The following is a 46,929-nucleotide window of genomic DNA, read 5'->3' on the forward strand; positions in this document are numbered from 1 at the left end:
ACGGGGGCCGGGTGGTGATCGTCATCGATCCTCCTGGACGGGGTCGAGCCGGGATCGACGTCGATCGGCTCCCCACCAGCTTCAGCCCTCGCCTGATAGATGACAAATATCTTTGTTCTGCTAACCCCATACAATGAGCGACTATGAACCTCACGCGTCTCAAGTACTTCCTCACCGTCGTCGACGAGGGGTCGATCTCGGCTGCGGCACAGAAGCTGCACATGACGCAGCCCCCGCTGAGTCAGGCGATCCGCGCGTTCGAGGCGGAGCTGGGGGTCACGCTGCTCGAACGGCTGCCCCGTGGGGTGGCACCGACTCCGGCAGGTCGGCAGCTTGCCAGGGATGGGGCTCGGCTCATGCAGTGGGGCGATGAGATCGCCGAGCGCACTCGCGCGCTCGGGGCCGGGACGGCCGGAGTGCTGCGGGTGGCGTCGGTGCCGACGTTCTCGTGGTCACGGCTGCCGCCGTTGCTGCGGACGTTCCGTGAGACCGCACCCGGGGTCGCCGTCGACCTCTCGGATCCGTTCCCTGCACGGGTGCTCGACCTCGTCTCGGACGGGCGCGCCGACATCGGCTTCGTCGTGACCTCCGATGTCGACACGCTCACCGCGAACTTTCCGGCGCTGACGATGCGCGGGGTGGCGACGATGCCGCTGGCGATCGCCGTGCCGCCCGGCCGAGCGAACATGGGCAGGGCGGAGCTCGAGTCAGCGCACTGGGTCATCCCGTCGCAGATCACCGGGTTTCCCGGTCTCGTGGAGATCTCACAGCAGTTGTGGGATCTGCTCGGCATCGCCCCGGGCAGCGTGCAGCAGGTCTCGACTCTGCAGACCGCCCTCCCCCTCGTCGCGGCGGACATGGCGGTGGCGCTCATGCCCCTCGACGGCGTCGGTGTCGTCTGGGGTGCGGTCAACACGGTCCCGGTGCCGCGAGAGCTGCCCCCGCTCTACGGCGTCATGGTGCGCTCGGCCCTCTTCGATCCGGGACCGACCCTCGAGGTGTTCCTCGACGTCGTCGATGCCGCCTTCGCCGAGGCGGAGGCCGGCGGCGAGACCGGATGACGGCGGCGAGACTGGATGACGGTGGGCCGCCTCGGCGAGCGGTCAGGAGACATCAGCTCAGACGCACAGAGGCCCTGTGATACCTCCCTGACAGGGGATCACAGGGCCTCTTCGCGTGAGCGGTCCTGCCCGGGACCGCTCACGCGAGCTTGTGGGGTCAGCGCTCGAGTCGGCCGCCACCGCCGAAGGCACGCTGGAGCGGGATGCTCCCGTCCTGCCACGGGGTGATCGCCCAGACGACGAGGTAGGCGCCGACGCCGAGGACCGGCAGGAGGAACGAGGCGAGCACGAGGAGACGGACGATCCAGACGTTGAGTCCGGTGACCTTGGCGAGGCCTCCTGCGATGCCGCCGACGATCCGCTCGGGGCCGCGGCGATAGCCGATCTTGCGAATGGAATCGAAGAGTGAGTTCATGTCTTCGACACTACGCCGCCGGCGTGCGGCCCCACAGGGTGATGACCTGAGACTCGACTGAGGAAACCCATAATCCTCGCGCCCCCGACCCGCGGATCACTCGACCTCCGTCGTCCGACCGGGTGCCGAATCCCGAGCCGTGCCCTCGAGGGTCGGACTGTCGGCGAGCTTGAGCCACACGACGCCTGCGATGATGACGGCGAGCCAGAATCCCTTCACCGCGGTGAGCGACTCATCGAAGAAGACCGGCCCGAGCACCGCCGCGCCCACCGCACCGATGCCGGCCCACACCGCGTAGCCGATGCCGACGTCGATGCGCTTGAGCGCGACGCTGAGGAAGAAGAGTGTGAGGAGGAAGAAGACGATGGCGACCAGCGACCAGCCGAGCTCCGTGAATCCGGCGCTGCCGTTGACGCTGAGCGCGTACCCGACTTCGAAGCCGCCGGCCAGCAGGAGCGCGAGCCACGCTCCCGTCTTCGCCGAGGATGTCGCAGGGTCGGTGCTGCGGTGCGGTTCGCTCATGAGCGGGTGTCCCTTCCGGTTCGAGGTGAGTGGAGGCTGATGACCTGTTCCGCGGGCGTCCATCATGCCGACCCCGCCAGGTTGAGGCCGACGACTCCGGTGATGACGACGGCGATTCCGAGCAGCTTCTTCCAGGTCAGGCGCTGGGACAGGAAGAGCGCGCCGAGGATGACGATCCCCACCCCGGCCAGCGACGTCCACAGCGCGTACCCGACTCCGACGTCGAACGTCAGCAGCGCCAAACTGAGGAAGAACGTCGCGATGCCACCGGCGACCAGCGTCGCGATCGTCCACCACAGCCGCGTGAATCCCGCAGCCTTGCCTGCAGCGATCCCGACGGCGATCTCGAAGATCACCGCGATCGCCAGATAGATCCAACTCATCACGTGCATCCTTTCATGTTATTTGTGTGTACATGCAGGTATTACGACAGAAAAAATTCCGCGCGACCGCCTCATCGTCACTCGCCGATGAGCCGACGAACCTCGCCCAGTGACGATCGGACCGCCTCGGCGTCGAAGTCCGGGAAATGCACCCCGGGGCGGCTGAGCACATCGCGGAGACGGGCACCGTAGGGCTCGTCGATCTCCTTGACGAGCTCCTCGCCCCGGTCGCTGAGCACCGCATAGACCCCGCGGCCGTCATCGGCGCAGACATCGCGGACCGCCAGCCCCTTCGATTCGAGCCGGCTGACGAGCCGCGTCACCGAACTCGGATTGAGTCCGACCCTGCGGGCGAGTTCGCTGACCCGCAGCTCCCGGTCGGACGCGACCCGGAGGAAGCCGAGGGCCCGATACTCAGTGAGCCCGAGCCGGTAGGTCTCCGTCAGCCACTTGTCGAGGTTCGCATCGACCGCGGCGGCGAAGACGGCCACGTGCGACCATGATTCGCCGACGCCGGCGGACCCATCTGTTTGCGTGCGCATACAGTTAGATTAGCAGGGCCGAACCGAGATCGGCCAGGTTGCGCGGAAATTCTTCGCACCACCTCGGCGATGAACCGGTCGCCCCCGACCCCCAGTGGTCGACCCCGGCTTCGTCAGGCGGCGCGTCGCAGGGACGCTCCCGACACCTTCTCCGTGACGTCGAAGCGCTCGCGGTAGCGGCCGGTGAGCAGGCACCATTGCGAGTACAGCGCGGTGCCGGCGTTGAAGATCAGGAGCGTGAGCGGATAGAGCAGCCACTGCAGCCACATCGTCACGCTCCGCGAGACCGGCACGTGCACCGGCCGCGGCGGCAGGAGGGCACGGAAGACGAGCACCGAGACGAGGAGCGCGACCATGCCGATCTGCTGGATGAGCCCCACGGTCATCGGCATCGCCTCGATGAACTCGCTCGCCTGACCGGTGTGCGAGGCGACGACGAACGGGATCCACCCGCCCACGGCGATGATGACGGAGATCGACGCGAGGCTGACGTGCCCTTCGAGGAGGGACAGGAAGCGCAGGAACCCGGGCCAGAACGGCGACTTCGCGTCACCGGCGAAGACCCGCACCCCGACATAGGGGACATCGCTGGCCCCGTACGACCAGCGGCTGAGCTGCTTGAACTGGGCGACCATCGTCTCCGTGAAGCTCCCGGCGAGCACAGCGTCCTGATAGATCGGCACGTGGATGGGCACGACCCGGTAGTCGCCGTCGAAGTGGAACCAGCTGCGCCAGTACTGGTGACCGTCCTCGACGATCGTCCGCCTCGACCAGAACCCCATGTCGATGAGCGCCGGCAGCGGCTGGGAATGCGACGCGAAGTTCCGCAGCGCGAAGTGCCGCACCGTGGTCGTGAGGTTCCAGAAGCAGTTGGCACTCGCCACGACCCGCGACGGTGCCGGAGCGTCCCAGATGTTCGTCATGTAGAGGCTGATCGGCTGGAACGACAGCCGCGCCCGGTCGGGCGCCGTCGCGTACTCATAGGCCACATAGTCGAAGTACGACTCGTGCGGGGTGTTGTCGCAGTCGAGGCTCGTGACGATGACCCGCTCCGGGTCGATCCCGCGCTCCCGCACCCAGCTCGCCAGCCTCCGCCCGGCGTGGGTGATGTTCGCCCCCTTCCCGGCGATCTCGCCGGGCACACCGGCCGGGTGCCGGACCGGGACGAAGGCGAAGAAGCCGTCGCCGTACTCGGCGGCGAGGCGACGCGCCGTCTCCGCCATCACCGGTCCGCCTCGCTCCTCGAACGCGAAGAAGACGACGATCTGCCGCGGCGAGGTCGAGGTGTGCAGCAGGGTGCGGATGGTTCCGGCGATGACGTCGAACGGCTCGTTGTAGGCGGCGACGACGACGGCGTGGAGCAGCTGGGAGGGACGCATCACCGCCTGCGAGTCCTCGCGCACCCGCGCGACGATCGCCGCATGGTCGGCGGCCCGGAAGCCGCACTGCGGATAAGGCAGGGCGGGGAGTCCGGCAATGGCTCGTTCGAGATCGACGAGGCGGGCGCTCCAATCAACTCGCGCGCTGCGCCGGTACCGGGTGAAGCCGCGGGCGACATCGACGGCTCCGCGCAGCGCCCGCACGAACGTCAGTCCGACGATCGTGAGGACGTAGACCGCGCCGAGCATCGGATCGATGAACGGCAGGATGAAGACGAGCGCGATCGCGGTATAGCTGATGACCGCCGGCAGTGCTTCGAAGACGCGGTAGACCGGGGTGCGCCGGCCCGTCGGCAGCTCGAGTCCCCGCGCCTCACGACGCGAAGTGCGCCGAGGCGGGACGACGTCGATGACGGGCAGGTGCGACCCCTGCGGTGCGGGAAGGCTCCGACGGAGGAACAGGTGCTCCGACCTCGGACGGCGGTCGAATCCGGATGACGGTTCGCGACTGGTTCTCACAGTGCCGATCCTGCGCAAGGCATCTGACCACGGGCTGATCCGCAGATGCCGGTCAGGTGAACAGTTGTCGTCGGCAAGCTGACTTGCAGACGACCGTCACACCCAGAGAACGTCCTCCTGGGCACGGATCCGCTCGGCGGCGATGAGGCTCGCGAGCACGAGGGCACCGGTGAGCGGATCGCCGTCGGGTTCGACGACGGCGATGTCGGGGTCGCTCCGCGTCGCCTCCGCACCGAACTCCTCAAGGAGGGATTCTCCTGCCCTCGTCAGGCCCCCGGTCAGGGCGATGCGGGAGGCACCCGAGGCCGCAGCGGCGGCGACGGCGCTGCGAGCGGCCTCCTGTCCCGCCTCGGCGAGGAGCGCCACGGCCACCGGGTCCTCGACACGGGCGAGCGCCGCGACGTCGACGGCGAACTCCGCGAGGAGGCCCGCCCGGTCGCTGCGGGTGTAGAACGTCGCCGGCCACGTGCTCGGATCCCCGAAGCGTCCGGTCGCCGCGGCGAGGAGTGCGGCCCCGCGCCGGTCGACCCGGTCGTGCGCGCGCAGGGCGGCTTCGAGGGCATGCCGACCGATCCACGCACCGCCCCCGCGGTCGCCGAAGAGGTGGCCCCAGCCGTCGACGCGCGACCACTGCGCACCGAGGATCCCGTCGTCGTCGGCCCCCGGGTGGGCGATCGCGATCGCCCCGGTGCCGAGCACGGCGATCGCCCCGCCGGCTCCGCCGAGCGCACCGAGGTGGGCGGTGACCGCGTCGATCGTCACCGCGGTCCGTGCGTCCGCCTCGGCGGCGATGACCTGCGCGAGCACGGCGGGATCGGCGGTCAGGGACGCGATCCCGGTGGCCCCGATCCCGATGCCGGTCACCCGGGAGAAGGGCTCCGGCCAGGCCTGCCGGGCCGCGGCGACGAGCCGCCGGATGACGACGGGAGCGCTGCTGCCTTCGGCCCCGATCTCGACGCGGGGGCCGGTGAGCGTGCCGAGGATGACCTGGTCGCCGAGGCGATCGACCGAAACCGCGGCGAGTGCGACACGGCTGCCGGTGCCGCCGACGTCGATGCCGAGGACGAGGTCACCGGCGGCAGAGCCGGGCATCATGCGCCGGCTCCGGGGCGGGGACTGTCATCCGCATCGTCGCCCGCGGCTCCCGTGTTCCCGGCGTTCGCCGCGTCGCCGGCACCGGTGGCTGCCGCGGCGGCGATCGCCGCTCTCACAGAGCCGTCGTGCCCGGCCAGCAGCTCGGCGGCAGCGGTGGGGGCCACCTCGGCGAAGGAGACGACGAGCGCCGTCTTGAGGTCACCGTCGCACCGCGCGAGGAGTTCACGGGCAGCTTTGTCGTCGAGGTCCGCGGCCTCCCGGAGGATGCGGACGGTGCGTTCGCGCAGCTTCGCGTTCGTCGCGACGACGGAGACCATGAGGTTCTGCCACGTCCGCCCGAGGGCGACCATGAGCGCGGTGGAGAACCCGTTGAGGGTGAGCTTCTGCGCGGTGCCGGCCTTGAGCCTGGTCGACCCGGTGACGACCTCGGGTCCGGTGTCGAGGACGATGTGGGCCGCGGCCGCCGCGGCGACGGGAGCCTGCGGGTTGTTCGAGATGAGCACGGTGTGGGCACCGGCCTCCCCGGCGGCTTCGAGCGCCCCGCGGACGTACGGGGTCGACCCGCTTGCGGCGATCCCGATCGCGACGTCCCGCTCCCCCAGCCCGGCACCGTCGCGACGTCCGTCGGCCAGCGAGTCCTCGGCGTTCTCGACGGCGTTGACGAGGGCCGGCTCCCCGCCGGCGATGTGTCCGACGACCCGGCCGGGCTCGAGGTTGAACGTCGGCATGAGCTCACTGGCGTCGAGGACCCCGAGGCGACCGGAGGTGCCGGCCCCGAAGTAGTGGACGGTGCCGCCCGCGCGCATCCGCTCCGCAGCGAGGTCGACGAGCGCGGCGAGGTCCGGCAGGGCCGCGGAGACCGCGTCGAGCACCGCCTGATCCTCGGTATTGAGCAGGGTGAGCACGCCGAGGCTGTCGAGATCGTCGAGGCCCGCGCTGCGCGGATTGCGCCGCTCGGTCGGCGAGAGCCTCGGCGGGTGCGCACCCGAGGGACGTGCGACGGGATTCGACTCCGGAGGCTGGGACTGCGCTTCGGTCATCGCAGGCTGCCCTCCGCCTCGGCGACGGCGGCCACGGGTGGGGCCGGGTGGCGCAGGGACAGCAGCCCGCCGACGGAGACCATGACGATGACGCCGAGGAGGGGATACCACTGCCACGCCACCCAGACCTCACCGGTGACGTACTTCTCCATGACGAAGAAGAACGCGTTGACGGCGATCGCGAGGACGAAGGCGATGTTCGCGTCGGCCGCGGTCGCACGCTTGTTGACCATGCCGAAGACGAAGGCGCCGAGCAGTCCGCCGTAGGTGATGCCGGCGATGCCGAGGGCGAGGATGACGATGTTGCCGGTGTCGGATTCGAAGACCGTGGCCGGGAGGATGAACGCCACACCCCACGCGATCGTCGCCCAGCGTCCGACCCTGAGTCCCTCGGCGTCGGTGAGCGGGGTCCTGCGGAAACGGGCGACGACATCGTTGACCGTCGATGAGGACAGGGCGGAGAGCGACGAGGACAGCGTCGACATCGCCGCGGCGAGGATGCCGGCGAGCAGCAGCCCGGAGATGCCGGGCGGCAGGCCCTCGATGATGAAGAGCGGGAAGATCTCATCGTCGCGGGTGAGCCCGAGATCGGCCGGCAGCGCCTGGTCGTAGTAGGCCCACAGGGCGAGGCCGACGGCGAGGAAGATCGCGAACTGGACGAAGACGACGATGCCCGACCAGATGAGCGCCTTCTGCGCATCGACCTTCGTCCGGCAGGCGAGCAGCCGCTGGACGATGATCTGATCGGCCCCGTGGGAGGCCATCGCGAAGACCGCGCCGCCGACGAACGAGGGGATGAAGGATCCCGCGGCATTGATCGGGTTGCCCTCGAAGACGAACATCTGCAGCTTCCCGGCGGCGGCCGCCTCGGCGAGCCATCCCCCGCCGACACCGGCGGTGATGACGATGATCGCGAGGATCCCGCCGAGGACGTAGAGGAACATCTGGGCGACGTCGACCCAGACGACGGCCTTGATGCCGCCGATGAACGTGTAGACGATCGTGACGAGGGAGAGGACGACGATGATGATGAAGTAGTTCGTGTGGATGCCGAGCCCGTCGAGGATGACCTTGAGCGGGATCGCGGCGGCGAGCACGCGGATGCCGTCGGCGAGCAGGCGGGTGAAGAGGAACGTGATGCCCGCGGTCGTCTGCGTCGACTGGCCGAACCGCTTGCCGAGGTACGCGTACGCCGTGATCATCTCCCCGTCGTAGTAGCGCGGCAGCATGAAGAACGCGACGAGGATGCGGCCGACGATGTAGCCGAGCGCCAGCTGGAGGTAGGAGATGTCGCCGAGGTAGCTCATCACGGGGATGCCGATGACGGTGAGCGCGCTCGTCTCGGTCGCGACGACCGACAGGCACACCGCCCACCAGGGCAGCTCCCGCCCGCCGAGGAAGTAGTCCTTGAGCCCGGTCTGTCGCCCGCTCAGCTTCAGGCCCAGCCACGCGGTGGCGACGAGGTAGACGACGATCACCAGGAGGTCGATGATCTGCATGGTCGTGACTCCTTCTCAGTGCGGCGGTCTCGGCGGCCGGCGTCCTTGCCGGTGAGCGCCGCGTCGGGGGTTGCGGTGGGGTGGTTGGCGGTCGGGGTGGTCAGGGTCGGAGCGGTTGGCGGGCGTTTCCGGGTCTGTCTCAGGTCCGGTCGTCGATGCGCATCCGACGAGGTCTTCGGTGCAGCGGTACGGGCAGCTCAAGCGGACGCCATCCGGGAGTGAGTCGGCCGGCGATGCTCGGTCGGCTCGCCCGGGTCAGGCTCGGTTCGGTGGCCGGCAGGCCGTGCCAGCTCAGCCAGCCGATGAGCGCCATGAGCAGTCCCTCCTTCGCGCCCTCGGGCAGGCCGAGCGCCGCATCGGTCGTCTCGAGCGCGACACCGGGGCCAAGCGCAGAGTCGAGCGCGGCCATGAGCGTCGGATTCCGGGTCCCACCCCCGGACGCGATGACCGCGGTGACCCCGTGACGGCCGGCCGCCTCGGCGATGGTGCGGGCGGTGAGCTCCGTGACCGTGGCAATGGCGTCGAATCCGCCGAGGTGGGGATGGGCTGTGAGATGTCGGTCGAGGTAGGCAGCGTGGAAGAGCTCCTTGCCCGTCGACTTCGGGGCGGGGCGCCGGTAGTAGGGGTCGTCGAGGAGGTCGGCGAGCAGGGCCTCATCGGCCCGACCGCTCGCGGCGAGGGCGCCGTCGACGTCGCAGGACTGCGCGCCGTCGGTGATGCGGCGGGCGAGGATGTCGATGAGCGCGTTCGCCGGGCCCGTGTCGAAGGCGAGCGGCGCGCGATCGGGGGCGATGACGGTGAGGTTCGCGATTCCACCGAGGTTGAGCAGCGCGCTCGGAGCTGCCACCGCGCCGAGGAGCATCGTGTCGAGGATCCCGACGAGCGGGGCGCCCTGCCCGCCGGCGGCGATGTCGGCGGAGCGGACATCGGAGAGCACGGGGACCCCGAGGCGCTCGGCGATCCAAGCGGGCTGGCCGAGCTGCAGGGTCGATGTGACCTCGCCGTCGGTGACGTCGTGGCGCACGGTCTGACCGTGGGAGACGACGAGGTCGGGGACGACGCTGGTTCTCGCGCAGACCTCGGCGAGCGCCTCGGCGGCCATCCTTCCGAGTCGACCGTCGACGTCGCTGACGAGGGCGAGCGGGATGTCGCCGGGCTCGAGGAGACGGAGGATGTCGGCGTGGAGGTCCGCATCGAAGGGAACCTCGACACCGGCGAGGAGACGCACCGACAGGTCGTCGGGAGCTGCTGGGTCATGGGCGAAGTCGGCGAGGACGAGGTCGAGTCCGTCGGCCGAGGTGCCCGTCATCAGGCCGGCGATGATCATGGTCGCGGCCCCTCGACGGCGCTGCCCTCCGGGCGGACGGGCACGGTGAGTTCGGTGCGGACCTTGTAGCGGTCGCCGCGGTAGACCGAGCGGACGAATTCGAAGGGCACATCGTCGGCGCTGCGCGAGGTGCGCTCGAAGAGCAGGGCCGGGGCCTGGATCGGGGCGCCGAGGTGCTCGGCTTCCTCCTCGTCGAGGAGCGTCGGTTCGATCGTCTGCACGCTGTGGGCGAGGTCGATGCCGAAGCGGGTGTGGAGGAGGTCGTAGAACGAGGCGTCGACGAGGTCGGCGGCGACGAGTCCGGGCACGCGCGCGGCGGGAATGTGGAGCTCCTCGAGGGCGATCGGCTCATCGTCGGCGAGTCGCAGGCGGAGGATCGTCAGCACCTCATCCCCTTCGCCGAGGTGGAGCTTGCGTCCGATGTGCGCCCCGGCCTCTCCGCGGTCGAAGGAGAGCACCCGGGAGCCGGGATGCAGTCCGCGGGCGAGCATGTCCTCGGTGAACGAACTCGCGGCCAGCGGCTGATCGAACTTCGGGCCGAGCGCGAAGACGCCGGCCCCATGCCGGCGGCGGACGACGCCCTTCGCGACGAGGTCGTCGAGGGCCCGGCGCAGCGTCATCCGGGAGATGCCGAGCTGCTGAGCGAGCTGACGCTCGGGCGGGAACTGCTCTCCGGCGGCCATGCCGTCGAGGCGATCGAGGAGCTGATCCCGAATCGAGTGGAATTTCGTCACTCCCCCATTGAGTCACAGGTCACACACGAAATCAAGACCACTGGTCTACTTTGGGGTGCGGCGGGGCGTGGACCCGGCGCGGCGCCGCCGACGCACTGCCGGCGAAAAGTACGAACGCTCGCGAAAAGTGCGACACGCAGACCGGATGACGGCGAAAAGTCATTCTGCACGGTGACTAGTCGTGGCCGAATCGACTTTCGGCGGGCAGTCCGGTGCGCGTCCGCCCCACGGCGGCCCCGCGGGGGCGCCTCACCTCGGCGCGACGACCCGACTCAGCCCGCTCGGCACCAGCGCACCGGCACCGAGGTGGTCGACGCGACGCGCCCCGCAGCTGGCACAGCGGAGGTAGACGATCAGCCCGGTCGAGATGCGGTGTCGCGACTCGGTCAGCCAGCCGTGCTCACAGCCGGCGCCGGAGGCCTGTCCCCCAGCGGCGGTGCTGTTGTCGCGAGTCACGCGCATCTCGCGTCCTGCTCTGGTGTCCATGCCGTCCACCCTGCTGTAATGGTCTTATGCAACTCAACCCTTACGGCGAGTACGCGGTGCTGCTCGCGGCGTCGCTCGCCAATGACTGGCCGAGTGATCGCGACGGGATCGAGGCCCGCACCCGGGAGTTCGGGATGACGATGGGCTTCGAACCGACGTCGACCGACCTCGACGACACGCGCACCGTCATCGATGAGTGGCTGGCGGTCGTCGACGCCGACGACCCTCAGGACCGGGCGGAGATCCTCAACGCGATCATGGCGAACGCCGCCGCCTACCCGCGCCTCGTCGACCACGACGATGAGGGCTGGCACCTCCACTACCGGGATTCGAACCAGTCGCTGGCCCATGTGCTGCGCGCCGTCATCTGCGTCGGTACGGCGCTGCACCTGACGACCCGCGGCATGCACCGCCTCGGTCGCTGCGCGGCCGGCCTGACACCTGGCGACCCGTGCGACAACGTCGTCGTCGACGTCACCCGCAACGGCCGCCAGCGCTACTGCTCGGTCCGCTGCGCCAACCGCGACGCCGTCCGCCGCCACCGCGCGAAGGGCGCACGGAATTCCGCCTGAGGGGTTCCCGTCCCGGCGATGTCTTTCTAGCATGGTGCCATGGCTGAATACAGAGGACAGGAACTGCAGGACAAGCTCGCCGAGGCGGGGCTGAGCGATTGGAAGGGCGGCTCGGACAGCATCACCGCGAAGTACCTCACCGGGGACTTCGCGACCGGACTCGACCTCGTCAACCGCCTCGGCGCCGCTGCTGAGGAGGCCAACCACCATCCCGACATCACTCTCACCTACCCCGTCGTCGAGGTGGTGCTCACCAGCCACGACACCGGCGCGGTGACGGAGCGGGATCTTCAGCTCGCCGCCACGTTCAGCGACATCGCCGCAGGTGCGGACATCTCCGCCGATCGCAATGGACAATCTTCGTGACCTAAGCTGAACGCGACCGCCTGTCACCAATTCCCGGGAGACGATCCGTGTACACCGCTGCCGATGACCGCTACGAGTCGATGACCTATCGCCGAGTCGGGAGCTCCGGACTCGTGCTGCCGGCCCTGTCGCTGGGGATGTGGCACAACTTCGGCGACGACGTCGCGTTCAACGAACAGCGCGCACTGGTCCGCCGCGCTTTCGACCTCGGCGTCACGCACTTCGACCTCGCGAACAACTACGGGCCGCCGTCCGGGTCGGCCGAGATCAACTTCGGTCGCCAGCTGCGTGAGGACCTCGGCCGCTACCGCGATGAGCTCATCATCTCGACGAAGGCCGGCTGGGTCATGCACCCCGGCCCCTACGGCGGCCCGGGCGGCAGCCGCAAGTACCTGCTCTCGAGCCTCGATGCGTCGCTGGGTCGCCTCGGCCTCGATTACGTCGACATCTTCTACTCGCACCGCCCCGATGCCACGACCCCGCTCGAGGAGACGATCGGCGCACTCGACACTGCGGTGCGCTCGGGTCGCGCCCTCTACGCGGGCATCTCCTCCTATTCGGCCGCCGACACGGCCCGAGCGGCGCAGATCGCCCGCGACCTCGGCACGCCGCTGCTCATCCATCAGCCCTCGTACTCGATGCTCAACCGCTGGATCGAGGACGACCACCTCCTCGACACCACCGCCGAGGAGGGCCTCGGCGTCATCGCCTTCTCCCCGCTCGCCCAGGGCCTGCTCACCGGCAAGTACCTCGACGGGGTGCCCGCGGATTCGCGCGCCGGGAAGGAGACCCCGTCGTTCAAGGACGGCTTCCTGTCCGCGGACAACCTCGACCGGATCCGCGGACTGGCCGACATCGCCGAGGCGCGCGGTCAGTCGCTCGCGCAGATGGCCCTGTCGTGGGCGCTGCGCGACCCCCGTGTCTCCTCCCTCGTCATCGGCGCCAGCCGCGTCGATCAGCTCGAGAACAACGTCGCCGCCCTGAGCGCCGCTCCCTTCACCGATGACGAGCTTGCCGCGATCGACTCCTTCGCCGTCGACTCGGGCGTCGACATCTGGGGCGATGCCCGCCGCAGCACACAGGACTGATGGGCCCGGGCCCGGCCCCCGCTCAAGGCCGACGGGTTCACTCTGCGGCCGCGTCGAGCAGCGCGTGCGTTCGTGCGGCCCATCGCGGTCGAAACGCGTAGACGCAGACGAGCCGGAGGAGGCTCGCGCGTTCGTAGAGTCGAAGTCGTGACCGGTCGCAGCCTCCCGCCGAGGCGACCCGGCCGATCGCACGGGTGACGGCCTCCGCTTCGGCGGGCGACCAGATTCCCTGAGCGCGCCGCCACGTCGCGTGGGCGGACAGGTTGCCGAGGTCGAGTTCGCGCTCACCGCGGCAGGCCGTGTCGACGTCGAGGAGTCCGGGACCGGCGGCCTCATCCCACATCAGCTGCTTGTCGTGGAGATCGCGGTGCACCGGGCCCCAGCGCAGTGGCGGAGCGGAGTCGCGCAGCTGCGTGGTCACCTCGTCGAGGAGCGCATCGAGGGGCGCGGCACGGTCGCCGAGCAGACCATCGGCCCGCTCCCGCCAGTCCTCGAGGACACCGGCTTCGTCTTCAGCGGTGTGGGTGGGCATCGAGTCCGGCAGCGCCTGTGCGTCCGCGCGGTCCCATGCGCCGAGGCAGTCCGTCCAGGCCCGCTCCCAGTGCGTGCCGAGTGCCCTCGGCTCGTGGAGTTCGACCCCGGGGACCCGAGCGAGAAGGACCGTCGCGTCATCGGCGTCGAGCACCCGGGGCAGGATGAATCCGGCGGCGAAGGCGAGCGCCCTGTCCTGCCCGGCGAGGATCGCCGCTGCCTTGCCACGGCGCACGCATTTCGCGAAGGTGCCGTCGGCGAGAGCGACGACGGCGCGTCGTCCCGGCCGGTGGGAGACGAGCCGGTTGCCGCGCGTGCCCGGACCGTCGAGGAGGCGCGCGAGGCCGGGGAGGTCCGGGTCGGCGCCGGCCGGCAGCAGTGTCGCGACCGCGGTGGTCTGTGTGGCCGTTCGGGGGTCGACAGGTGAGGGTTCGCGGGTGTCGCCGTGCGATGCCTCGCGGGTGTCGCCGTGCGGGGTATCCCGTGAGCCGGGATGCGGTGTGTCCCGCGGGGTCGGATCGAGGAAGCCTGCCCGGATGCCGTCGGCTGTCGTCGCCTCGACGGCGATGCGGCCCTTCTTCGCCGGCCACGCTCGGCGGATGTCGACATCGGTCCCGTCGATGCGGATGCGCGCGGGGATCGGTGAGGAGCTGGGCCGAGTGCCGCAGGCGGTGAGGTGGGGGCGATCGCGCAGGGCCTCCTCGGCAAGGTCGAGGTGCCGTTCGGTGCGCTCGCGCCAGTCGGGACGGCAGGTGCGCCAGGGCTCGATAGCCGTGAGGAGCAGCGCCCAGGCCGCCCACACGTCGAGACCGTCGATCCGCGGCGGACTCGCCGGCATGGGAGCTGCCACGCCCGAGGCCGCGGCCGCATCCGACGCGACGGCGCTGTATCCGTGGAGGAATCCGATCTCCAGCCCCGGTCCGGCGGTGTCACCGCGGAGGCGGCACGCCGCGATCCACCGGCCGAGATCCATGCCGACCGGGCCGACACCGGCTCGATCGAGGTCGATGATCCGGAAGTCCCCGCCGTCGATGAGGATCTGGTCGGGGCTGAGGTCACCGTGGATGTCGGAGAGTTCAGTCAGAGCCCGACTCGGGTCGGTCGAGCTCAGCTCTGCGGCGATGGTGCGGGCGAGTCGTCGCGCACGTGCGACCTCTGCGTCCGGGAGCAGCCGGCTCAGCGTGCGCACGGTGTCATCGAGCATCGCGCAGGCGTCGGCGACAGCGTGCCGGTCGTGAGAGTCAGCGACGCTGCGGCCGTGGAGGGCGGCGATGGTGCGGCCGACCGCCTCGGCGATCTGCGCATCCGGGTGTGTGGCGAGGTCACCGGTGCCCCACCACGGCAAGCGCACTGCCGTCGCATCCGCGCCGAGGCGGGTGACCGGCAGGGTGGGCAGCCCGTGCCGCTGCCAGTCCTCGGCGGCGGCGAGGAGACGGTCGTAGGGGTCCGTGCCGATCCGCACGAATTCGCCGGCGTGTGCGAGGAGGATGCGTCTGGCCGGGTTGTAGCCGACGACGGTGCACGCGTCGAGGTCGAGATCATCGCGCACCCGCGCAAGCGATGCCCCGAGCTTCGGATCCGCGAGCACTCCCCCGCTGACGAGGGTGAACTCGCGGGCCCCCGCGGGCCGGTCCCGACCCGACACGGTGTCGTGAGCTGCCGGCGCAGCATCGTCAACTGCCGACGCGGCAGGGTCCGTGACGACGGTGTGGACGTACAGGGACTGGCCGCGCCGCTCCGCTCGACGCCGCAGGTTCGCCAGTTTGTCGGCGTCGCTCATCACCGTCGTCCAGCCCCATCCGGCGAGACCGGGCACGCCGTCGCGCCGCCAGGCGACGATGGCGCTGCGACCGGGTTTGACGCGGAGGCGCACGGGCCGGGCGGCGAACCCGAGAAGTCGACTGAGCGCCGCCGCCTCACGCAGGTCGTCGAGGAAGGGGATCTCCATGCCGGAGGATGCACCGACGAACGCGGTTGCCCCGCCGGCAGGGACCGTCCGCGGCGCGGCACCAGCGGCCGCGCAGGCCGCGTCGACCGCGGTCATCGGCGGACCCCGGTTCCCACGACCGGACGGTGCTCGGGCGGTGCGGGGTGAGCGGGCGGCAGCGGCCCGGTCACGGTGCCCGACGCAACGGAGGCGTCCGCCTCGGCGCCCCATTCCGGTGTCGACTCCTCAGCCTGATCGCGCAGCCACGCAGCCACCCGCGTCGAAGGATCGGCGGCGAGCTCCGCCGGTGAGCCGTCCTCGACGATGCGACCGTCCTCGAGCCAGACCACCCGGTCGAGGCCGCGGACCATCGCCGCATCATGGGTGATGACGATGCCGGTGCGCCCCTCGGTGAGGTCCCACAGCGCCTCCGTCACCTGCGCCCGGGTCGCCGGGTCGAGCCCCGTGCTCGCCTCATCGAAGACGACGACCGGGGCAGACCGGACGAGAGCACGCGCGATCGCCAGGCGCTGCCGCTGCCCGCCGGAGAGCGTGTCCCCGCGGTTGCCGAGCACCGTGTCATAGCCCTCGGGCAGCTCCCGGATGAACTCATCGGCTCGGGCCGCACGGGCCGCGGCCTCCACCTCGGCGTCGGTGGCGTCGAGGCGACCGTAGCGGATGTTCTCCCGCACGCTCACCGCGAAGAGCACCGACTCCTGGAGGAGGACGGAGACGTTGCCGCGCAGGGACGCCCGCGTGACATTGCGCGTGTCGTAGCCGTCGAGGTAGATGTGCCCGGCGTCCGGCTGGCTGAGACGGAGCAGGTAGCTCGTCAGCGTCGACTTGCCCGCCCCCGAGGCGCCGAGGATGCCGATCTTCTCCCCTGCGGGGATGAGCAGGCTGAGGTCGTCGAAGAGGCGACGGCCGTGTCCGTCGCGGGAGGTCACGCCGTCGAAGACGACATCGCCGGCGACGGGTCCCATCGTCACCGCGTCGGGGCGGTCGTCGATCTCGATGGGTTCGTCGAGGAGGTCGGCGATGCGCTCCCCCGAGGCGGTGGCCCGGGCGATGCGGCCCGTGTACTTCGCCATGTCGCGCAGCGGCTTCATCGCGATCTTGAGGTAGAGGAGGAAGAGGACGAGATCGCCCGGGGTCATTGCTCCGCGCAGCACCTGGTAGCTGCCGAACGCGAGGACGAGGGCCTGCGAGACGCCGACGAGGACGTCCGTGGAGCGTTCGAGCCCCGCGGCCAGCCGGCGGGCGCGCACCCCGGCCTTGAGCGCGCGTTCGTTGCCGTTGGCGAATTCGGTGGCCACCGTCCCCTCGAGTCCGTAGGCCTGGACGACGCGGATCGCACCCAGCGCCTCGGCGGCGGATCCGACGAGGTGGCCCTCGCCTTTGCGCGTCGACCGGGAGGCGGTGGTGATCTTCGGGGTCGCGACCCGGGAGAGCAGACCGTAGACGACGGCGGTGGCAAGGACGATGGCCGAGAGCACCGGGTCGAGGACGACCATGACGACGAGGAGGACGGCGAGGGTGATGACATTGCCGACGAGCGGCAGTCCCGCGGTCACGGCGACCTCCTGGAGGCGGCCGATGTCGCCGACGAGGCGCTGTGAGGTGTCTCCGATCGACGCCTTCGAGTGGTACTTCAGCGACAGCGCCTGGACATGGTCGAAGACCCGGGAGCGCAGCTGTGTGGCGACCCGTGCCCCGACGAGGGCAAAGCAGATCGTCGATGCGTAGTTCGTCACCGCGCGGCCGGCGACGATGACGGCGAGACCGAGCGCCGCGGCCACAAGAGTCGTTGCCACCCCGGAGCCGACGCCGAGGCTCGGGGCGATGTCAGCGCCGAGGGCGGCGGTGACGGCGTCGACGGCGATCTTGATCGGCCACGGCTCGAGGATGCGGAAGACGACGTCGGCGAGCAGTGCGGCCAATCCGGCGAGGATGAGCCACTTGTGCCGGCCGAGGTGGGGGCGGATGATGCTCAGCGTCCGCTTGAGGGCGCTGGCGTTCGGCACGGTTCGCGGCGTCATGCGGTCTCCACGAGGACGGGGGCGAGGATGTCACGGCACCGGCTCTCCCAGGAATGGCGGGCGATCGCCTCGGCGCGGGCGGCCTGACCCATCCGCGTCCGCCGGGCGGGATCATTCAGGAGGGTCTGCAGCGCGGCGGTGAGCTCGGCGATGTCGTCGGGGGCGACGAGGATTCCGGCGTCCGTGCCGGCGAGCAGTTCGGGGATCGATCCGACCCTCGATGCGACGGTGGGCACCCCGGCGGCGAGGTACTCGTAGATCTTCAGCGGCGAGAAGTAGTTCGGGCCGGCCGGATACGGGGCAACGGCGATGTCGAAGCGCCGCAGCTGGGCGGGCACGTCGGCCGGGGCGAGCGCACCGTGGAAGGTGATGCGGGCTCCCAGGCGGAGGCGTTCGGCCTGGGCGGCGAGCGCCTCGGCCTCAGGTCCGTGCCCGACGATGTCGAGGTGGAACGGTCCGTCGAGGTCCGCGCACGCCGCGAGCAGTCGGTCGGTGCCGTGCCACGGTTTGAGGGTGCCGACGAAGCCGATGCGCACCGGCGCCGAACTTTTCGGGGCAGTGCCGTGGACGGCTGCGTCGGCGTCGTGGACGGCGGTGTCGGTGGACCCGGGCGCGATGCGGTCGGTGTTGACCCCGTTGGGGACGACGACCACCTCGGCGAGTCCGGGATAGTCGCGCCGCACCCAGCCGGCCACGGCGTCGCTCACGCACACGATCCGCGCGGCCTGTCCGAAGCTCGCGGCGGTCGAGCGCTGCGCATGCTCGGTGTGGACGAGTCCGCGGTGGGTGCGCTGCTCCTCGATGAGCGGCGCGTTGACCTCGAGGATGAGAGGAACGCCGAGGCGGTCGCTGATCGTGGCACCCGCGGTGGAGAAGAGCGAGTACCGCTCGTAGACGAGGTCGAAGCCCCCGCGGGTCGCGACGAGATCGGCGAGCAGGTCGGAGACCCGCAGCAGCGCGATCTCCCGGCAGCCCCGGTCGAGACCCGGGGGCAGGTCGAGGCGGACGACCTCGAGGTCGGCGAGGTCGCCGGGCATCGCGTCGTCGGTGCGGGTGCAGAACACCGTGACCTCGTGCCCGAGGCTGCGGAAGGCGCGGATGACCTCTTGGGCGTGGACGCTCGCGCCCTTCGTGCCGAAGATCCCGATGCCGGGGTCGAGGAGGATGTAGGCGATTCTCATGAGGCACGCTCCCAGGCATCGAGGGTGTCGCCGTCGGGGGCACCGCCGCTGCTGGCTGCCGACGCCGCGGCGACGGGCACCTCGGCCCTGCCGATGAGGGCGGCCAGCTCGGCGGCCTGGACACGGGAGTCGTGGAGGGCGCACACGCGCGCCCGCGCGGCGTCGGTGACGGAGGTCAGCGAGGCGGGGTCGCCGACGGCCCGCCGGACCACCTCGGCGACGGCGGCGGCGATCGCTGTCGGATCGGCCCCGTCGACGAGCCACCCGGTCTGTCCGTCGATGACGATCTCGGGCACCGCGGTGACCGTGCCGGCCACACACGGGATGCCGGCGGCCATGCCCTCGAGGAGGACGGTCGGCAGCCCGTCGACGTTGCCGTCGGAGCCGTCGACGAAGGGGGCGACGAGGACGTCGTGGGTGTCGAACATCTCCCGCACCTCCTGCTGGGTCAGGGCTCCGTGCAGGGTCACGACATCGTCGAGTCCGAGAGTGCGCACCTGAGCGGCGAGGTCGGCCTCGAGCGGGCCGGTGCCGACGAGGTCGAGCCGGACCGGCAGCCCCGTGTCGCGGAGGACGGCGAGCGCGGAGAGGAGATGGCCGAAGCCCTTCTTCTCGACGAGGCGGCCGACGGCGAGCAGCGCGGGGACTTCCGCCGGCTCCCGGTGCGGCCGGTACGGGAAGCGGTCGAGTTCGAGGCCGTTGCGCACGACGGTGATCCGCTCGGCGAGCTCGGGGCCGAGGGTCCGGGCGAGATAGTCCCGATTGAAGTCGCTGATCGCGATGACGTGGTCGGCGGCCGCGGTCTTGCGGGCGAGGTCGGAGACCTCGACGCTGTTGTGGAAGATGTCCTTCGCGTGCGTCGTGAACGAGTACGGGATGCCGCTGAGCTGGGAGGCGGCGCGGGCCACCGTCGTCGACACCGAGGCGAAGTGCGCGTGCAGGTGCGTGACCCCGTGCTCGCGGGCGAGCCGGGCGACAGTGAGCGCCTGACCCGCGTCGTCGTGGTCGAGGGCGAGGAGCTCGCCGAGGTGGTCGGCGGCAGCGGCGGCGATGTCGGGAACCGTCGTCGCCTCCTGCCAGACCTCCCAGAAGCCGCGTGCGCTCGAGGACCGTCCGACGTGGATGACGGGGGCCTTGACGCGGGCGAGCTCCGGATGGAAGCGCGCATCGGTGCAGGGACGCAGCGAGAAGATGACGATGTCCTCTCCGGCGGCCTCGCGGGCGAGGATCTCGGAGACGATGAACGTCTCGGAGAAGCGGGGGTACATCTTGAGGACGTAGCCCACGCGCCTGCGGGGGCTCGCCACGGACAGGGCGGTCTCAGACGGCACAGCGGACCTCCTCGGTCAGCCTCGGACGGGAGTGGGCGAGCGCGGAGACGGCGGGCACGTCGGCGGCGTCGATGAGTTCGGCGGCGAGGGCGGCCACGGTGCGCAGGCCGTCGCGGTCGATGTGGTCCCGGGACGACTGCGTCCCGGCGCGGCCGGCGAACCATGAGGTGAGGAACTCCGGCGTCGCCTCGCTCAGGCCGCAGGTGTCGAGGGCTCCGGCGGCGGCGAGCGCCGAGGCTCGCCGGGGCTGCTCCTCGCGGTGGCCGACCCGGGGGACGACGAGCGCGGGGGTGCGGGTGGCCATGACCTCCGAGAGCGTGTTGTAGCCGCCCATGCACACGAGTGCCGCGGCGCGGGCGATGAGCCCGGGCATGTCGGCGGTGTGCCGGAGGATCTGCGTGTCCGGGCGGGCGAGGTCGCGCAGTCGCTCGACCTCGGGCAGGTCCATCTGCGGACCGACGACGACGAGGTGGGTGTGCCCGGGCGGCGGGGTCGCGGCGATCGCGCGTTCGGCGAGCGCCGCCCCGTCGGAGCCTCCGCCGAGGCAGGTGAGGACGAAGGGCTCGTCAGCGGCGGGCAGTGCGGCGAGTGCCGCGGCCTCCTGCCGGGCGAGTGCGAGGTAGCCGGTGAGCGTCGCGATCTCGGCGAGTTCGGCGGGGACCTCCCCGGTGGCGCGGGGGTCGTAGACGGCCGCGTCGCCGTAGACCCAGACTTCGTCGAAGGCCGCGGCGACGCTGCCGGGGCCGCCGACTCGATCCCACTCGGCGGCGATGACGGAGGGGGTGTCGAGGACCTCGCGGAGGCCGAGCACGGTGCGGGTGCCGCGGGCGCGGACATGGTCGATCACCTCGGCGAGCTCCCCGTCGACGCCGAAGGGGTGCCGGTCGACGATGAAGAGGTCGGGCTGCTGCTGGTCGAGGACGGCGGTGATCGCCGCCGACCGCAGACTGCGCAGGCCGTCCATCGTCGCCGCGAGCGCCCGCGGCGCATAGCCGCCGGGGGCCGGCGTGACGCCGGGGAGGATGACCCAGTCCCAGCCGGTGGGCAGGTCGAAGCGGGCGGCCTCCGGACTGCCGGCGATGAGGAGTCCGCTGACGGGACGCCCGGTGCGCTCGGGCAGCTGTGCGGCGAGCGCGAAGGCGAGCGCGCGATTGCGGCGGAGGTGCCCGAGTCCCAGTGAGTCATGGGAGAAGAGCGCGATTCTCAGGTTGTCTGTCATGGTTCCCAGCTTCGTCGCCGAGATTAAGGCCGAGATGAGATGCAGATGAGAACCGTCTTAGGAACGTTCGCCGAGGTGGGAGGCCTGAAAAGGCCGAACGTTGAGGTCAGGTGCCTTGTTTCCGGCGTACGGCGTGGTGCCGCGGTGCCGATCAGTCGACGCGGTAGCCGAAACCTCGGACGGTGGTGACGAAGTCGGAGCCGAGCTTCTTGCGCAGGTAGCCGACGTAGACGTCGACGACGTTGGAGCCGGGGTCGAAGTCGAAACCCCACACATGGGAGAGGAGCTGTTCGCGGGAGAGGACGTTGCCGCGGTTCTTCAACAGGATCTCCGCGAGTGAGAGTTCGCGGGCGGAGAGGTCGACGACGCGCTCGCGCACCCAGACCTGCCGGCTGAGCAGGTCGATGCGCACGTCCCCGCGCACGAGCTCGGTCGTCGGCGCCTCCTGCACGGTCTCCTTGAGGCGCAGCCGGATCCGGGCGAGCAGCTCCCCGAAGCGGAAGGGTTTGATCATGTAGTCCACCGCCCCGGATTCGAGGGCGTAGATCGTGTCCTCGGCGTTGTCGCGGGCGGTGAGGACGAGGACGGGCAGCGTGGGGCGCTGGTCGCGCAGCTGCTCGAGGACGCTGAAGCCGTCGAGTCGGGGCAGGCCGATGTCGAGGACGAGGAGGTCGAAGTCCCCGGTGATCGCGAGGTCGCGTCCGGTGAGACCGTCGGCGGCGATCTCCGTGCTGAAGCCGGCGGCGCCGAGCCCCTTGGCGATGAAGGAGGAGATGCGCGCTTCGTCTTCGACGACGAGGATTCTCTTCACTGGCGTCCTTTCGGCAGGGTGAGACGGAATTGGGCTCCCACCTCGGTGGGGTCGAGGGTGACGGTCCCACCGTGGGCGCGGGCTATCGCCTCGACGATGGAGAGACCGAGCCCGAACCCGTCGCCGTCGGAGGTGCCGCGGTTGAAGCGGTCGAAGATCTCGTCGGCGATCTCGGCGGGCACGCCCTCACCGTCGTCGCGGACCCAGAGGTGGACGGCGGTGGCGTCCTCGGAGGCACCGAACGTGATCGTCTGGCCGGTCTCGGTGTGGTCGACGGCGTTCGCGGCGAGTTGGAGGAGCGCCTGGGTCAGGCGCTGGCGGTCGGCGGTGAGGACCGGGAGGTCGGTGATCTCGACCTGCCAGTTCCGGGGTCCGAGCCCGGTCGCCTTCGCGAGCACCCCGTGGAGGAGCGCGGAGACGTCGACGGATTCGGGGCGGACGAAGTCGGGACGGCGTGACCGGGCGAGGACGAGGAGCTCCTCGACGAGGCGCGTCATCCTGTCGGTCTCATCGAGCAGGAGCGCACGGGTCTCGTCGACATCGGCGACGTCCTCGGAGTTCATCGTCTCGAGGTGCCCGCTGAGGATCGTCAGCGGGGTGCGCAGTTCGTGGCCGACGTCGTCGAGGAAGCGGCGCTGGGTCTCGAAGGCGGATTCGAGCCGATCGAGCATCGCGTTGAAGGTGCGTCCGAGTTCGGCGATGTCGTCGCTGCCGCGCGTCTCGAGCCGGTTGCTCAGGTCGCCGCCGGAGATCGACTGTGCGGTCTGACGCAGCTGGGTCACCGGTGAGAGGAGGCGGCGGGCGAGCACGGAGGAGATCCCGGAGATGATGAGGGCGGCCAGCAGCGCGACGATGACGTAGATCTGCATGAACTGGATGAGGTCGGCGCGGCTGGCGGTGACGTTGTGGACGACGACGAAGGAGCCGTGTTCGCTCGTCGGCGGCGGCGTGGCACCTGCTGCGTCGTTCGCCGAGGCGACCGCTGAGACGGGGAGGACGTAGCCTTCGTAGTCATTGCCCTCGAGCTGCAGTTCGATCTCCCCACCGTCGGCCGCAACGCGTGCCACCGCGTCCTCGAGAGCCTGAGAGCCGCCGAGGAGGGTGTCCGGTTCGCCCTGGTAGAGGACGCGACCGTCGCTGAGGTAGGCGAAGAGCGATTCGTAGGAGTCCGGCTGGTTCTGGGCGAGGAACTGGCTGAGCATCTGGTCCACCGAGGTGAACGGCTGACCGGTCTCGGGGTCGACGCCGGTCTTCGCAAACGACCGCATCTCCGCGACTTCCTGATTCATCGACCCGGAGATCCGGTTCGAGACGTTGTTCGACTCGACGGAGTAGAGCACCACGCCGACGATCGTCAGGGCGAGGACGGAGAGGACGGAGACGGCGATCGTCAGTCGGTTCTCGACGGTGAGTCGGATGCGACGATCAGTCGTCGTCATCGTCACCGCCGTCATCGTCATCATCGTCGTCATCATCGTCGTCATCGTCGCCGGCGTCGTCATCGTCGTCGTCGCCGTCTGCGGGGACTTCGCGCGGCGGGTTGGGAGCGGGTTCGTACGAATGCTCGATCTGTCCGGAGCCGCTGCCGGTGCCGCTGCTGCCCGAACTGCCGCCCCCGCCGTCGGCGCCGCTGCGGTCGGCATTGTCGCCACCGGCTGCGGTGCTCCCACCGTTGTCGGCGCCTCCGCGGGATCCAGTGCCGTCATCGGCGGAGGTGTCCGGGTCGCCTTCGGCTGCTGCCGCACCACCGGGAGAAGCAGACTCCGCAGAGTTCGGCGAGACCTGGATCGGGGTGAGGTCGGGGGTCTCGGACTGGCCGGTGCTGCGCACGATGATGAACGCGAGACCGGCCAGGACGACGACGAGTCCGGTGACGACCGCGCTGAGCACACTCGATTGCTTCCCCACACCATCAACCCTGCCGAAGGCGCACGCGCTTTGTCGAGCGATCGGCAATGAGAGTCTTCTTAGTCAGCCCGAGTTCATCGTCTCAGGCGCGCAGGCCTTAGGCGCGCAGCTGACGGGCGTGCGATACTGAGAACGCCCCGAATCGAGCCTCACCGAGGAGTCCCCATCAGCGAAGAACGCCGTCCCGACGACGAACTCGCCCGACCGGATCCCGACCCCGCCGCAGGGTCCCAGGCAGCGGCGACTCCCGAATCCGAGACGCAGGAGTCGGAGGCACGGACTTCTGAGGCGCAGGCCCCGGACGCTGAGGACGCCCGCAAGGAGAACCCGTGGGCGGCGATCACACCGTGGCAGGGCAAGGCCAAGCCGCTCGACAAGATCCTCCTCTTCATCATCATCGGCGTGCCCGTCATCTACCTCGCTCTGCTGCCGCTGCGGCCGTGGATGCTCGTCAACGCACCCGTTCTCCAGGAGTTCATCAACGGCGCGAAGACTGCGATCGTCGCCGCCGGAGCCTATGCCGCCGTCGGGGAGATCCCGCTGTGGCTCGTCATCGTCGCCGGGTTCGTCGGGATGGTGAAGTTCAACTGGGCGTTCTGGCTCGCCGGTCGTCGGTGGGCCGACGGCGTGCTCCGTCTCTTCGCACAGAACGATCGCCAGCTGGCCCGCATCGAGCGCCTGCGCTCGATTCCCAGTTGGGCGCTCTTCCTCATGACGATGATCGCCCGCTGCCCCGGCGTGCCGGGCACCCTCGTCTACATCGTCGCCGGATGGACGAGGATGCGGCTGTCGCTGTTCCTCATCGCCGACTTCCTCGGGTGCCTGATCTTCACGCTCATCTGGACGATCCTCGGCTATCAGCTCGGCGAGGCGGCCGTCTCCGTGCTCTCCGTCATCGACAAGTACTCACTGTGGGTGACCTTGGCGCTCATCGCCGGCATCTTCGTCTTCGCCGTCATCAAGGAGAACCGCAAGGCGAAGTCGCAGGACTGAGCCGGCTCACGGCCCGAGGCTGAGGAACGTCTCCCGCATTCGCTGCGGGTCTGCGGTCGTGCCGCTGAACAGTGCGAAGGCGTCGACAGCCTGATTCACCGCCATGCCCGACCCGTCGAGAGTGCGGCAGCCGATCGCCCGGGCGTCCCTCAGGAGCTGAGTCTCCAACGGGAGGTAGACGACATCGGCGACCCACAGCTCCGGCCGCAGCAGTGCCGCGTCCACTGGACTGCCTGGGTGGGCTCGCATTCCCACCGGGGTGGCGTTGACCAGTCCGTCAGCGTCCGACAGAGCGGGCCCGATCTCACCGAGGGCGACGACCCGCACAGCGTCGCCGATGTCCGCGGCCAGAGCCCGCGCCCGCTCCTCGCTGACATCGGCGATGACGAGTTCGCCGACTCCCGCCGCTGCCAGCGCGAAGGCGACCGCCCTCCCGGCACCACCGGCCCCGATCTGCACGACGCACCTTCGGTCGGCTCCCGCCAGGCCCGCATCGAATCCGCGGGCGAAACCGGTCACATCGGTGTTGTGGCCGTGGGTGCGACGGTCGCGGTCGATGACGACGGTGTTGACCGACCCGATCCTCCGCGCCTCATCGGACACCTCATCGAGAAGACTGATCACCTCCTGTTTGAACGGGTGGGTGATGTTGAGCCCGTCGAATCCGAGGCGGATCGCCGCGGTGAGGAGATCCTCGAGAGACGCCGAGGCGACGGCGGGTTGGGCTGTGTCGATAGCACGGTAGATGGTCGGAATCCCCAGTCGAGCCCCTTCGAGTTCGTGCATGCGCGGTGTCCGCGACGCGGTGATGCCGTCGCCGATGAGGCCGAGCAGGAGGGAGCGGACTGGGGTTGCGGCAGGCAGGGACATGGTCACCTCGGGAGTCGGGCGGCGATGGCAGCCGCAGTGGTCGTGAGCTGTGGTGTGAACCCGACAAGGTCGTCGAGTGAGCGCCGAAAGACCGGGGCGGCCAACGCCAGTGCCGCGAGCAGCCGTCCGTCGAGATCGAGGACGGGGACGGCAACAGCGTTCATGCCGATGTCGTTCTCCTCCGATTGCCCGGCCCAACCGCGTGAGCGCACTTCGTCGAGCCGCTGGCGCAGTTCGCCGGGGTCGGTGATCGATCGCGAGGTCCGAGCACTGAGGTCGAGTCGCTCGAGGGACCCATCACGGTCGGAATCGTAGGCGAGCATGATCTGCCCCAGGGACGAGGTGTGCAGTGGCGAATGATCGCCGGGATCGGTCGTCGTGCGGAACTGGGGACCGTCGACGGTCACCACAGTCAGTGCCGCATCACCCCGTCGCACGGACAGAATGCTCGATTCGCCCGTCGAACCGGTGAGGTCGCGGAGAAGGTCCTTCGTGGCACCGTCGAGTCCACGACGGTGCGCGACCTTCTGACTGAGCCTGAAGACCTCCATACCGAGCGTGTAGAGCTTTGAGTGCGCATCGAACGACGCGTATCCGGATTCGACGAGGCCCCCGAGAAGTCGATAGGCGGTGCTGAACGGATAACCCGTGATCTCCGCGGCCCGCGCAGCACTGATCCCGTCGGAGTAATCGCCGAGTAGTTCGAGCATCTCGAACGTCTTCGTCACAGAGTTCGATCCTTTGGCCGGCATCGGCGTGCCCCTCCTCGTCTGCTGCGCTGACGACTGCGCCATTGACAGTCGGTGTCGCCTCGGTCACACTGTAATCCACAATGTAACAGCAACTGCCATATTGTGGCAATACAACAATGCGAGGAAGCATGGCACACGCGATCGACGAAGCTCGCCCGACAAAGACTCCATTGCGAGCGGCACTGTCCAGTTGGACTGGTTCAGCGCTCGAGTACTACGACTTCGCGGTCTACGGGACCGCGGCGGCCCTCGTCCTCAATGTCCTCTTCTTCCCCGAGTCGACCGAACCGGGAATCAGAATCCTCCTGGCCATGGCCACCGTCGGCGTCGCCTACGTCGTGCGCCCACTCGGCGCCCTCATCATGGGTCCGCTCGGCGACCGCTACGGACGCAAGTTCGTTCTCATGCTCACGCTGTTCATGATGGGAATCTCGACTTTCGTCGTCGGCTGTCTGCCGACCTATGACCAGGTCGGCATTCTCGCCCCCATCCTGCTCGTCCTCTGCCGCATCATTCAGGGACTGTCCGCGTCGGGCGAGCAGGCGAGCGCCATCTCCGTCTCCCTCGAACACGCGACAGAGGCCAAACGGTCGTGGACGACGGCATGGACACTGCATGGGACGCAGTTCGGCACTCTCCTCGCTACCGCGGTCTTCATTCCCTTCACCGCTCTCCTTCCCGACGACCAGCTCTTCAGCTGGGGATGGAGGGTGCCGTTCTGGTTGTCGGCTGTCGTCGTCCTCACTGCCTGGCTGATCCGCCGGGGCCTCGAGGAACCGCCTGCGTTCAAGGCGACACGGCCCAGCAGCCCTCCGCTGCGCGCGGTGTTCACGTGGCACAAAGCCGCAGTCCTGCGCGTCGCGGCGTGTGCGATGGTCAATACCGTGAATATGGTCTTCACTGTCTGGTCGCTGTCGTTCGCCACGTCGATCGTGGGACTTGAGCGCTCGACGATGCTCCTCGTGTCGGTGACGGCCAACGCGGTCGCGCTCCTGGCGATTCCCGTCGCGTCTGCCCTCGCCGATCGCGTCGGCCGCAAGCCTGTGTTCATCATCGGTGCGCTGTGCTCCGGGCTGATGATGTTCCCCTACCTCGGGGCCGTCTCAGCCGGCAACTGGACACTCATCTTCGTCACCGGCGCGCTCATGGCCGGAGGGTTCTACTCGATGGCCAACGGCATCTGGCCGTCGTTCTACGCGGAGATGTTCCCGACATCCGTCCGCGTCACCGGCCTCGCCCTCGGCACTCAGATCGGATTCGCTGTCTCGGGTGGCCTGGCACCGGCGCTGGCCTCGGCTGTCGCCGGCGCGTCGGGAGAGAACTGGGTGTCCGTCGCCGCAGTCACAGCCGGTGTGTGCCTTCTCGTCGCCCTGGTCGCGTTCACTGCCGGCGAGACCAAGAACCTCTCGCTGACCGACATCGATGAACTGCACGAAGCGCGGGCCGTGATCTCAGCAGAACCGCCGTTCCGGACGAAGGAGGAGAAGTGAGAACATCGATCGCCACCGTCTGTCTGTCCGGAACTCTCGAGGAGAAGCTCCGGGCTGCGAGTCGAGCAGGTTTCGACGGCGTGGAGATCTTCGAACAGGATCTCGTCGTCAGCCCCCTGTCACCGGAAGCGGTCCGGGAACTCGCCGGCGATCTCGGCATCTCCCTCGACCTCTACCAGCCCTTCCGAGACTTCGAAGGCGTCGACGAGGAGCAGTTCGCGGCCAATCTCGACCGGGCACACGCGAAGTTCACGCTCATGCGACGCTTGGGGATCGGCACCATGCTGCTGTGTTCGAACGTCGGCACAGCGACGATCTCAGACGACACCGTCGCAGCGGGGCATCTGCGCCGCCTCGGTGACCTCGCCGCGCAATTCGATATCGACGTCGCCTACGAAGCGCTTGCGTGGGGGCGATTCGTCTCCGAGTACGACCACGCCTGGCAGATCGTGGAGCGAACGGACCATCCCCACATCGGTACCTGCCTCGACAGCTTCCACATCCTCTCCCGTGGCACGGACCTCGATCTCATCTCGGAGATTCCCGGCGAGAAGATCTTCTTCCTGCAGCTTGCCGACGCCCCCGCACTCACCATGGACGTCCTCAGCTGGTCACGACATCACCGGGTGTTCCCCGGCGAAGGTGCCTGGAACCTCCCGGACTTCCTCGCTCGGGTGGTCGACAGCGGTTACCGCGGCCCGGTGTCGCTCGAGGTGTTCAATGATTCGTTCCGGCAATCCGATACCGACCGCACGGCCGTCGACGGTCTGCGCTCGCTGCGGTGGCTCGAAGCGACGACCGCGGACATCCGCGCCGCCACCTTCGCTCCAGCGCGTGGAGCCGAGACCGTCGAGGAGCAATACCGACCCAAGGATGCCGACTGCTCCCGGGACCGGAGACGGATCGAGCGGATTGACCTGCGCCAGCTGCCCGACGTCGCCGAGCCGCACGGAGTGGACTTCGCCGAGATCTCCACGACCGATCTCGGGGCGGTCGCCCGTCAGCTTCATCAGCTCGATTTCCGCTTCACCGGGTACCACCGAAGCAAACCGCACATCCAGCTGTGGCAGCGCGGGAGTGCGCGCATCATCGTCTCCGAGATCGACAGAAGCTCGACCGGTCAAGCGCCGACGTTCCTCCGCGGCATCGGCTTCTCCGTCAGTGATTCGGAAGCCGCCATGCACCGCGCCGCTCTCCTGCTCGCCGCCGAAGTGCCGAGGAAGCAGACGCACGATGACGCCGTCCTGCGCGGGGTTTACGCACCCGACGGGTCTGAGGTCTTCTTCCAGACCGACCGCGGACACACCCCTGGGTGGACTGCAGAGTTCGGCACCCTGCTCGACGACCGCCGATCCGCGATCGATCACATCAACCTCTCGCAGCCCGCACAGCACTTCGACGAGGCGGTCCTCTTCTATTCCTCACTCCTCGATCTCCGCGCCCAAACCGCTCAGGAGGTGCCGAGCCCCACCGGCCTGGTTCGCTCCCAGGTCATGTCGAGCGCTGACGGCTCAGTGCGCTTGCCGCTCAATGTGGCACCCCAGGCAACCACCGGATCGAAGCTCGGCGACCTCTCGCCGACCGTGACCGCCCAACACCCCGAACACATCGCGATCACCTGCGATGACATCTTCGATGCTGCCTCGACCGCGAGAGCACGCGGCCTGGACTTCCTCGTCATCCCTGACAACTACTATGACGACCTGGACGCACGCTTCGATCTGCCTGCGGACCTGCTCGCGCGTTTGCGCGACCATCACGTCCTCTACGATCGCGACGCACACGGCGAGTTTCTGCACTTCTACACGTCGACGACTGGCGCCGTGTTCTTCGAGATGGTGCAGCGAACAGGCGCGTACTCAGGGTTCGGTGCTCCGAATGCGCCTGTGCGCCTGGCGGCACAGCATCGTCTCAGTTCTCATTTCTGACCCTCACGCCTTCGCCTCGGCGAGCACCGCGTGCAGCTCGGTCACCGACACGATCCTCCGGTGCGCGACCTGCCAGATGAGCCGCCCGACCTCGCCGGTGCCGAGTCCGAGGTGCCCCGCCGCCTCGGCGATGAGCTCTCGCGCCACGTCGGGCTGCAGGGTCTCGCGGTTCGGAGATTCCGCGTCCACCGGGGAAGTGCCGCCATCGGGTGCCACAGAATCGCCGACGTCAGGAGGCACAGCGCCGCCACCGACACCGGAGGCCTCGAGATCGCCTACATCGGGCGCATCACCGTCAGCGACAACCTCGGTGAGGTGCCGGAGGACGGCGCGATCGGGTTGGAGATGATCGGACCCAGCCAGGGCGAGCAGGTGGAAGTACGTCACGGCCGAGCTCTGGCTCGGCAGGGTCCGCCACGCCCTGATGACGGCGTTGTCGGTCGGATCCGCGGCGACCGCGGAGAGCAGATCGGGGACCGTCTCGATGTCGAGGTCGGCCATGAGCCGGGTCGCCCGGTTGACGACCTCGGCCTTGAGCGGTGCCCCGGGGTGCGTATTCGCGGGTTTGAGATTGTGGGCAACGGTCTCCGCCCATGCGCGCGATCCGCCTGCGGCAGCGATCGAATAGCGCAGGGACTTCGCGCCGTCGACGCACCCGTGCCGGGCGACGTACCGGGCGATGATGTGCGCGACCGCCGTGGGATGGGACCCGGTCGCATAGATCGCGTCGATGAGACAGAGGGCGAGGCTGGCGGGATAGCCGATCGGCGGTCTCTCCCCCGGCACGGCATCGACCAGCCGTCGGCAGTGCTCGACCAGTCGGCGGACGCTGTCGGTCGTGATCTCCATTGGTCTGACCTTCCGTCAGGCACCGCGGGTGCGGTGCGTCGGTCCTGACCCCTGCGGTCAGGAAGGTGACGTCGACGGTAAGCGATGGCACTGACACGACATGATCCAGCATGATTCGAACGCCAGTGAGTGATGAATTCACTGGCGTATGATGCTTCTGCGCCTTCATGGCCTCGCGGACGGTCTCACCAGGGATGACAGTCGCCTTGGCAGTCGCCGCATCCGTCTGGCAGGGTTAGGGCATGAGCAGCGAAGAGATCATCATCGACGGCCCCCTCGCCCGCGCCGCGCGCATCCTCTGTCAGGTCTCGGCGACGGATGTGGCCGATCAGGCCGAGATCGAGAAGGCCGATCTCAAGGACTACGAGAAGTGCCGCGACGATCTCACCGCGGAACAGGAACGGCGACTCATCCTCGCCCTCGAGCACTACGGCGCGCGCTTCATCCCCGACGACAGCGACGGCGGCTACGGTGTGCGCCTGAAGTTCAACCGCCTCAAGGTCCGCGCCGTCGAGCGCTGGGAGAACGAAGGCGGAACCCCCGGCGCCGACGACGTCTGAGCCCGGAGACGAGCCCGGTCACCGCCGGCCCGACGGCAGACACAGACACAGACGGAGTGGGGCGCCCCTCGGAATCGAGGAGCGCCCCACTCTGCGCTGGTGACCTGGGCTGGTGACCTCAGTCAGCCGCGGCCGATGAACTCGAGGTTGTCGACGACGCGGTTGGAGAATCCCCACTCGTTGTCGTACCACGCGACGACCTTGACCTGGCGGCCGTTGTCGACGCGGGTGAGCTCGGCATCGAAGATCGACGACGCCGGCTGACCGACGATGTCGCTCGAGACGACGGGCTCGTCCTCGTAGTCGAGGATGCCGTTGAGCGGACCGTCGGCGGCGGCACGGTAGGCGGCGAGCACCTCGTCGCGCGTGACGTCCTTCGACACCGTCGCGTTGAGCTCGACGATCGAGCCGACGGGCACCGGCACGCGCATGGCGTCACCGCTGAGCTTCCCGTCGAGCTGCGGGAGGACGAGGCCGATCGCCTTCGCTGCGCCCGTCGAGGTCGGGATGATGTTCGCCGCAGCCGCCCGCGCCCGGCGCGGATCCTTGTGCGGGCCGTCCTGGAGCACCTGGTCACCGGTGTACGCGTGTACCGTCGTCATGAAGCCGTGCTCGATGCCGGCGAGGTCGTCGAGGACCTTCGCCAGCGGCGCCAGGGCGTTCGTCGTGCACGAGGCGTTCGAGATGATCGTGTGCTCGGGCGAGTAGGCCTCCGAGTTCACACCGTAGGCCAGGGTCACGTCGGCACCCTTCGACGGGGCGCTGACGAGGACCTTCTTCGCTCCGGCGTCGAGGTGCGCACGGGCCTTGTCCGCCTTCGTGAACCGACCGGTGGCTTCGAGGACGATGTCGATGTCGAGGTCGCCCCACGGCAGCTTGGTCGGGTCCTTCTCCGCGAAGACGCGGATCGAATGCCCGTTGACGACGATGCTGTCGCCGGAGACCTCGACGGTGCCGGGGAAGCGGCCAAGCGTGGTGTCGAACTTGAGCAGGCGGGCCAGCTCCTCGAGGTCACCGAGATCGTTGATCGCGACGACGTCGATCTCGCTGTTGCGCTCGCTGAGCGCGCGCAGCGTGGCGCGACCGATGCGACCGAATCCGTTGATGGCGATGCGAGTCAATGTCACTCCTTGGGAGGGTCTGATAACCGTTACACCACCATGATGGCGATTCCTCACGCGTCCCAACAGTGGCCAGAGCGACAGTCTACGAAAGGTTCTTGCCAGACTTATTGCCAGATACCGAAAGTATCCGGCCAGTGCGCGCGGCGCACCCAGGGCACCTCGTGCTTCACCCGGAGAACGTGTGCCGGTATTCGTTCGGGGAGATCGAGAGGATCCGCTGGAAGTGCATCCGGAGGTTGGCCCCGGTGCCCAGCCCCACCTGGTCGGCGATCTGCTCGATGCCGAGGTCGCTGTTCTCCAGCAGCTCACGGGCCAGGTCGACCCGCGCTCGGAGCACCCACTGCATCGGCGTGTACCCGGTGTCCTCGACGAATCGCCGGGAGAACGTGCGCACCGACACTCCGGCGTTCGCTGCGAGCTGGGCGAGCGTGAGCTCCTCTCCGATGTGCTGGAGCGCCCACTGCCGGGTGTCGGCGAAGACATCGCCGAGCGGTTCCGGAACGCTGCGCGGCACATACTGCGCCTGGCCGGCACTCCGGTACGCGGCCGCGACGAGCCGCCTGGCCACCTGGTTCGACAATCCGACTCCGTGATCACGTCGGATGAGGTGGAGGCACAGATCGATCGCCGAGGCGGCCCCCGCCGAGGTGAGCAGCTGCCCTTCGTCGATGAAGAGGACATTCTCGTCGACGTCGATCGTCGGGTACCGGCGGGCGAGCGCCTGGGCCGTCGACCAGTGCGTCGTCGCCCGCCGCCCGGAGAGCAGCCCGGTGCGAGCGAGGACGAAGGTGCCCGTCGACAGTGCGGCGATGCGGGCCCCGCGTTCGAACGCCGACAGGAGGGCACCGACGACGGCCGCGGGCGGTTCCCCGTCGACCACCGAGGCGGCGCCCGGGATGAGGATCGTGTCCGCCTCGGTGAGCGCGTCGAGCCCCCGATCGATCGCGTAGGCCAGACCATCGGCGCCGGTGACAGTGCCGTCGTCGACCCCGCACACGGTCACCGAGTACGGCCACTCCCCTGCCATGGTCGCCGCGTGACCGGTCGCCGTGGACGGAGTGTTCGACTCGGCACCGAAGACCTGCACGGGCACGCCGAGGTCCATCGCGGAGACCCCCTCGAGGGCGAGGATCGCGATCCGGTGGGGCGCGGCCGCACTGGGGCGGCGCTGAGGAGAAGAGAGGGCGTCGGCAGTCATCGTGTCCCCCAGTCTAGGCACGCGGGAGGCTTCGTATAGTCTCGCGCGGGAGCCGCCCGACTCCGCTCGGGATCCCTCCGGCCCCTGTCGGGTCGCGCCCGACTTCGCTCGGGTCCGGACGGCACTGCGCCGTGAGGGCTGTCAGTACGCGTAACCGCCGGGAATGATGCCCGGCACGGCGGCGACGCCGACGCCTCCGGCAGCGGCATTGCCGTTGCCGGCGAGCAGGCCCGCTGCCGTTCCCGCCGCGCCGTTGCCGGCAGGCGCACCCGAGGTCGCCGGGCCTGCCGGCCCGCCGGTTCCGGGCTTCGGAGTCCCCTCAGCAGTCCCAGGCGCAGCCGGGCGTGGGACCTCGGCGGCGTGGACCTCCGCGGCCGGTACCGCCGCACCACCCGGCACATCGGGATCGGCGCCCGGCACCGAGGTCGCCGGTGCGCCGGCGGGAGCACTGCCGGGAGCAGTCGGAGGCGTTGCGGGACCCGCCTCGGCGGCTGGTGCACCGACTGTGGCCCCACCGACCGCCGCACCGAACCCGTCGGTCAGCGGGCGGGTGTGGACGGGTTGGCCGGTCGCCGCGGTCGGCGTCGGCGGGACGACGTCGAGGGGCACCGCCTCGGTGATCGCCTCGAACATCGCCAAGGTTCCGTGCTGGGCGGCGAGGCTGACCGGTTCGGGGTCGTGGGCGAGCTTGACGCCCACGGTCTGCGTGGCCCGGTCGATGTAGAGCATCTGACCGTGGATGCCGATGCCGATGACGACGTCGCGGCTGGCCGAGGGAACCCAGAACTGGCTGCGATACATCCCGCCGGGGTAGGACTGGGCGGACGCGGAGTCCGCGAAGACCTGCGTCGAGTCAGGGCCGCCTGAGAAGATGTCGTCGATCCAGGCCTGCGAGACCACGCGCGTGCCGTCGACGGTGACCCCGCCGCGGGCGATCATCTCGCCGAAGCGTGCGAGGTCGCGCAGGGTCGTGCTGATCGCGCCGTCGGCGATCGACCCGCCCCAGCGGTCCTGGCAGACCTGGGCGGCGTGGGCCGCTCCGACGCGCGACCACACGAATTCGCTGGCCACGACGGCGAAGGGGCGGCCGACGACGTTCTCGCAGATCCAGGCGAGCACGTCGGTCTCACAGCTGCGGTAGACGAAGGACGAGCCGTGTTCGCGCTCCTTCGTCAGCCCGGTGAGGAAGGCCTTGATGCCGTTCGCCGAGGAGGGCGTCCGCGGCGCGAAATCGACGGCCTCGAACAGTGCGCGGATCTCCGAGCCCTTCGTCAGGTACTCCTCGGAGAACTTCACGCCCGAGCGCATGTCGAGGAGGTCGCGGACCGTGGCACCGGCGTAGCCGCTCTCGGACAGGGCGGGGATGTGGGTGGTGACGAGGTCGTCGACGCTGAGCAGGCCCGCGTCAGCGAGCGCGCCGACGACGATCGAGACGATCGACTTGGAGACGGAGAAGAGCATGTGGCGCCTTGCCGGCTTCATCGGCCACGCGTACTCCTCGGCGATGGCGACGCCGCCGCGGGTGACGAGCCAGGCGTCCGTGTACGTGCCCTCGAGGACGTCGCCGACGGTCGACCAGCCCTCATCGTCGGCTGCCGCCCACTTCTTCGCGTCGATGCTCAGCGACCGGAAGTCGTGCTCCTGGGTGACGTATTCGCGCACCGGCCCGATGCCGCGAGGGATCCCGGCGCTGGGAAAGATCTCCTCCATCCGGGTGAGCGCGAACGCGAAGTACTCCGGCCACTTCCAGGAGTCGAGGTCGATGCTCTCGAGGATCGCCTCGGAGGGATCGACGATCGCGTCCTCGCTCGCCGAGGTGAGCTCCCCGACGTGCGGCAGCGCCGGCCGATTCGGGCCCGCATCGTCATTGTCCGCGCCGGTGTCGTCCGGTGACTGGCCGCCTCCGGAGTCGGAATTGCCGGCGCCGGAGCCGCCGGTGCCAGAGCCGGAGCTGCTGTCCCCGTCGGCGCCGGAGCCGCCGCCCGATGATGCGGCACCGGTGCCGGTGGTACCACCGCCTGCATCACCGCCGCCGGGCGCCGCCGGACCCTCGCCGAGGCGGTCATCGCCTGTGCGCCGGGACTCTTGGGAATCGTTCGGGGAGTCGGTTCCGTCGGCGCTGTCGGCAGCGCTGTCCCTGTCCGTGTCGATCCCCTTGGTGTTGCCGGACAGAGCCCCGATGCGACGGGTTGCGGGATTATGAGTCAGGCTGTGGAGCACCTTCTTCATATCCGCCATCTCTGCCTCCGTCAGTCGTCTTGTGCACGGTTGAGCCTACCTGTCGCACATGGACGACAACAGTCTTTCCGGTGTCCAGGTGCGCTCATCCGCGCCCCGCCTCGGCGCCTGTACCCCTGTCACCAGGCGGGACTCAGTCTGTGGTTACTCTGCAGTTATTCAACTTACAACCATCGGCCATCCGGTGTTCAAGTCATGGTCGTTCAGGTCATGGTCGTCGGGGTCACGGTCGTCCAGGTCACGGCCGTCCAAGTCACGGTCGTTCAGGCCACGGTCGTTCAGGTCACGGTCGTCCGCATTCGCGTCCCGACCGGCATGGCCGACCACACCGGCGAGTCGAACCGCACCGGGAGCGCAGCCCGCGAGTCGGACCGCACCGGCAGCGCGGGCGCTGAGGCTCCGCACCGGGCGCACGCATCCGCTAGTCTCATGGGCAGAAGGAAGTCGACGATGACGTGAGGAGCTCACCGCACATGCCGCTCAGAGAACTCAGCGCCGACAGTTCAGCCGACACCCTCACCATCGCCTGGGAGCTGCCCGCGTCACCGGAGACGGTGTGGGCGCACCTGCAGAACATCGAGACGATGAGCGAATGGCTCGGCCGTCCCCTGACCTTCGACAGCCGCGTCGGCGGCGAGATCATCATCGACCACGACGACAGCTATCTCTGCCGCTCCGAGGTCCTCGCCGTCGACGGTCACAGCGCCGAGCTGACGTGGTCGTTTCCCGACGAGCCGACGAGCCGCGTCGCGGTCTCCGTGACGGCCGAACTGCCTCCGACCGACCGCGGCCCCGCTCCGCGGGATGCCGAGGCGAGCACCGCCGAGGTAGGCGCCGCCGAGGCAAACACTTCCGCCGCGGACGCGCCATCGGTGCTCGTGCTGCGCCATGCCGGACTCGGCGATCTCATCGACTCCTACCGCACCGGATGGATCGCCCATCTCTCCTTCTTCGAGGCGTCCCTGGCCGGCACTCCCCTGCCGTCGTCGCAGTTCTGGCCGCTGTGCGCGACCGTCGATCGCCTCCTCGAGCGCGGGGACGGCTGAGCGCCACCGGTTCGACCGCCTCGGCGGGATTCCTACCGGTCGACGACGGCCCACATCGTCGTCGACCGGTCACCGCTGACCAGGGCGAACCGTGAACCCGACGTCAAGGTCGCGAATTCGGGCGCCGGGTGCTCGGACATCGTCCTGCCCGTCGCGGCATCATAGAAGCTCGTCGTCTGCGCATCCGTGACGACGACGAGTCCGAGCTCGGGAAGCACGCCCTGACCGCCCCACGTGGGGCCGGAGTCGACAGTCTCCGCAGTCGCGGACACGGGGGCACGGGGCGCCGCGGCACCCGCTGTCCACGCCGTCTCTCCGGTCGCCGCGTCGAGGGCCAAGACGCTCGTGTCGAGTCCAGGCACGACGACGAGCGCCCGCTCACCGGCGTCGACGGGCACCGACTGCGGTGCGCCGGGCAGTCCGACGACGTCGAGCGCGGTCTCCGGCGCATCGGCGAACCACCCCTGCGGTCCGCCCTCCGAACCCTGGTACTTGATCGCCGAGGCGAAGAGCTCGGTCTCCACGCACGTCGGCTGGCCGGCGGCGGTGAACCGGAGATCGGCCGCGCAGACGGGATCGGTCGTGTCGGTCTTCGCCGCCGCCGCGGCGCCCTCGCCGACCTGGAGCACGGTGCCGTCGGTGGGTTCGAGCCCCTCGGACACCGTGAGATCAGCGGCGCGCGTGATCATCGAGCTGAAGGGATCGTCGGGGTCCTCGGCGCCGTAGACGTAGATGAGCGCCTCCGGGTCGGAGGTCGGGTAGACGTCGTAGGAGTCCGCGCCGGAGTCGTCGAACTTCCGCAATTGGTCGAGGGACACCGTGGCGTTGGCTCCGGTGCTCAGGTCGATCCGCGAGAGCACCGAGTCCTCCCCGTCGGCGCTGGCCGATGCCTGCCCGTCGGCGAACGAGAGGTACCCGACGGTGCGATCGGGTGAGATGTTGACCTCGATGCCTCCGAACATCCGGGCCTTGGGTCCCGTCGACAGCGCCGGCCACGCCTCCTTTCCCGTGGTCGGGTCGAGTGCGATGACCGCGACGCTGCCGTCCTCGCTCGTCGGTGTGCACCCGGGTTCGTCAGCGACGCCGAGGTAGGTGAGGAGCAGGAGGTCACCCTCGCCGAGGTGGGGGCTGACTCCCGTGGTCTGGGAGCCGAACGACTCGGGACGGTGGCAGGACCGGGCATCTCCGGGGATCGCATACGACCACTGCTCACTGCCGTCGGCCCATGCGTAGGCAGTCGTCGTCCCCGTGTAGTCGTGGACGATGACGGAGTCGCCGGCCGAGTACGCCTCGGCGCCCCCGCGTTCGTCGTCGATGACGGCGTCCATGCTCCACAGCTCGGTGCCCTGCGCATCGATGGCCCTCAGCTTCTGCGCGGTCCAGTCGGTGACGAGTGCCCGACCGACTCCATCGTCGACGACGAGCGCGGCCGGGTAGTCGAGCTCGATCGGCTCGGCGAGTTCAGGTGTGGTCGTCGGCGTCGGCGCGGGATCGGCACTCGGTCGGCCCGGGGTGCAGCCGGCGAGCAGCAGCGCCACGGCGACGAGGGCGAGGACGGGGCGGCGCGTCGGTGAGGTCATGGACAGATCATAGGTCACCTGTAGTCTCGCCATTCGTGTCACCCCTCGCCGCTACGATGGGCCCATGAGCACCGAGGCACCGACATCGCGCAGCGTGGGCATCCTCCTCTTCGACGGCTTCGAACTCCTCGACGTCTTCGGTCCCGTCGAACTGTTCAGCGTGCTGCCCGAGGACTACCGGATCACGTACATCGCCCCCGAGGTCGGGCCGGTCCGCAGCAGTCAGGGCGCCGAGGTGGTCGCCACTCAGTCGCTGTCCGCGGCGCCCTCACCCGACATCGTCCTCGTTCCAGGCGGGAACGGCACCCGGCGGCTCGTCACCGATCCCGAGTTCCTCGCCCGCCTGTCCAAGTGGGCTCGCGCCTCACCGCTGGTCACCTCGGTGTGCACCGGGTCCGCTGTGCTCGCCGCCGCCGGTCTCCTCGACGGGTATCGGGCGACGTCGAACAAGGTGGCCTTCGCGTGGGCGTCATCGCAGGGCGAGGACGTCACCTGGGTGCCGCACGCCCGCTGGGTCGAGGACCGTGACCGCTGGACGTCGTCGGGGGTGGCGGCGGGCATGGACATGACGGCTGCCCTCATCGCGCAGCTCTCCGGCGCCGAGGCGGCTGCCGAGGCCGCCCGGTACGTCGAGCTCGAGGTCCACTCCGACCCGGACTGGGATCCCTTCGCCGAGCACTACGGTCTTGGGCGGTAGGAGACACCGCCCGTCGAGGCGGCGCAGGGCGCTAGACGAGCCCTGAGTCCTCGGCGACGCGGATCGCCCGCGCCCGGGAGTCGACGCCGAGCTTGGCGAAGACGTTGACGAGGTGGCTCTTCACGGTCGCCTCGGTGACGAAGAGCTCCTGTGCGATCTGCGCGTTCGACGCCCCCGTCGCCAGAAGCTTGACGACTTCGAGTTCGCGCCGGGTCAGCTGGGGTCCCGGATTGCGCATCTGTGCGATCGCCTTCGCACTGATCTCCGGCGGCAGGTACGTCTGCCCCTGGGCCGCCTGCTCGATCGCGACGGTGATCTGCGCCGGTTCGATGTCCTTGAGGAGGTACCCGGCGGCACCGGCGCGCAGCGCGGCGACGATCTCCGCGTCATGGTCGAAGGTCGTGAGGATGAGCACGGCCGGCGGGTGCGGCAGGGCCCGCAGCTGCGTCGTCACGGCGATTCCGTCGACGCCGTCTCCCAACCGCAGATCGCAGACGACGACGTCCGGGGCGCTGCTCGCGGCGAGGGCGAGCGCCTCGGCGCCGTTCCCGGCCTCCCCGACGACCTCGATGTGCTCGGGGGCGTCGATGACCGCGCGCAGGCCGGCACGCACGACCGGATGGTCGTCGACGAGGATCACGCGGATCGTCATCGGCTCACCCCTCTCAGCGGCACGGTCGCCGAGATCGCGAACCCGGCACCGGGACTCGTCTCGATGACGAGGTCCCCACCGAGTTCGCGCATCCGCGCGGCGATGAAGTCGAGCCCGAACCCCGACTCCGAGCCTCGGGTGCGCGAATCACCGGCGTCGACCCCGACCCCGTTGTCGACGATGTCCATGCGGATCGTGCCCTCGGAGTCGATGAGGCTGACATTGACCCGCGACGCCTGCGCGTGCTGACGGACGTTGGCGAGAGCAGACTGGGCGGTGCGCAGCAGCGCCACCTCCACCTCGGCGGGCAGCGCGGTGATCGTCTCGTCGACTGCGAGCCCGGTCGTCATCGCGGTCTCCTCCTCGAGCCGGGTGAGCAGGCGGCGCAGCGCCGCCGGCAGGGCCCCGTCCTCGAGTTCGGCCGGAGTGAGCTCGGCGATGATCCGCCGGATGTCCCGCGATCCCTCCGCCGCAAGATCCTCGACCTGTCGCAGCACCTGCCGCGCGTGCGGATCGGTCGTCCGCTCCGCCTCGGCGTGGGCGATGAGCCGGATCGAGGAGATCTCCTGCGCCACGGTGTCATGGACGTCGCGCGAGATCCGGGTGCGCTCCCGCAGCTCACCGGCGTGACGCTGGGTGAGGGCGAGTTCGTCCTGGAGGTCGACGAGGCTGCGGTGGGCGGCCTCGAGTGAGCGGATGAGCTCCTCCCGGCGCCGTCCCTCCCGCAGCAGTTCGATGTACCCGCGGGACAAGCCGAGGGCGAACACCGCCCCGATGAGGGAGCCGATGACGCTCGCGGTGCCCACCGTACCGTGGTGGAGCAGGGGCGCGGCGATCGTCGCGAGGTAGGTCAGCGCGGTGAAGACCACGGCGAGGCGCAGTGAGAAGAGGTGCCCGGCGAGCAGCCAGAGGAGGAAGGCGACCCAGATGAACTCGGCGGAGACGATGAGCGCGACGAGCCAGATCGCGGCGAGGACGAGCAGCCACCACCGCGCGAGCACGACCGCCTCGCTGCGCGCCGCCCGCACCGCCCCGAGGACGTACCACGCGAGGAAGACGAGGCTGACGGCGATGACCGCGGCCACCGGAGCACCGACGACGGCCGCGCGGACGGCCGAGATCACAGTGAGGACGAGGGCGATCGCGTGCTGACCGATCTCCATCGTCCGCACGGTCCATCCGTGTGAGCTCACACCGCCCCCTTCCCTCTCCCCGTCAGGATAGCCGTCACCGGGCATCGACGACCTCGACCCGGGGCTCCTCGACCGCGACCGAACCCCCACGTGACCGCGCGGGGGCCGCGGACTCCGCGACCGCCTCGGCGCGGGCGATCTTGCGATTCGGCCACCAGATCCGGCTGCCGGCCAGCCCGAAGATCGCGGGCACGATGATCGTGCGCACAACCACGGTGTCGACGAGGACCCCGACGCCGACGATGAGCCCGAGCTGCCCGAGCACCATGAGCGGCAGCATGCCGAGAGCCGCGAACACCCCGGCCAGGACGATGCCCGCACTCGTGATGACCCCGCCGGTGTGGGCGACGGCGGCGATGATGCCCCGGCGCGCACCGTGGACCTCGGATTCCTTCTTCGCCCGGTGGGAGAGGAAGATCGAGTAGTCGATGCCGAGGGCGACGAGGAAGAGGAACGCGAGGATCGGCACCTGTGCGTCGATCGCCGCCTGCCCGAAGATCACCCGGCTCAGGGCCGCGCCGAGACCGATCGCCGCGGCAGTCGAAGCGATGTTGACGACGAGGAGGGTGAGGGCGACGAGCGGCGCCCGGAGCACCCCGAGGAGGATGACGACGCTGATGAGAAGGATGAGCGGGACGACCGTGCGGAAGTCCTGGGCGTTGCCGTCCCGGGCGTCGAGTTCCGTGGCGGCGGCACCGCCCACCTCGGCGTCGGCTCCGGCGATCGCGTGGACGTCGGCGCGGATCGTCTCGACGAGGTCGAGACCGGCGGGGCTGTCGGGGGCGTATTCGCCGGTGACCATGATCTTCGCCGTCGGCTCGCCGTCGATCGTCGTCTCCGCGACGGGCACGGCGCGCACGACTCCGTCGATCCCGCTGACGGAGTCGACGACGTCGGCGGCGCGGTCGGCGTCGGCGACGACCCAGATCGGCTGGGACTCCCCGGGCGGGAAGTGCTCCCCCAGCACCGAGAGGCCCTGTGCCGACTCCGACTGGACCCGGAACTTCTCCTCCTGGTCGAGACCCACCGTTGTGCCGAGCAGTCCGGTCGCCATGATCGCGAGCACGGCGATGCCGGCGCCGAGGTGGCGGCCGGGCCGGCGCACGACCCACGTGGCGATCCGACGCCAGAGCGACGGTCGCGCCGAGGCGGTCGTTCGGGCGGTGGCGGTCGCCTCGATGGGGGTGGAGGCGGCGGCCGCCTCGGTGGGGGTGGCACCGGTGGCGCTGCCGTCGACCGTGGGCACGAACGGCCAGAACACCCGTGTGCCGCAGATCGCGAGCACCGGGGGCAGGGCGATGAGCACGGCGGCTGCGGCGATGAGGAGACCGGCGGCTGCGGTGATGCCGAGCCCGCGGGTGCCGGGGATGACGGCGAAGACGAGGCTGAGCAGGGAGAGGACGACGGTGAGGTTCGAGGCGAGGATCGTGCCGACGGTGTGCCGCCAAGCCGCGGCGAGCGCGACCCGGTGGTCGGCGACGAGGGCGAGCTCCTCGCGGTACCGGGAGATGAGGAGGAGCGCGTAGTTGGCGCCGGCACCGAAGACGAGGACGCTGATGATGCCGGCATCGAACTGGAGGTCGAAGGCATCGCCGAGCGCCGCGGTCACCGTCGAGGCGAGCCCGTCGGCGGTGCCGATGACGACGAGCGGAAGCAGCCAGAGGATCGGTGAGCGGTAGGTGATGATGAGGAGGAGGGCGACGATGACGACCGTGACGATGAGCAGCGTGAAGTCGGCCCCGTTGAACGCCGAGGCGATGTCGGCCCCGATCGCCGGGCCGCCGGTGACGAGGAGGGAGACACCGGAGGCTTCGAGCTGCTGGGCCCCGGCGTCGCCGGCGATCGTCGCCCGCAGTGCGTCGACGGTGTCGGCGGTCTCCGAGTTCGTCAGGCCCACGGTGATGGGCACCATGAGCAGTGTCGCCTCCCCGTCGTCGCTCGTCACCGGACCGCTGACCTCGGCGTCCGGCTGACTGAGGCGACCGCCCAAGTCCGTCAGGTCCGACTCGTCGGCGGTGCTCAGGGCCTGCCCGTCGGTGCGGGAGGCGACGACCATGACGGTCTGCTCATCGGCGTCGGGGAACTTCGCGAGGGTGTCGGCGACCTGACTCGACTCCGAATCCGGTGGGGCCGACTCCATGGGGCGGTCCTCCCCGGACCCGGAGAGGAGTCCGAAGAGGAGGGTGACGAGGACGAGGACGGCGCCGAGGACGATCCACGCGCCGCGTTTCGACACGAGGGCGGTGCCGATGGCTGCAAGGGAATTCTTCATGCCTCCAGCACATCAATTTCCCTGGCCGGGCACATCGGAAGAGAGTTGAGACTTCGTCTGCAACTTTCGATGGGGAGAGGAGCGTGGGCCGGCGGTTCAGTCGAGGGTCGCGCCGGCGGCCTTCATCTCCGCGAGCGCGGCCGCACTCGACTCGGTGCCGACACCGGCGATGAGGTCATCGAGCACGCGGACGCGCAGTCCCGCGGCGAGTCCGTCGAGGACCGTGGCGCGCACGCAGTGATCGGTGGCGATGCCGACGACGTCGACCTCGGCGACATCGAGGCTGGTGAGAAGCTCGCCGAGGCTGTCCCCGGTCTCCGTCGTCCCCTCGAATGCGGAATAGGCGGGCACACCCTGGCCCTTGCGGACGGCGTGGGTGACCGCGCTCGTGTCGAGGAGAGGATCGAACTCGGCACCGGTGGTGCCGGCCACGCAGTGGACGGGCCAGGAGTCGACGAAATCGGGAGCAGCGGCGAAGTGGCCGCCGTTGTCGCCGTCGCCGTCATGCCAGTCCCGGGAGGCGACGATCGCGTCGTAGTCCCCGGCATGCGCGCCCAGGTAGTCGGAGATTCCGGACGCGACGGCGTCCCCGCCGGTCACCGCGAGCGCTCCGCCCTCGGTGAAGTCGTTCTGCACGTCGACGATGAGAAGTGCCTTCGCCATGCTTCGAGCATAGGCGCTCTGCGTGAGAATGCCAGGGGTCGGCTCGGATCGAGGTCTCTCGCGCGGTTCGACGGACTCGTGTCCGGGCCGGGCGCGGGCTGGAGTCTCAAGTGAGGCCCGCGGCGGCGAACGCACGGGCGTAGATGTCGCGGATGACCGCCTGCTTGCGGGCGTTGTAGTCCATCATCGTCTCCCCCGCTGCGTTCGCCTCGGCGGCGGCACCGCGCTTGGCCTCGGCATAGCGCTGCCGGTCGGCGGCATCGCGGGTGAGGTGATCCCGGAAGATCCGGTGCCGGGCGAACTCCGGGCAGTGCGGACCGAAGACATGGAGGTTCGAGTGCGGCAAACGCAGTGTGCCGTCGGCGTCCTCGTGGCGGAAGACTCGGTGCTCGTACCAGGCCGGCTCGCGGACGGTCAAGTCGTAGCCGACGGCGGCGAGCGCCGGGCGGTAGGCGTCCTCGTCGCTCGGGTCGGCGACGAGGACGTCGATGTCGATGACCGGCTTCGCCGCGAGCCCCGGCACCGAGGTCGACCCGACGTGCTGGAGCGCGAGCCCCGTGTCCCCCAGGGCGCCTCTGATCATCGCGGCCAGACGCGCGAAGTCATCAGCCCAGGCCTCGTCGTGGTCGACGATGGCGATGTCGGCCCGCCGGCCCGGCTTCATCCACAGCTGCGGGTCCTCGATGTCGTCGAAGGTGACGACCGCAGCGGGTGAGACGAAGGTCGGATCGGAGTCGGGGCGCTCCGCGGTCACTTCTGCTTCAGCGCCTCTTTGGCCTCACGGTAGCCGCGCTTCTCACCCTTGCGACCGGCCTTGTCGGCGGCCCTCTCGATCGCCTTGTGCGGGTCGTCGGCACCGACGATGAGCATGAGGCCGCCGAGGGCGGCGAGGTTCTTCGCGAACTGCATCTTCTGCGCGGTCGCCTGGGGTTCGTCCTCCTCCCAGAAAGCGTGCCCGGCGATCGTCGTCGGGATGAGGGAGCCGGCGAGGGCGAGCGCGGACAGGCGCGGTTTGATGCCGAGCAGCAGGGTCGTGCCGGCGGCGAGTTGGATGCCGCCGTTGATGCGCACGAGGAGTTCGTTGTCCTCAGGCAGGGCGGGAACGTACTCGCGGATCTTATCGAGCGTCGGTGCGGCCATCTCGACGCGGCCTCCCGGATTCGTCAGCGCGGAGTATCCGCCGATGATGAAGATCGGTGCGGTAGCCATGCGTCCCACGGTGCGCAGCAGCGATGATCCAAGTGCCATGGGCTTCTTCCTCTCGTCAGCGGTTTTCGGATTCCGAGCCTATAGGAACCCCGGCCCCCGCTCAACGCTTACCGCATCTGGGAGCCTCGAGGGTCGGCCGCCTCGGCGACCTGGGACTTCACGGGATCATTCCGGCGAGGCGGCTTGATGCCGGGGAACCGCGACTCACGGAACTGCCCGGTGGCAAGCAGGACGATGATGACGACGGCGATGAAAATCCACCCGGCGACCCCGAGGGTCGTGACGAGCGCCGGGTCGGGGGTCGGTGAGCTCGCGTCGATGACGAGACCCAGCAGCATTCCCGCCGAGGCGTTGAGGGCGGCGTGGGCGGTGACCGCGGGCCATACGGATCCTGTGCGCAGCCTCAGCCAACCGAGCAGGATGCCGACCATGACGCACCCGCCGACCATGAGTGCCAGGCCGAGGAGGTCGGGCCGGGCGAAGTTGTAGCCGAGCAGGATGAGCGGGGCGTGCCACAGCCCCCACACGACGCCGATGATGATCAGCGCCGGCCAGGTGCCGAGCGGGCGGAGGCTCGTGATGAGCCAGCCGCGCCAGCCCACCTCCTCTCCGAAGGCGAAGAGCACGTTCGCGCCGGTGTTGACGACGATGAGGAGGAGGTAGACGGCCACGGAGGCGACGATCGGCAGCGTGCTGATCCCCGGAATCGCCTGCTGCGCCAGCCGGTAGCCCGAGAGCCCGAGCAGGTCGATGTCCATCCAGCCGAATGCCGCGGCGACGAGGTAGCCGGCCATGACGATCGCGTAGATGCCGATCACGGCGAGACCGCTCATGCCGAGGACTCGACCGACCGGGTAGAGCGGCCAGAGACCGAGATAGCGCGGGATGCTCGCCAGGCGGCCGGCTCCGACCGCGGAGGTGTCGGGGTCCGTGGCTTCGGAATCCGTGCCGGCGGGCGCCGCGGGGTGAGAGCCGGTTGGTGCCTCGGGGCGGGCGCCGGTGGGTGCCTCGGGGTGGGGTTCAGTGTGGAGATTGGGTTCGGTCTTGGGGCGAACCCGGGTCTTGGGGTGACGCCTGCGCTGGACGATCAGTGCGGCGATGGTGGCGAGCAACGGCGTGAACATCATCGCCATCCCACACAGCTGCACAAGGACTGGATCGCTCAGCCCCTTGCCGGAGAGCCACAGCGGCAGGCAGGCCACCCAGGCCAGACTGCCCGCGACGAGGACGAAGACTCCGACGGCCGGCCACGGGACGCGTGCGGGCACGATGTCGAGCGGACGCCTCCGGTCGTCGAACCGGCGCTCAGCGTCGTGCGTGCGCCCGTTCTCGTCCGTGGGAGCGTCGTCGTCCGTGCGCCAGTTCTCGCCAGGCCTCGTGGCCGATGACTCGTGATGCTCGATCGCTCGACCCATGATCTCCTCCGCTCCGGTGCTCTCAGTGCCGGTTCTCACCGCTCCGGCGCTCCGGTGTTCTCCGTGCAGTGCCGGCCTTCCGTGCTCGTCCCTCCAATGTACGACCGCCCGGACGGCTGAGCCTCCCGCACGCGGATGATCTCTCCCTCCGTCCCGCGACCGACCCGGCTCCCCGTCCCGCGACCGACCCATCTTCCGGCCCAGCGACGACAGGTCTCCCCACCC

At 69.6% G+C, this 46,929-nt stretch carries 44 protein-coding genes; 11 read left to right on the forward strand and 33 right to left on the reverse strand.

Annotation, left to right across the window (positions count from 1 at the left end):
• Nucleotides 1-143 precede the first annotated feature (143 nt).
• Nucleotides 144-1,061 carry a LysR family transcriptional regulator gene (locus FFS20_RS10455; protein WP_137825791.1) on the forward strand — a complete coding sequence of 306 codons (918 nt, stop codon included), beginning with the start codon at nt 144-146 and terminating at the stop codon, nt 1,059-1,061.
• A gap of 157 nt (nt 1,062-1,218) precedes the next feature.
• Here the strand turns inward: FFS20_RS10455 and FFS20_RS10460 are convergent, their stop codons facing one another.
• From FFS20_RS10460 to FFS20_RS10510, 11 genes are all read right to left on the reverse strand, one after another.
• Nucleotides 1,219-1,476 carry a PspC domain-containing protein gene (locus FFS20_RS10460; protein WP_137825792.1) on the reverse strand — a complete coding sequence of 86 codons (258 nt, stop codon included), beginning with the start codon at nt 1,474-1,476 and terminating at the stop codon, nt 1,219-1,221.
• A 96-nt stretch (nt 1,477-1,572) separates the two neighbouring features.
• Nucleotides 1,573-1,998 carry a multidrug efflux SMR transporter gene (locus FFS20_RS10465; RefSeq protein ID WP_137825793.1) on the reverse strand — a complete coding sequence of 142 codons (426 nt, stop codon included), beginning with the start codon at nt 1,996-1,998 and terminating at the stop codon, nt 1,573-1,575.
• A gap of 62 nt (nt 1,999-2,060) precedes the next feature.
• Nucleotides 2,061-2,381 (reverse strand): multidrug efflux SMR transporter, encoded by a 321-nt coding sequence (locus FFS20_RS10470; RefSeq protein ID WP_137825794.1) that lies wholly within the window; start codon nt 2,379-2,381, stop codon nt 2,061-2,063.
• Between the two features lie 77 nt (nt 2,382-2,458).
• Complete coding sequence (locus FFS20_RS10475) at nt 2,459-2,923, reverse strand: MarR family transcriptional regulator (protein ID WP_137825795.1); 465 nt, start codon at nt 2,921-2,923, stop codon at nt 2,459-2,461.
• A 113-nt stretch (nt 2,924-3,036) separates the two neighbouring features.
• Nucleotides 3,037-4,821: a glycosyltransferase family 2 protein gene (locus FFS20_RS10480; RefSeq protein WP_137825796.1), complete on the reverse strand. Its 1,785-nt coding sequence runs from the start codon at nt 4,819-4,821 to the stop codon at nt 3,037-3,039.
• 96 nt (nt 4,822-4,917) lie between these two features.
• Nucleotides 4,918-5,916: a BadF/BadG/BcrA/BcrD ATPase family protein gene (locus tag FFS20_RS10485; RefSeq protein WP_249356787.1), complete on the reverse strand. Its 999-nt coding sequence runs from the start codon at nt 5,914-5,916 to the stop codon at nt 4,918-4,920.
• Nucleotides 5,913-6,956 carry an N-acetylmuramic acid 6-phosphate etherase gene (murQ, locus tag FFS20_RS10490; protein WP_137825797.1) on the reverse strand — a complete coding sequence of 348 codons (1,044 nt, stop codon included), beginning with the start codon at nt 6,954-6,956 and terminating at the stop codon, nt 5,913-5,915. Before murQ ends, FFS20_RS10485 begins: the two co-directional genes overlap by 4 nt.
• Entirely contained in the window at nt 6,953-8,455 is a 1,503-nt protein-coding gene (locus FFS20_RS10495; protein WP_137825798.1) for a sodium:solute symporter, read from the reverse strand. Before FFS20_RS10495 ends, murQ begins: the two co-directional genes overlap by 4 nt.
• Before the next feature lie 139 nt (nt 8,456-8,594).
• The gene (locus tag FFS20_RS10500) at nt 8,595-9,782 is read right to left on the reverse strand and encodes an anhydro-N-acetylmuramic acid kinase (RefSeq protein WP_137825799.1); all 1,188 of its coding nucleotides are present in this window, start codon (nt 9,780-9,782) and stop codon (nt 8,595-8,597) included.
• Nucleotides 9,779-10,516 carry a GntR family transcriptional regulator gene (locus tag FFS20_RS10505; RefSeq protein WP_137825800.1) on the reverse strand — a complete coding sequence of 246 codons (738 nt, stop codon included), beginning with the start codon at nt 10,514-10,516 and terminating at the stop codon, nt 9,779-9,781. Before FFS20_RS10505 ends, FFS20_RS10500 begins: the two co-directional genes overlap by 4 nt.
• 249 nt (nt 10,517-10,765) lie before the next feature.
• Nucleotides 10,766-11,002 (reverse strand): hypothetical protein, encoded by a 237-nt coding sequence (locus FFS20_RS10510; RefSeq protein ID WP_249356788.1) that lies wholly within the window; start codon nt 11,000-11,002, stop codon nt 10,766-10,768.
• 26 nt (nt 11,003-11,028) lie between these two features.
• Between FFS20_RS10510 and FFS20_RS10515 the strand changes: the two genes are divergently transcribed.
• From FFS20_RS10515 to mgrA, 3 genes are read left to right on the forward strand one after another with little or no spacing between them, the layout of a single operon-like run.
• Nucleotides 11,029-11,574, forward strand: coding sequence for a CGNR zinc finger domain-containing protein (locus tag FFS20_RS10515; protein ID WP_137825801.1), 546 nt, complete (start codon nt 11,029-11,031; stop codon nt 11,572-11,574).
• Between the two features lie 39 nt (nt 11,575-11,613).
• The gene (locus tag FFS20_RS10520; protein ID WP_137825802.1) at nt 11,614-11,940 is read left to right on the forward strand and encodes a 4a-hydroxytetrahydrobiopterin dehydratase; all 327 of its coding nucleotides are present in this window, start codon (nt 11,614-11,616) and stop codon (nt 11,938-11,940) included.
• Nucleotides 11,941-11,987: 47 nt separating this feature from the next.
• Complete coding sequence (mgrA, locus tag FFS20_RS10525) at nt 11,988-13,028, forward strand: L-glyceraldehyde 3-phosphate reductase (RefSeq protein WP_137825803.1); 1,041 nt, start codon at nt 11,988-11,990, stop codon at nt 13,026-13,028.
• Between the two features lie 37 nt (nt 13,029-13,065).
• On the opposite strand, the gene FFS20_RS10530 is transcribed toward mgrA, so the two are convergent.
• From FFS20_RS10530 to FFS20_RS18115, 8 genes are all read right to left on the reverse strand, one after another.
• The gene (locus tag FFS20_RS10530; protein ID WP_137825804.1) at nt 13,066-15,603 is read right to left on the reverse strand and encodes an aminoglycoside phosphotransferase family protein; all 2,538 of its coding nucleotides are present in this window, start codon (nt 15,601-15,603) and stop codon (nt 13,066-13,068) included.
• Nucleotides 15,600-17,525, reverse strand: a complete 1,926-nt coding sequence (locus FFS20_RS10535) for an ABC transporter ATP-binding protein (protein ID WP_137825805.1) — start codon at nt 17,523-17,525, stop codon at nt 15,600-15,602. Before FFS20_RS10535 ends, FFS20_RS10530 begins: the two co-directional genes overlap by 4 nt.
• On the reverse strand, nt 17,522-18,706 hold the full coding sequence (locus FFS20_RS10540) for a glycosyltransferase family 4 protein (protein WP_137825806.1): 1,185 nt from the start codon (nt 18,704-18,706) through the stop codon (nt 17,522-17,524). The genes FFS20_RS10535 and FFS20_RS10540 overlap by 4 nt, the downstream gene beginning before the upstream one ends.
• A complete protein-coding gene (locus FFS20_RS10545) occupies nt 18,703-20,037 on the reverse strand; it encodes a glycosyltransferase (protein WP_249356789.1) in 1,335 nt (444 codons plus the stop codon). The genes FFS20_RS10540 and FFS20_RS10545 overlap by 4 nt, the downstream gene beginning before the upstream one ends.
• Nucleotides 20,027-21,256: a glycosyltransferase gene (locus FFS20_RS10550; protein ID WP_137825807.1), complete on the reverse strand. Its 1,230-nt coding sequence runs from the start codon at nt 21,254-21,256 to the stop codon at nt 20,027-20,029. Before FFS20_RS10550 ends, FFS20_RS10545 begins: the two co-directional genes overlap by 11 nt.
• A 151-nt stretch (nt 21,257-21,407) precedes the next feature.
• On the reverse strand, nt 21,408-22,067 hold the full coding sequence (locus FFS20_RS10555; protein WP_137825808.1) for a response regulator transcription factor: 660 nt from the start codon (nt 22,065-22,067) through the stop codon (nt 21,408-21,410).
• Nucleotides 22,064-23,569, reverse strand: a complete 1,506-nt coding sequence (locus tag FFS20_RS10560) for a sensor histidine kinase (RefSeq protein WP_249356790.1) — start codon at nt 23,567-23,569, stop codon at nt 22,064-22,066. Before FFS20_RS10560 ends, FFS20_RS10555 begins: the two co-directional genes overlap by 4 nt.
• On the reverse strand, nt 23,493-23,975 hold the full coding sequence (locus FFS20_RS18115) for a hypothetical protein (RefSeq protein ID WP_181365615.1): 483 nt from the start codon (nt 23,973-23,975) through the stop codon (nt 23,493-23,495). Before FFS20_RS18115 ends, FFS20_RS10560 begins: the two co-directional genes overlap by 77 nt.
• A gap of 402 nt (nt 23,976-24,377) precedes the next feature.
• Between FFS20_RS18115 and FFS20_RS10570 the strand changes: the two genes are divergently transcribed.
• Nucleotides 24,378-24,968, forward strand: a complete 591-nt coding sequence (locus FFS20_RS10570) for a VTT domain-containing protein (protein WP_232623710.1) — start codon at nt 24,378-24,380, stop codon at nt 24,966-24,968.
• A gap of 6 nt (nt 24,969-24,974) precedes the next feature.
• Here FFS20_RS10570 and FFS20_RS10575 read toward each other — a convergent pair whose 3' ends face one another.
• Together FFS20_RS10575 and FFS20_RS10580 are read right to left on the reverse strand one after the other, a co-directional pair.
• Nucleotides 24,975-25,838: a shikimate dehydrogenase gene (locus FFS20_RS10575; protein WP_137825810.1), complete on the reverse strand. Its 864-nt coding sequence runs from the start codon at nt 25,836-25,838 to the stop codon at nt 24,975-24,977.
• Nucleotides 25,839-25,840: 2 nt separating this feature from the next.
• Complete coding sequence (locus tag FFS20_RS10580; RefSeq protein ID WP_249356791.1) at nt 25,841-26,566, reverse strand: IclR family transcriptional regulator; 726 nt, start codon at nt 26,564-26,566, stop codon at nt 25,841-25,843.
• Nucleotides 26,567-26,718: 152 nt separating this feature from the next.
• Here FFS20_RS10580 and FFS20_RS10585 point away from each other — a divergent pair, with 152 nt between their 5' ends.
• A complete protein-coding gene (locus FFS20_RS10585) occupies nt 26,719-28,080 on the forward strand; it encodes an MFS transporter (RefSeq protein ID WP_137825812.1) in 1,362 nt (453 codons plus the stop codon).
• Nucleotides 28,077-30,008, forward strand: coding sequence for a sugar phosphate isomerase/epimerase and 4-hydroxyphenylpyruvate domain-containing protein (locus FFS20_RS10590; protein ID WP_137825813.1), 1,932 nt, complete (start codon nt 28,077-28,079; stop codon nt 30,006-30,008). The genes FFS20_RS10585 and FFS20_RS10590 overlap by 4 nt, the downstream gene beginning before the upstream one ends.
• Before the next feature lie 3 nt (nt 30,009-30,011).
• Here the strand turns inward: FFS20_RS10590 and FFS20_RS10595 are convergent, their stop codons facing one another.
• Entirely contained in the window at nt 30,012-30,857 is an 846-nt protein-coding gene (locus FFS20_RS10595; protein ID WP_137825814.1) for a hypothetical protein, read from the reverse strand.
• Nucleotides 30,858-31,099: 242 nt separating this feature from the next.
• On the opposite strand from FFS20_RS10595, the gene FFS20_RS10600 reads away from it, so the two are divergent.
• On the forward strand, nt 31,100-31,417 hold the full coding sequence (locus FFS20_RS10600) for an XRE family transcriptional regulator (protein ID WP_137825815.1): 318 nt from the start codon (nt 31,100-31,102) through the stop codon (nt 31,415-31,417).
• A 122-nt stretch (nt 31,418-31,539) separates the two neighbouring features.
• On the opposite strand, the gene gap is transcribed toward FFS20_RS10600, so the two are convergent.
• The 3 genes from gap to FFS20_RS10615 form a co-directional block, all read right to left on the reverse strand.
• Nucleotides 31,540-32,538 carry a type I glyceraldehyde-3-phosphate dehydrogenase gene (gap, locus tag FFS20_RS10605; RefSeq protein WP_137825816.1) on the reverse strand — a complete coding sequence of 333 codons (999 nt, stop codon included), beginning with the start codon at nt 32,536-32,538 and terminating at the stop codon, nt 31,540-31,542.
• 169 nt (nt 32,539-32,707) lie between these two features.
• Entirely contained in the window at nt 32,708-33,739 is a 1,032-nt protein-coding gene (locus FFS20_RS10610) for a DJ-1/PfpI family protein (RefSeq protein ID WP_137825817.1), read from the reverse strand.
• 141 nt (nt 33,740-33,880) lie between these two features.
• Nucleotides 33,881-35,977 carry a serine hydrolase gene (locus tag FFS20_RS10615; protein WP_137825818.1) on the reverse strand — a complete coding sequence of 699 codons (2,097 nt, stop codon included), beginning with the start codon at nt 35,975-35,977 and terminating at the stop codon, nt 33,881-33,883.
• Between the two features lie 195 nt (nt 35,978-36,172).
• Between FFS20_RS10615 and FFS20_RS10620 the strand changes: the two genes are divergently transcribed.
• Both FFS20_RS10620 and FFS20_RS10625 read left to right on the forward strand, forming a co-directional pair.
• Complete coding sequence (locus FFS20_RS10620; protein WP_137825819.1) at nt 36,173-36,436, forward strand: hypothetical protein; 264 nt, start codon at nt 36,173-36,175, stop codon at nt 36,434-36,436.
• A gap of 14 nt (nt 36,437-36,450) precedes the next feature.
• A complete protein-coding gene (locus FFS20_RS10625; protein WP_137825820.1) occupies nt 36,451-37,023 on the forward strand; it encodes an SRPBCC domain-containing protein in 573 nt (190 codons plus the stop codon).
• A gap of 32 nt (nt 37,024-37,055) precedes the next feature.
• On the opposite strand, the gene FFS20_RS10630 is transcribed toward FFS20_RS10625, so the two are convergent.
• On the reverse strand, nt 37,056-38,603 hold the full coding sequence (locus FFS20_RS10630; protein ID WP_137825821.1) for a PQQ-binding-like beta-propeller repeat protein: 1,548 nt from the start codon (nt 38,601-38,603) through the stop codon (nt 37,056-37,058).
• A 64-nt stretch (nt 38,604-38,667) separates the two neighbouring features.
• On the opposite strand from FFS20_RS10630, the gene FFS20_RS10635 reads away from it, so the two are divergent.
• A complete protein-coding gene (locus tag FFS20_RS10635) occupies nt 38,668-39,300 on the forward strand; it encodes a DJ-1/PfpI family protein (protein WP_137825822.1) in 633 nt (210 codons plus the stop codon).
• Between the two features lie 31 nt (nt 39,301-39,331).
• Here the strand turns inward: FFS20_RS10635 and FFS20_RS10640 are convergent, their stop codons facing one another.
• From FFS20_RS10640 to FFS20_RS10670, 7 genes are all read right to left on the reverse strand, one after another.
• Entirely contained in the window at nt 39,332-39,952 is a 621-nt protein-coding gene (locus FFS20_RS10640) for a response regulator transcription factor (RefSeq protein WP_137825823.1), read from the reverse strand.
• Complete coding sequence (locus FFS20_RS10645) at nt 39,949-41,145, reverse strand: sensor histidine kinase (RefSeq protein WP_249356792.1); 1,197 nt, start codon at nt 41,143-41,145, stop codon at nt 39,949-39,951. Before FFS20_RS10645 ends, FFS20_RS10640 begins: the two co-directional genes overlap by 4 nt.
• Before the next feature lie 34 nt (nt 41,146-41,179).
• Nucleotides 41,180-43,417, reverse strand: a complete 2,238-nt coding sequence (locus FFS20_RS10650; protein ID WP_137825824.1) for an MMPL family transporter — start codon at nt 43,415-43,417, stop codon at nt 41,180-41,182.
• Nucleotides 43,418-43,513: 96 nt separating this feature from the next.
• Nucleotides 43,514-44,080 (reverse strand): isochorismatase family protein, encoded by a 567-nt coding sequence (locus FFS20_RS10655; RefSeq protein WP_137825825.1) that lies wholly within the window; start codon nt 44,078-44,080, stop codon nt 43,514-43,516.
• Nucleotides 44,081-44,186: 106 nt separating this feature from the next.
• Nucleotides 44,187-44,834, reverse strand: coding sequence for a GrpB family protein (locus tag FFS20_RS10660; RefSeq protein WP_249356793.1), 648 nt, complete (start codon nt 44,832-44,834; stop codon nt 44,187-44,189).
• The gene (locus tag FFS20_RS10665) at nt 44,831-45,328 is read right to left on the reverse strand and encodes a DoxX family protein (RefSeq protein WP_137825826.1); all 498 of its coding nucleotides are present in this window, start codon (nt 45,326-45,328) and stop codon (nt 44,831-44,833) included. The genes FFS20_RS10660 and FFS20_RS10665 overlap by 4 nt, the downstream gene beginning before the upstream one ends.
• A gap of 68 nt (nt 45,329-45,396) precedes the next feature.
• Nucleotides 45,397-46,704 (reverse strand): CPBP family intramembrane glutamic endopeptidase, encoded by a 1,308-nt coding sequence (locus tag FFS20_RS10670; protein ID WP_249356794.1) that lies wholly within the window; start codon nt 46,702-46,704, stop codon nt 45,397-45,399.
• Nucleotides 46,705-46,929: the final 225 nt, after the last annotated feature.

The sequence above is a fragment of the Brevibacterium sp. 2SA genome (assembly GCF_005502845.1).
Lineage (GTDB): Bacteria > Actinomycetota > Actinomycetes > Actinomycetales > Brevibacteriaceae > Brevibacterium.

What these genes read in the sequence shown, in the direction of transcription:
- FFS20_RS10455 (WP_137825791.1), top strand. Translation starts at nt 144, where the DNA reads ATGAACCTCACGCGTCTCAAGTACTTCCTCACCGTCGTCGACGAGGGG.
- FFS20_RS10460 (WP_137825792.1), bottom strand. Translation starts at nt 1,476, where the DNA reads ATGAACTCACTCTTCGATTCCATTCGCAAGATCGGCTATCGCCGCGGC.
- FFS20_RS10465 (WP_137825793.1), bottom strand. Translation starts at nt 1,998, where the DNA reads ATGAGCGAACCGCACCGCAGCACCGACCCTGCGACATCCTCGGCGAAG.
- FFS20_RS10470 (WP_137825794.1), bottom strand. Translation starts at nt 2,381, where the DNA reads ATGAGTTGGATCTATCTGGCGATCGCGGTGATCTTCGAGATCGCCGTC.
- FFS20_RS10475 (WP_137825795.1), bottom strand. Translation starts at nt 2,923, where the DNA reads ATGCGCACGCAAACAGATGGGTCCGCCGGCGTCGGCGAATCATGGTCG.
- FFS20_RS10485 (WP_249356787.1), bottom strand. Translation starts at nt 5,916, where the DNA reads ATGATGCCCGGCTCTGCCGCCGGTGACCTCGTCCTCGGCATCGACGTC.
- murQ (WP_137825797.1), bottom strand. Translation starts at nt 6,956, where the DNA reads ATGACCGAAGCGCAGTCCCAGCCTCCGGAGTCGAATCCCGTCGCACGT.
- FFS20_RS10495 (WP_137825798.1), bottom strand. Translation starts at nt 8,455, where the DNA reads ATGCAGATCATCGACCTCCTGGTGATCGTCGTCTACCTCGTCGCCACC.
- FFS20_RS10500 (WP_137825799.1), bottom strand. Translation starts at nt 9,782, where the DNA reads ATGATCATCGCCGGCCTGATGACGGGCACCTCGGCCGACGGACTCGAC.
- FFS20_RS10510 (WP_249356788.1), bottom strand. Translation starts at nt 11,002, where the DNA reads ATGGACACCAGAGCAGGACGCGAGATGCGCGTGACTCGCGACAACAGC.
- FFS20_RS10515 (WP_137825801.1), top strand. Translation starts at nt 11,029, where the DNA reads ATGCAACTCAACCCTTACGGCGAGTACGCGGTGCTGCTCGCGGCGTCG.
- FFS20_RS10520 (WP_137825802.1), top strand. Translation starts at nt 11,614, where the DNA reads ATGGCTGAATACAGAGGACAGGAACTGCAGGACAAGCTCGCCGAGGCG.
- FFS20_RS10530 (WP_137825804.1), bottom strand. Translation starts at nt 15,603, where the DNA reads ATGACCGCGGTCGACGCGGCCTGCGCGGCCGCTGGTGCCGCGCCGCGG.
- FFS20_RS10535 (WP_137825805.1), bottom strand. Translation starts at nt 17,525, where the DNA reads ATGACGCCGCGAACCGTGCCGAACGCCAGCGCCCTCAAGCGGACGCTG.
- FFS20_RS10540 (WP_137825806.1), bottom strand. Translation starts at nt 18,706, where the DNA reads ATGAGAATCGCCTACATCCTCCTCGACCCCGGCATCGGGATCTTCGGC.
- FFS20_RS10550 (WP_137825807.1), bottom strand. Translation starts at nt 21,256, where the DNA reads ATGACAGACAACCTGAGAATCGCGCTCTTCTCCCATGACTCACTGGGA.
- FFS20_RS10560 (WP_249356790.1), bottom strand. Translation starts at nt 23,569, where the DNA reads ATGACGACGCCGGCGACGATGACGACGATGATGACGACGATGATGACG.
- FFS20_RS10575 (WP_137825810.1), bottom strand. Translation starts at nt 25,838, where the DNA reads ATGTCCCTGCCTGCCGCAACCCCAGTCCGCTCCCTCCTGCTCGGCCTC.
- FFS20_RS10585 (WP_137825812.1), top strand. Translation starts at nt 26,719, where the DNA reads ATGGCACACGCGATCGACGAAGCTCGCCCGACAAAGACTCCATTGCGA.
- FFS20_RS10595 (WP_137825814.1), bottom strand. Translation starts at nt 30,857, where the DNA reads ATGGAGATCACGACCGACAGCGTCCGCCGACTGGTCGAGCACTGCCGA.
- FFS20_RS10600 (WP_137825815.1), top strand. Translation starts at nt 31,100, where the DNA reads ATGAGCAGCGAAGAGATCATCATCGACGGCCCCCTCGCCCGCGCCGCG.
- FFS20_RS10610 (WP_137825817.1), bottom strand. Translation starts at nt 33,739, where the DNA reads ATGACTGCCGACGCCCTCTCTTCTCCTCAGCGCCGCCCCAGTGCGGCC.
- FFS20_RS10615 (WP_137825818.1), bottom strand. Translation starts at nt 35,977, where the DNA reads ATGGCGGATATGAAGAAGGTGCTCCACAGCCTGACTCATAATCCCGCA.
- FFS20_RS10620 (WP_137825819.1), top strand. Translation starts at nt 36,173, where the DNA reads ATGGTCGTTCAGGTCATGGTCGTCGGGGTCACGGTCGTCCAGGTCACG.
- FFS20_RS10625 (WP_137825820.1), top strand. Translation starts at nt 36,451, where the DNA reads ATGCCGCTCAGAGAACTCAGCGCCGACAGTTCAGCCGACACCCTCACC.
- FFS20_RS10630 (WP_137825821.1), bottom strand. Translation starts at nt 38,603, where the DNA reads ATGACCTCACCGACGCGCCGCCCCGTCCTCGCCCTCGTCGCCGTGGCG.
- FFS20_RS10635 (WP_137825822.1), top strand. Translation starts at nt 38,668, where the DNA reads ATGAGCACCGAGGCACCGACATCGCGCAGCGTGGGCATCCTCCTCTTC.
- FFS20_RS10640 (WP_137825823.1), bottom strand. Translation starts at nt 39,952, where the DNA reads ATGACGATCCGCGTGATCCTCGTCGACGACCATCCGGTCGTGCGTGCC.
- FFS20_RS10650 (WP_137825824.1), bottom strand. Translation starts at nt 43,417, where the DNA reads ATGAAGAATTCCCTTGCAGCCATCGGCACCGCCCTCGTGTCGAAACGC.
- FFS20_RS10655 (WP_137825825.1), bottom strand. Translation starts at nt 44,080, where the DNA reads ATGGCGAAGGCACTTCTCATCGTCGACGTGCAGAACGACTTCACCGAG.
- FFS20_RS10665 (WP_137825826.1), bottom strand. Translation starts at nt 45,328, where the DNA reads ATGGCACTTGGATCATCGCTGCTGCGCACCGTGGGACGCATGGCTACC.
- FFS20_RS10670 (WP_249356794.1), bottom strand. Translation starts at nt 46,704, where the DNA reads ATGGGTCGAGCGATCGAGCATCACGAGTCATCGGCCACGAGGCCTGGC.